This window comes from Cupriavidus sp. 05L310 (assembly GCF_056398185.1).
This window is the reverse complement of sequence record NZ_JBFTOX010000053.1, coordinates 1-55,176: the sequence shown is the minus strand read 5'-3', so window position 1 is coordinate 55,176 and position 55,176 is coordinate 1. Positions and strand designations below refer to the sequence as shown.

55 protein-coding genes and 1 other RNA gene (1 of these 56 only partly in view) are annotated in these 55,176 nt (G+C 66.6%); 21 read left to right on the top strand and 35 right to left on the bottom strand.

The features are described from left to right. The 4 genes from AC1DS6_RS31390 to rnpB all read left to right on the top strand — a co-directional run. Positions 1–87, top strand: partial view of a glycerate kinase type-2 family protein gene (locus AC1DS6_RS31390; RefSeq protein ID WP_441629210.1) — the final stretch only. It extends 1,245 nt beyond the left edge of the window; the window shows 87 of its 1,332 coding nt (coding positions 1,246–1,332); the start codon falls outside the window, past its left edge; its stop codon occupies positions 85–87. Between the two features lie 49 nt (positions 88–136). Next, positions 137–1,171 (top strand): dihydroorotase, encoded by a 1,035-nt coding sequence (gene pyrC, locus AC1DS6_RS31385; protein ID WP_447429197.1) that lies wholly within the window; start codon positions 137–139, stop codon positions 1,169–1,171. Between the two features lie 95 nt (positions 1,172–1,266). Beyond that, a complete protein-coding gene (locus AC1DS6_RS31380) occupies positions 1,267–2,091 on the top strand; it encodes a DUF3025 domain-containing protein (RefSeq protein WP_477103884.1) in 825 nt (274 codons plus the stop codon). 66 nt (positions 2,092–2,157) lie between these two features. After that, positions 2,158–2,501, top strand: an RNA gene (rnpB, locus tag AC1DS6_RS31375) — RNase P RNA component class A. A 70-nt stretch (positions 2,502–2,571) separates the two neighbouring features. Here the strand turns inward: rnpB and AC1DS6_RS31370 are convergent. Next, a complete protein-coding gene (locus AC1DS6_RS31370) occupies positions 2,572–2,994 on the bottom strand; it encodes an OsmC family protein (RefSeq protein WP_441629166.1) in 423 nt (140 codons plus the stop codon). A gap of 737 nt (positions 2,995–3,731) precedes the next feature. On the opposite strand from AC1DS6_RS31370, the gene rplM reads away from it, so the two are divergent. The 5 genes from rplM (at position 3,732) to erpA (ending at position 6,492) form a co-directional block, all read left to right on the top strand. Continuing rightward, positions 3,732–4,160 carry a 50S ribosomal protein L13 gene (rplM, locus tag AC1DS6_RS31365; protein ID WP_017226025.1) on the top strand — a complete coding sequence of 143 codons (429 nt, stop codon included), beginning with the start codon at positions 3,732–3,734 and terminating at the stop codon, positions 4,158–4,160. A gap of 11 nt (positions 4,161–4,171) precedes the next feature. After that, positions 4,172–4,564 (top strand): 30S ribosomal protein S9, encoded by a 393-nt coding sequence (gene rpsI / locus AC1DS6_RS31360; RefSeq protein ID WP_045237843.1) that lies wholly within the window; start codon positions 4,172–4,174, stop codon positions 4,562–4,564. Between the two features lie 338 nt (positions 4,565–4,902). Continuing rightward, the gene (locus AC1DS6_RS31355) at positions 4,903–5,565 is read left to right on the top strand and encodes a DUF6776 family protein (protein WP_477103879.1); all 663 of its coding nucleotides are present in this window, start codon (positions 4,903–4,905) and stop codon (positions 5,563–5,565) included. Between the two features lie 35 nt (positions 5,566–5,600). Next, the gene (locus tag AC1DS6_RS31350; RefSeq protein WP_045237844.1) at positions 5,601–6,014 is read left to right on the top strand and encodes a bactofilin family protein; all 414 of its coding nucleotides are present in this window, start codon (positions 5,601–5,603) and stop codon (positions 6,012–6,014) included. A 109-nt stretch (positions 6,015–6,123) separates the two neighbouring features. Next, positions 6,124–6,492, top strand: coding sequence for an iron-sulfur cluster insertion protein ErpA (gene erpA / locus AC1DS6_RS31345; RefSeq protein WP_017225530.1), 369 nt, complete (start codon positions 6,124–6,126; stop codon positions 6,490–6,492). A gap of 83 nt (positions 6,493–6,575) precedes the next feature. Here the strand turns inward: erpA and AC1DS6_RS31340 are convergent, their stop codons facing one another. Then, complete coding sequence (locus tag AC1DS6_RS31340; RefSeq protein WP_441629162.1) at positions 6,576–7,373, bottom strand: phytanoyl-CoA dioxygenase family protein; 798 nt, start codon at positions 7,371–7,373, stop codon at positions 6,576–6,578. A gap of 92 nt (positions 7,374–7,465) precedes the next feature. Here AC1DS6_RS31340 and AC1DS6_RS31335 point away from each other — a divergent pair, with 92 nt between their 5' ends. Further along, complete coding sequence (locus tag AC1DS6_RS31335; protein WP_276290161.1) at positions 7,466–8,377, top strand: LysR family transcriptional regulator; 912 nt, start codon at positions 7,466–7,468, stop codon at positions 8,375–8,377. Between the two features lie 19 nt (positions 8,378–8,396). Here the strand turns inward: AC1DS6_RS31335 and AC1DS6_RS31330 are convergent, their stop codons facing one another. Together AC1DS6_RS31330 and AC1DS6_RS31325 are read right to left on the bottom strand one after the other, a co-directional pair. Beyond that, positions 8,397–9,539, bottom strand: coding sequence for an anhydro-N-acetylmuramic acid kinase (locus AC1DS6_RS31330; RefSeq protein ID WP_441629158.1), 1,143 nt, complete (start codon positions 9,537–9,539; stop codon positions 8,397–8,399). Between the two features lie 16 nt (positions 9,540–9,555). Continuing rightward, the gene (locus AC1DS6_RS31325) at positions 9,556–10,932 is read right to left on the bottom strand and encodes a M23 family metallopeptidase (protein ID WP_276290159.1); all 1,377 of its coding nucleotides are present in this window, start codon (positions 10,930–10,932) and stop codon (positions 9,556–9,558) included. Positions 10,933–11,160: 228 nt separating this feature from the next. Here AC1DS6_RS31325 and tyrS point away from each other — a divergent pair, with 228 nt between their 5' ends. The 5 genes from tyrS to AC1DS6_RS31300 all read left to right on the top strand — a co-directional run bounded on the left by tyrS (position 11,161) and on the right by AC1DS6_RS31300 (position 14,943). Beyond that, the gene (gene tyrS, locus AC1DS6_RS31320; RefSeq protein WP_276290158.1) at positions 11,161–12,402 is read left to right on the top strand and encodes a tyrosine--tRNA ligase; all 1,242 of its coding nucleotides are present in this window, start codon (positions 11,161–11,163) and stop codon (positions 12,400–12,402) included. 19 nt (positions 12,403–12,421) lie between these two features. Continuing rightward, positions 12,422–12,892 carry a D-aminoacyl-tRNA deacylase gene (gene dtd / locus AC1DS6_RS31315; RefSeq protein WP_477103878.1) on the top strand — a complete coding sequence of 157 codons (471 nt, stop codon included), beginning with the start codon at positions 12,422–12,424 and terminating at the stop codon, positions 12,890–12,892. Between the two features lie 31 nt (positions 12,893–12,923). Continuing rightward, a complete protein-coding gene (locus AC1DS6_RS31310; RefSeq protein WP_441629152.1) occupies positions 12,924–13,484 on the top strand; it encodes a dihydrofolate reductase family protein in 561 nt (186 codons plus the stop codon). Positions 13,485–13,531: 47 nt separating this feature from the next. Beyond that, a complete protein-coding gene (locus tag AC1DS6_RS31305; protein WP_441629150.1) occupies positions 13,532–14,191 on the top strand; it encodes a YbhB/YbcL family Raf kinase inhibitor-like protein in 660 nt (219 codons plus the stop codon). A gap of 77 nt (positions 14,192–14,268) precedes the next feature. After that, positions 14,269–14,943 (top strand): histidine phosphatase family protein, encoded by a 675-nt coding sequence (locus AC1DS6_RS31300; protein WP_477103877.1) that lies wholly within the window; start codon positions 14,269–14,271, stop codon positions 14,941–14,943. Positions 14,944–14,962: 19 nt separating this feature from the next. On the opposite strand, the gene AC1DS6_RS31295 is transcribed toward AC1DS6_RS31300, so the two are convergent. The 16 genes from AC1DS6_RS31295 to AC1DS6_RS31220 form a co-directional block, all read right to left on the bottom strand. Next, positions 14,963–15,688, bottom strand: coding sequence for a queuosine precursor transporter (locus AC1DS6_RS31295; RefSeq protein ID WP_441629146.1), 726 nt, complete (start codon positions 15,686–15,688; stop codon positions 14,963–14,965). Between the two features lie 118 nt (positions 15,689–15,806). Next, positions 15,807–16,391 (bottom strand): BPSL1445 family SYLF domain-containing lipoprotein, encoded by a 585-nt coding sequence (locus AC1DS6_RS31290; protein WP_441629144.1) that lies wholly within the window; start codon positions 16,389–16,391, stop codon positions 15,807–15,809. A gap of 311 nt (positions 16,392–16,702) precedes the next feature. Continuing rightward, a complete protein-coding gene (gene ruvB, locus AC1DS6_RS31285) occupies positions 16,703–17,770 on the bottom strand; it encodes a Holliday junction branch migration DNA helicase RuvB (protein WP_045237856.1) in 1,068 nt (355 codons plus the stop codon). A 127-nt stretch (positions 17,771–17,897) separates the two neighbouring features. Beyond that, the gene (gene ruvA / locus AC1DS6_RS31280; protein WP_045237857.1) at positions 17,898–18,479 is read right to left on the bottom strand and encodes a Holliday junction branch migration protein RuvA; all 582 of its coding nucleotides are present in this window, start codon (positions 18,477–18,479) and stop codon (positions 17,898–17,900) included. 158 nt (positions 18,480–18,637) lie between these two features. After that, positions 18,638–19,813, bottom strand: a complete 1,176-nt coding sequence (locus tag AC1DS6_RS31275) for a glycerophosphodiester phosphodiesterase (protein WP_441629141.1) — start codon at positions 19,811–19,813, stop codon at positions 18,638–18,640. A 59-nt stretch (positions 19,814–19,872) separates the two neighbouring features. Next, a complete protein-coding gene (ruvC, locus tag AC1DS6_RS31270) occupies positions 19,873–20,418 on the bottom strand; it encodes a crossover junction endodeoxyribonuclease RuvC (protein ID WP_045237859.1) in 546 nt (181 codons plus the stop codon). 429 nt (positions 20,419–20,847) lie between these two features. Further along, positions 20,848–22,422: a bifunctional phosphoribosylaminoimidazolecarboxamide formyltransferase/IMP cyclohydrolase gene (gene purH / locus AC1DS6_RS31265; protein WP_477103876.1), complete on the bottom strand. Its 1,575-nt coding sequence runs from the start codon at positions 22,420–22,422 to the stop codon at positions 20,848–20,850. 16 nt (positions 22,423–22,438) lie between these two features. Next, positions 22,439–22,672 (bottom strand): Fis family transcriptional regulator, encoded by a 234-nt coding sequence (locus AC1DS6_RS31260; RefSeq protein ID WP_006156396.1) that lies wholly within the window; start codon positions 22,670–22,672, stop codon positions 22,439–22,441. Continuing rightward, the gene (gene dusB / locus AC1DS6_RS31255; protein WP_035867993.1) at positions 22,669–23,745 is read right to left on the bottom strand and encodes a tRNA dihydrouridine synthase DusB; all 1,077 of its coding nucleotides are present in this window, start codon (positions 23,743–23,745) and stop codon (positions 22,669–22,671) included. The genes AC1DS6_RS31260 and dusB overlap by 4 nt, the downstream gene beginning before the upstream one ends. Positions 23,746–23,944: 199 nt before the next feature. After that, a complete protein-coding gene (locus tag AC1DS6_RS31250; protein ID WP_441629135.1) occupies positions 23,945–25,213 on the bottom strand; it encodes a UbiH/UbiF/VisC/COQ6 family ubiquinone biosynthesis hydroxylase in 1,269 nt (422 codons plus the stop codon). Next, positions 25,194–25,703, bottom strand: a complete 510-nt coding sequence (locus tag AC1DS6_RS31245; protein WP_441629133.1) for a hypothetical protein — start codon at positions 25,701–25,703, stop codon at positions 25,194–25,196. Before AC1DS6_RS31245 ends, AC1DS6_RS31250 begins: the two co-directional genes overlap by 20 nt. Next, a complete protein-coding gene (locus AC1DS6_RS31240) occupies positions 25,700–27,082 on the bottom strand; it encodes an aminopeptidase P N-terminal domain-containing protein (RefSeq protein ID WP_477103875.1) in 1,383 nt (460 codons plus the stop codon). The genes AC1DS6_RS31245 and AC1DS6_RS31240 overlap by 4 nt, the downstream gene beginning before the upstream one ends. An 82-nt stretch (positions 27,083–27,164) precedes the next feature. Beyond that, a complete protein-coding gene (gene murU / locus AC1DS6_RS31235) occupies positions 27,165–27,905 on the bottom strand; it encodes an N-acetylmuramate alpha-1-phosphate uridylyltransferase MurU (protein ID WP_477103874.1) in 741 nt (246 codons plus the stop codon). Positions 27,906–27,922: 17 nt separating this feature from the next. Beyond that, positions 27,923–28,261, bottom strand: coding sequence for an AzlD domain-containing protein (locus AC1DS6_RS31230; RefSeq protein ID WP_441629127.1), 339 nt, complete (start codon positions 28,259–28,261; stop codon positions 27,923–27,925). Continuing rightward, positions 28,258–28,932, bottom strand: a complete 675-nt coding sequence (locus AC1DS6_RS31225) for an AzlC family ABC transporter permease (protein ID WP_276289810.1) — start codon at positions 28,930–28,932, stop codon at positions 28,258–28,260. Before AC1DS6_RS31225 ends, AC1DS6_RS31230 begins: the two co-directional genes overlap by 4 nt. Before the next feature lie 105 nt (positions 28,933–29,037). Beyond that, positions 29,038–30,072, bottom strand: a complete 1,035-nt coding sequence (locus AC1DS6_RS31220; protein ID WP_441629125.1) for an aminoglycoside phosphotransferase family protein — start codon at positions 30,070–30,072, stop codon at positions 29,038–29,040. Positions 30,073–30,228: 156 nt separating this feature from the next. On the opposite strand from AC1DS6_RS31220, the gene AC1DS6_RS31215 reads away from it, so the two are divergent. The 5 genes from AC1DS6_RS31215 to trpS all read left to right on the top strand — a co-directional run bounded on the left by AC1DS6_RS31215 (position 30,229) and on the right by trpS (position 37,235). Then, positions 30,229–32,637 carry an LPS-assembly protein LptD gene (locus tag AC1DS6_RS31215; RefSeq protein WP_441629123.1) on the top strand — a complete coding sequence of 803 codons (2,409 nt, stop codon included), beginning with the start codon at positions 30,229–30,231 and terminating at the stop codon, positions 32,635–32,637. A 9-nt stretch (positions 32,638–32,646) separates the two neighbouring features. Further along, the gene (locus AC1DS6_RS31210) at positions 32,647–34,143 is read left to right on the top strand and encodes a peptidylprolyl isomerase (RefSeq protein ID WP_477103883.1); all 1,497 of its coding nucleotides are present in this window, start codon (positions 32,647–32,649) and stop codon (positions 34,141–34,143) included. A 27-nt stretch (positions 34,144–34,170) separates the two neighbouring features. Continuing rightward, positions 34,171–35,220, top strand: coding sequence for a 4-hydroxythreonine-4-phosphate dehydrogenase PdxA (gene pdxA / locus AC1DS6_RS31205; protein ID WP_477103873.1), 1,050 nt, complete (start codon positions 34,171–34,173; stop codon positions 35,218–35,220). Between the two features lie 20 nt (positions 35,221–35,240). Next, complete coding sequence (gene rsmA / locus AC1DS6_RS31200) at positions 35,241–36,059, top strand: 16S rRNA (adenine(1518)-N(6)/adenine(1519)-N(6))-dimethyltransferase RsmA (protein ID WP_441629119.1); 819 nt, start codon at positions 35,241–35,243, stop codon at positions 36,057–36,059. Between the two features lie 153 nt (positions 36,060–36,212). Continuing rightward, positions 36,213–37,235, top strand: coding sequence for a tryptophan--tRNA ligase (gene trpS / locus AC1DS6_RS31195; protein ID WP_441629117.1), 1,023 nt, complete (start codon positions 36,213–36,215; stop codon positions 37,233–37,235). Between the two features lie 96 nt (positions 37,236–37,331). On the opposite strand, the gene AC1DS6_RS31190 is transcribed toward trpS, so the two are convergent. The 15 genes from AC1DS6_RS31190 to AC1DS6_RS31120 form a co-directional block, all read right to left on the bottom strand. Then, entirely contained in the window at positions 37,332–38,201 is an 870-nt protein-coding gene (locus AC1DS6_RS31190; RefSeq protein WP_441629203.1) for a DMT family transporter, read from the bottom strand. Between the two features lie 40 nt (positions 38,202–38,241). Further along, positions 38,242–38,649, bottom strand: coding sequence for a lactoylglutathione lyase (gene gloA, locus AC1DS6_RS31185; RefSeq protein WP_035868018.1), 408 nt, complete (start codon positions 38,647–38,649; stop codon positions 38,242–38,244). 184 nt (positions 38,650–38,833) lie between these two features. After that, positions 38,834–39,715: a M48 family metallopeptidase gene (locus AC1DS6_RS31180; protein WP_477103872.1), complete on the bottom strand. Its 882-nt coding sequence runs from the start codon at positions 39,713–39,715 to the stop codon at positions 38,834–38,836. Further along, positions 39,712–40,464, bottom strand: coding sequence for a lysophospholipid acyltransferase family protein (locus AC1DS6_RS31175; RefSeq protein ID WP_441629113.1), 753 nt, complete (start codon positions 40,462–40,464; stop codon positions 39,712–39,714). Before AC1DS6_RS31175 ends, AC1DS6_RS31180 begins: the two co-directional genes overlap by 4 nt. 17 nt (positions 40,465–40,481) lie before the next feature. After that, the gene (gene gmhB, locus AC1DS6_RS31170) at positions 40,482–41,060 is read right to left on the bottom strand and encodes a D-glycero-beta-D-manno-heptose 1,7-bisphosphate 7-phosphatase (RefSeq protein WP_441629111.1); all 579 of its coding nucleotides are present in this window, start codon (positions 41,058–41,060) and stop codon (positions 40,482–40,484) included. Positions 41,061–41,089: 29 nt separating this feature from the next. Then, positions 41,090–43,222, bottom strand: a complete 2,133-nt coding sequence (glyS, locus tag AC1DS6_RS31165; RefSeq protein ID WP_477103871.1) for a glycine--tRNA ligase subunit beta — start codon at positions 43,220–43,222, stop codon at positions 41,090–41,092. 36 nt (positions 43,223–43,258) lie between these two features. Then, positions 43,259–43,906 carry a hypothetical protein gene (locus AC1DS6_RS31160; RefSeq protein ID WP_441629107.1) on the bottom strand — a complete coding sequence of 216 codons (648 nt, stop codon included), beginning with the start codon at positions 43,904–43,906 and terminating at the stop codon, positions 43,259–43,261. Beyond that, a complete protein-coding gene (gene glyQ / locus AC1DS6_RS31155; protein ID WP_035868032.1) occupies positions 43,903–44,862 on the bottom strand; it encodes a glycine--tRNA ligase subunit alpha in 960 nt (319 codons plus the stop codon). The genes AC1DS6_RS31160 and glyQ overlap by 4 nt, the downstream gene beginning before the upstream one ends. A 473-nt stretch (positions 44,863–45,335) precedes the next feature. Continuing rightward, positions 45,336–46,928: an apolipoprotein N-acyltransferase gene (lnt, locus tag AC1DS6_RS31150; protein ID WP_477103870.1), complete on the bottom strand. Its 1,593-nt coding sequence runs from the start codon at positions 46,926–46,928 to the stop codon at positions 45,336–45,338. Next, positions 46,925–47,797 (bottom strand): HlyC/CorC family transporter, encoded by an 873-nt coding sequence (locus AC1DS6_RS31145; protein WP_035868036.1) that lies wholly within the window; start codon positions 47,795–47,797, stop codon positions 46,925–46,927. The genes lnt and AC1DS6_RS31145 overlap by 4 nt, the downstream gene beginning before the upstream one ends. A 299-nt stretch (positions 47,798–48,096) precedes the next feature. Next, on the bottom strand, positions 48,097–48,846 hold the full coding sequence (gene ybeY / locus AC1DS6_RS31140) for an rRNA maturation RNase YbeY (protein ID WP_441637322.1): 750 nt from the start codon (positions 48,844–48,846) through the stop codon (positions 48,097–48,099). A 14-nt stretch (positions 48,847–48,860) separates the two neighbouring features. After that, positions 48,861–49,859 (bottom strand): PhoH family protein, encoded by a 999-nt coding sequence (locus AC1DS6_RS31135; RefSeq protein ID WP_477103869.1) that lies wholly within the window; start codon positions 49,857–49,859, stop codon positions 48,861–48,863. A gap of 69 nt (positions 49,860–49,928) precedes the next feature. Further along, a complete protein-coding gene (gene miaB, locus AC1DS6_RS31130; RefSeq protein ID WP_035868040.1) occupies positions 49,929–51,281 on the bottom strand; it encodes a tRNA (N6-isopentenyl adenosine(37)-C2)-methylthiotransferase MiaB in 1,353 nt (450 codons plus the stop codon). Positions 51,282–51,377: 96 nt separating this feature from the next. Further along, positions 51,378–51,752, bottom strand: a complete 375-nt coding sequence (locus AC1DS6_RS31125; RefSeq protein WP_441637326.1) for a hypothetical protein — start codon at positions 51,750–51,752, stop codon at positions 51,378–51,380. 155 nt (positions 51,753–51,907) lie between these two features. Next, complete coding sequence (locus AC1DS6_RS31120; RefSeq protein WP_477103868.1) at positions 51,908–53,596, bottom strand: ClcB-like voltage-gated chloride channel protein; 1,689 nt, start codon at positions 53,594–53,596, stop codon at positions 51,908–51,910. Positions 53,597–53,906: 310 nt separating this feature from the next. Between AC1DS6_RS31120 and AC1DS6_RS31115 the strand changes: the two genes are divergently transcribed. Continuing rightward, on the top strand, positions 53,907–55,176 hold a 1,270-nt coding region (locus AC1DS6_RS31115; RefSeq protein WP_477103867.1), incomplete at its 3' end, for a DEAD/DEAH box helicase.

Genomic DNA, 55,176 nt, shown 5'->3' with positions numbered 1-55,176 from the left:
GGCTTCTTCGAGTCCGCGGGCGATCTCGTGGTGACCGGCCCCACGCGCACCAATGTGAATGACTACCGCGCCATCCTGATTCTGTAATCCCAAGAAAAGAGCCAGCCGCAACCGGCGGCCGGTTCCCCCCGAAGCCATGACCCAGACTCTCACCATCACCCGCCCGGACGACTGGCACCTCCACCTGCGCGACGGCACGGCCCTGGCGGCCGTCCTGCCCGATACCGCGCGCCAGTTTGCCCGCGCCATCATCATGCCCAACCTGAAGCCGCCCGTGACCACGGTGGCGCAGGCCGCGGCCTACCGCGACCGCATCCTGGCCGCGCTGCCGGCGGGGCTGGCGTTCGAGCCGCTGATGACGCTGTACCTGACGGACAAGACCAGCGCCGAGGAGATCGTCGCGGCCAAGGCCAGCGGCTTCGTGCACGGGGTCAAGCTCTATCCCGCGGGCGCCACCACCAATAGCGACGCCGGCGTGACCGACCTGCGCCACTGCGCCGCCGCGCTCGAAGCCATGCAGCGCGTTGGCCTGCCGCTGCTGGTGCACGGCGAAGTGACCGACCCGGCAATCGATATCTTCGATCGCGAAGCCGTCTTTATCGACCAGGTGATGACGCCGCTGCGCCGCGATTTCCCCGCCCTGAAAGTGGTCTTCGAGCACATCACCACCAAGGACGCCGCCGAGTACGTGCGCGACGCCGAAGGCCCGGTCGCCGCCACCATCACCGCGCATCACCTGCTGTACAACCGCAACGCCATCTTCACCGGCGGCATCCGCCCGCACTATTACTGCCTGCCGGTGCTCAAACGCGAGACCCATCGCGAGGCCCTGGTTGCCGCGGCGGTATCGGGCAGCCCGCGCTTCTTCCTCGGTACCGACAGCGCCCCCCACGCACGCGGCCTGAAGGAACATGCCTGCGGCTGCGCCGGTTGCTATACCGGGCTGCACGCCATGGAGTTGTACGCGGAAGCCTTTGAGGCGGCCGGCGCGCTGGACAAGCTGGAAGCTTTCGCGAGCTTCAATGGCCCGGCCTTCTACAGCCTGCCGCGCAACAGCGGCACGCTCACCCTGAGCCGCGAGGACTGGCAACTGCCGGCCGAACTGCCCTACGGCGATACCACCCTGGTCCCGCTGCGTGGCGGTGAAACACTGCGCTGGAAAGCCCGCTAAGCCACGCTGGCGAAGCGGAAGCGGATGCTGTAGTGGATGTGAAGAACCAGGGCCGGGCTACGTCGGCTTCACATGATGCGGCCGCCGGGACCCGGCTGGCCGCGGCGGTGGCGGAGGTCGACTGGGCCCGGCCATGGTTTCGCCCCTTCGCCGCGCACGGCACGGCACTTGCCTCGGCGCTGCAGGGCGGCGCCGACTTGCGCGCTGCCCTCAGCGAAATGGCCACGCGGCTCGCGTTGCGCAATGCCCGCGGCGTGCCCTTGCGCTTCGTGCCGCAAGCGGAGCTGCCGGCAGGCACCGCCTACGAGGCGCATATCTTCGCCACCGGTACCGTGCCGACGCGCGACAACCTGCACGACTTCTTCAATGCCCTGATCTGGCTGCATTTTCCCCGGTCCAAGCGCGTGCTGAACCGGCTGCAGGCCCACGCCATCGCCGCGACCGGCGTGCAGAGCCGCCGTGGGAGCCTGCGCGATGCCGCCACCTTGTTCGACGAAAACGCCATCCTCTTCCTGAGTGCCGATAGCGGCCTGGAATCCGTGCTGCGCGGCTTTGGCTGGGAACATCTGTTCGTGGCGCGGCGATCGGTCTGGGTGGGTGGCGGCGACGCGGACTGCGACGGCGCCAGCTGCAGCGTGGTGCCGTTCGGTCACGCCCTGCTGGAAAAACTGGTGCGGCCTTACAAAGCCCTGACCGCGCACGCCTGGCCGCTGGCGGTTCCGCCGGAAGCCGGCGCCGCGCTGCCCGGCTCGCTGGACGATTCCGTGTGCGCCTCGCTCGAGGCCGCCGAACTGCACAGTGGCCGCTTTGCGCCATTACCGGTGCTGGGCATCCCCGGCTGGTGCGAAGCCAATTGCGATCCGGCCTTTTACGCGGATACCAGCGTGTTCCGCAGGGGGCGCCGCGCCCAGGCCGCCTAGCGGGCAAGGCGCGCGGGTGGCGGTTTTGCGGGCCAGGCGGCCAATCGGTGTTAGACTGCGGGCCGCAAAGCAGGCCAGACAATCGCTGCTTGCACCCGCAAGGTGTGCAAGGGGAGGAAAGTCCGGACTCCACAGGGCAGGGTGTTGGCTAATAGCCATCCACGGCAACGTGCGGAATAGGGCCACAGAGACGAGTCTTGCCGCCGGGTTCGCCCGGTGGGAAGGGTGAAACGCGGTAACCTCCACCTGGAGCAATCCCAAATAGGCAGGCATTGAGGCGGCCCGCTGAGCCTGCGGGTAGGGAGCTTGAGCCGGTCGGTAACGGCCGGCCTAGAGGAATGATTGTCACGTGCCGGCAACCGCAAGGAAGCCGGTGCGCACAGAATCCGGCTTATCGGCCTGCTTTGCTTCTCGAATTTCCCGGCGTGGCCAGCCGCCCATCCGCATGGGCGCGCGCTGGCCGGGCCTGCCGTGCGGGGCTTATGCCTCGACGATCTCCATCGTATGCGTGATTTCCGCCGTCTTGGCCAGCATGATCGAGGCCGAGCAATACTTGTCGTGCGACAGCTGGATGGCGCGCTCGACGGTGGCGGGGTTCAGGTTCTTGCCGCTGACCGTGAAGTGGAAGTTGATCCGGGTGAACACCTTGGGATCCTCGCCGGCACGCTCGGCTTCGAGCTTCACGCTGCAGCCGCGCACGTCTTGCCTGCCACGCTTCAGGATCAGCACCACGTCATAGGCGGTGCAACCCCCGGTACCCAGCAATACCATTTCCATCGGACGCGGCGCCAGGTTGTGGCCACCGCCTTCGGGCGCGCCGTCCATGGCCACGATATGGCCACTGCCCGTCTCGGCCACGAAGCTCATGCCGTCGGTGCCCATCCAAGTCACTTTGCATTCCATTTTGTTCGTTCCTGCGCTCTGGTGAGTGCGTATCCGATCACGAACACGCGATTTCGAAACTTGCTTTTTTGAGTATAGGGCACTTGTCCGGAAGTGCCGTAATTCGGCTATTTTGCCGAAAACTGAAGTTTTCCTCTAAGATGACAGTACGATGACAGTGTACGTTTCATCTAAGCATTTGATTTTATTGTATAAAAAGTAAAATCCTGTGCTCTGACAATTTTTTACAATGCGAAATGACATTTCGCACTGCAAATTCCCTTGCGCTGCGAAGGCGCTCGTGTATAATTTGAATCATTGAACGACGGCGCACACGGCGCCGCAGAGTGCGAAAGCGAACCGCACCACGAGCCAGCCCCGTCGATCTCCCAGTGTCTCCTCCACCCTCCTCCTTTGGTGGATTCAAACCCAAGCTCGATAGCTTGGGTTTTTTTTATTCTGCGCCCGCCGGCGCAAGCGCGCCGGCCCAGCCAAGTGCTCGTTGCGCTGCTTCTGGCCGTCGCCATCGGTTTGGCGACGAACCACCGGCGGCAGGGATGGCACCATCTTGACGCAATCCCCCAACTTTGCTTGTACTTGTGCCTGATTCCGCAGTATACTCGTCGGCTTTTCCGTCATGCCCGCGGGAAAGAATTCAGGGAGAGCCTGCACACACAAGCAGGAAGGTCAGATCCTAAGGGTCGACCGACGACGCAAGTCATGTTTCGGGCAGGTTCTACAAAGTCTCAGGAAAAATCATGAAGACCTTTTCCGCAAAGCCTGCAGAGGTTAAGCGCGACTGGTACGTGATTGACGCGACGGACAAAGTCCTCGGCCGTGTTGCCAGCGAAGTGGCACGCCGACTGCGCGGCAAGCACAAGCCGGAATTTACTCCGCACGTCGACACGGGTGATTACATCATCATCGTCAACGCAGCCAAGCTGCGTGTCACGGGTACCAAAGAAACCGACAAGAAGTATTATCGTCACTCGGGCTACCCGGGCGGCATTTACGAAACGACGTTTGGCAAGATGCAGCAGCGTTTCCCGGGCCGCGCCCTGGAAAAAGCTGTCAAGGGCATGTTGCCGAAGGGCCCGCTGGGCTATGCAATGATCAAGAAGCTGAAGGTTTACGCCGAAGCTGATCATCCGCATGAAGCACAGCAGCCTAAGGCGCTGGAAATCTAAGGGGGCCATCCATGATCGGAAATTGGAATTACGGTACTGGCCGCCGCAAGAGCGCCGTGGCTCGCGTCTTCATCAAGTCGGGCAAGGGCGATATCATCGTCAACGGCAAGCCCATCAGTGAATATTTCGCTCGCGAAACCTCGCTGATGATCGTGCGCCAGCCGCTCGAACTGACTGCCAACGTAGAGACCTTCGACATCAAGGTCAACGTGACCGGCGGCGGTGAAACGGGTCAAGCCGGCGCAGTGCGCCACGGCATCACCCGTGCACTGATCGACTACGATGCCACTTTGAAGCCGACGCTGTCCAAGGCCGGTTTCGTCACGCGCGATGCGCGTGAAGTGGAACGTAAGAAGGTTGGTTTCCACAAGGCGCGTCGTCGGAAGCAATTCTCGAAGCGTTAATGTGTGTTCGGCGGATCCGGTGCAACCGGATCTGGCTGCGCAAGAAAAACCGCACGGTTCGCCGTGCGGTTTTTTTTTTGCCGTGCCTGGCTACAAGACGCGGGAGTTGCGCTCAATGACGGGTTTTAACCACCTTTTACAAATACTTTGCATCTCCCCGGATACAATCCCTGCTCCTGTCGCCCGGAGAACCCGCCGATGAACCGTTGGCCAGACAACCCGCACCGCGCCGGCCTGCCTGCGCTGTGCACCCGTGGCGAATGAAGTACCGTTTGCCGCGCCCGCGCCGGAGTTCGCTGTCCAGGCGCCTGGCGGTACGTTCGCATCTGCCGTGGCCGATGCGCGCGCTGGCCGCGGTCCTGGTTGTCGTTGTGGGGGCGCTTGTCGCAGGGTGGGCGTATGACGCCGGCCGGCGGCTGACGGGCGCGGCACCGGACATCACGGCGGAGAACGCGGCGCTGCGGCAGCAGGTGGCGTCGATGGCGGCGCAGCGTGAACGCTTGCAGGCGGTGGCCAATACGGCCGAAGCACAGCTGCAGATGGCGCGTGCCGCCCAGGAAGGCCTGGCCCAGCAGTTGAAGGCGGCGGAAGGCGAGGTCGCCCAGGTCAAGGAGGATCTGGCCTTCTTCGAAAGCCTGTTGCCGGCCAGCGGCAATACCTCCGGCATCCATGTCCGGAGTTTTCGCGTCAGTCTCGATGAGGCCGACGCACTGAAAATGCATTATCGCTTGCTGATAATGCAGGGTGGATCCAAGGCTTTTTCATCCTTGCCTGAATTCCGGGGTGAGTTACAGTTGGTCGTTTCGCTGATGCGGGATGGCAATCCGGTCACTTTGAGCCTGCCCGAAGCCGGGACCAGCGCGCTGCCGGGCTTGCGCCTGACGCATTACCAGCGGATCGAAGGTGCTTTCGCGCTGCCCGCCGGTGCCGTGGCGCGGGCGGTGACAGTACGAATTTTGCAAAACGGTCAGTTGCGCGCGACCCAGACGGCAATGCCGTGAGGCTTGCGCTGGGCCAGCAACGAGAAGAGGGACCTATGTTGTTTTCCAAGAAGAAAGGCCTGGCGATCGATACCCTGATTGGCCAGCACAGCGTGATCGAGGGCGACCTGACATTTTCGGGTGGTCTGCGCCTGGATGGACGGGTGCGCGGCAATGTGACGGCTGCCGCCGATCAGACCAGCATGCTGGTCATCAGCGAAAAAGGCGTGGTTGAGGGCGAAGTCCGCGTCGGCCACCTGATCCTGAACGGTACCGTCACCGGCCCGGTGCACGCCACCGAACTGCTGGAGTTGCAACCGCATGCGCGCGTGCAAGGTGAAGTGCACTACGCTGCGCTCGAAATGCACCAGGGCGCGTTAGTGGAGGGACGTCTGGTGCCGCTGGGCGGCGGCGAACCCAAGGCACTCCCCAACCTGCTCCTCGCCTCGGGTGCGCAGGAATCCGCCTGATACCGCATCTCCGGTCAGTCCGGGCAGCAGAACCCCTTGAATTCACAGGGTTTCGGCACGATCTTGCCAGAGCGCTTAAAATACAGGCGTATCTAAATAGGAGAACCCCATGAACGCAGTCGCAGAGGCACCCGTTACCGAGGACATGCCGGCCCCGTTCGTCTTTACCGACAGCGCTGCCGACAAGGTCAAGCAGTTGATCGAGGAAGAGGGCAATGCCGATCTGAAACTGCGCGTGTTCGTGCAGGGCGGCGGTTGTTCCGGCTTCCAGTACGGCTTCACCTTCGATGAAGAGGTGAACGAGGACGACACTACGCTGGACAAGAACGGCGTCACGCTGTTGATCGATTCGATGAGCTACCAGTACCTGGTGGGCGCGGAGATCGATTACAAGGAAGACATCAACGGCGCCCAGTTCGTGATCAAGAACCCCAACGCAAGCACCACCTGCGGCTGCGGCTCTTCGTTCTCGGTGTAAGGCTCGCCAGCGCGCCGCGGATTCGGCGGCAATAGAAAAGCGCACCTCGGTGCGCTTTTTTGTTGCTCAGGACCGCCGACGGCTTATTGATCTCGGCGCCACACAACCGGAAACCAGTCCTCGCGCATCCGCTCGCCGCTGCGCAGTCCGATTCCGGGGAAGGGCGGCGAGGTGCGCCCCGGCCGCTCCAGGTAGCGCACGTCGTCGCCCAGGAAACGGGCCGAGAAGGCGCGGCGGCGCCCCGTGCCGGCATTGCCCGCGGCGCCATGCACCGTGCGGAAGTCGAATACCACGGCATCTCCCGGCTCCAGTTCCGGCATCAGGATGGCGTGGCTGCCGTCGTCCACGTCCGGCATCTCCATGAACTGGTCGTCGCCGGCATAGAAATTCTCATTGCTGGCCCAGCGCTTTGGCCGCACCAGCTTGGGCCAGCGGTGCGAGCCCAGCACCACGCGCAAGGTGTTGGCCGTGGTGACCGGGTCCAGCGGGATCCAGTAGCTCGCGGTCTGCAATCCGTCCACGCAGTAATAAGGCAGGTCCTGGTGCCAGGGCGTGGGCTTGGCCGTGCCGGGTTCCTTGACCAGGATGTGCTCGTGGAACACTTGGACCGCCTCGGCCTGCATGATCTGCCCGGCGATCGCGGCGGCCGGGGAGTGCTCGATGAATCGGGCGAAGGGCGCGATGCGCTGCCAGTTACAGTAATCCTCGAAGAAACGGCCGCGTTCGCCGGTACCCACGTTCTCGATGGCGAAGGGGCCGGGCTCGGCGAGATTCTGCTCGAACCCTTCACGCAGCGAAGTCACCCAATCGGCGAAGGCGCCGCGCAGTACCAGGGCGCCGTCGCGCTGGTATGTCTCGATGTCGTCTGCAGTGATTTGCATGATGGTCCCTTGGGTGGCTGGTCCGGGACGAGTATCGGGCCAGGGCATCAATAGGAAAAGAATATATTTCCTATGTTGTAGTATAGGAAATCATGATCGCGTTCTCCTTCCGCCAGCTTGAGTACTTCGTCGCCGCCGCAGAGCACGGCAGCATCAGCGCCGCGGCTCGCGCCCGTCACGTATCGCAGCCCTCGGTGTCACAGGCGGTGGCCCAGCTCGAAGAGGTGCTGGGCGAAACCTTGTTCCGGCGTCAGGTGAGCCGCGGGCTGGAATTGACGCCGGCGGGACAGCGGTTGCTCGGGCGCGCGCGCGATATCCTGGCGCTGGCGGCCGGCCTGGCCACGGAGGGCGCCGGAGAGGCGGCGCGTGGCCTGAGCGGGCAGCTTTCTCTGACGTGTTTCCAGGACCTCGGCGCCTATTACGCGCCCCGGCTGCTGGCCGGATTCCGCCGCCTGCATCCGCACGTTGCCGTCACGCTGTTCGAAGCCGACCTGGCCACGGTGCACCGCGCGCTCACTGCCGGAAAGGCGGAACTGGCGCTGACCTACGATCTGGGTTTCGACCAGCGCATCCCGCGCTGGATACTGGCCCGGCTGGAGCCCTACGCGTTGCTGCCCGCCGGCCATGCGCTGGCCGGGCAGCCGAGCGTGAGCCTGAAGGACCTGGCGGGCGAGCGGCTGATCCTGGAGGACATCGCGCAGACACGCGAGTACTTCCTCTCGCTGTTCTGGGCACATGGCCTGCGGCCGCAACTGCACCAGTACACCCAGACCTTCGAGATGCAGCGCGGGCTGGTGGCGCATGGCTATGGCGTAGCCCTGTCGTGCACGCGGCCGGCGGGCGATCACAGCTATGACGGCCGACCCATCGTCTGCCTGCCGCTGCGCGAAGCCGTGACGCCCCAGCGCGTAGTGCTGGCGCGTTCGCCGGCAATGCGGCCTTCGCCGGTCGCCGAAGCGTTCATCCAGTGGGTTTGCGAGGCGGGGCACGCCGAGCCGGCATAGCGGCGCAGATGCCCGCGTGCTATCGCGGGTAGAGCGCGCCCAATACGCGCGGACCGGCTGCGCCGGTGACGGTCGGCACATTGCCGGGTGCTCGCCGCAGCATCTGGCGCGCCAGCCAGGCAAAGGCGATGCCTTCCACCTGCGATACCGGTACGCCCAGGTCGTCCGAGCTTTGCACCGTCACGCCGGGGAGCGCCCGCGCGAGCAGCGCCATCACGAAGCTATTGCGGGCGCCGCCGCCGCAGACGATCAGCCGCATGGCGTCGGGCGCGTGCGCGCGGACATCTCGGGCGATGGCCTCGGCCGTCAGCGCGGCCAGCGTGGCTTGCACGTCGGCGGGATCAAGCGGCTGGCCGAGCTGGGCGAGATGGCTCTCCAGCCAGGCGGGATGGAAGAGGTCGCGGCCGGTGCTCTTGGGCGGGGCCACGCTGAAGTAGGGCTCGGCAAGCAGGCGCGCCAGCAAGGCCTGGTCGACCTTGCCGCTGGTTCCCCAGGCGCCGTCGGCGTCGTAGGGCAGGCCGTGGTGCCGGTCGATCCAGTAGTCGAGCAGCACATTGCCCGGACCGCAGTCGAAGCCGGTGACGGGACGTGCCGCATCGCTTTCGCCAGCGGCCGGCAGCACGCTGATATTGGAAATGCCGCCGATATTGCAGGCCACCCGCGTCTCGGCTGCATCGCCGAAGAGGGCCTGGTGCAGCGCAGGTACCAGGGGCGCGCCCTGGCCGCCGGCGGCCACGTCGCGGCTGCGAAAATCGGCCACCACATCGATACCGGCAAGCTCGGCCAGCAACGCCGGCTGCTGGCTCTGGCGCGTGTAGCCGATGCCGTCGTAGAGGCCGGGCCGGTGGCGCACGGTCTGGCCATGCGCGCCGATCGCCGCGATGGCGGACGGTGCCATGCCGGCATCGCGCAGCAGCATCGCCACACAAGCGGCATAGACGCGCGCCAGCCCGTTGGCGGCCAGCGCCTCGCGGTGTATTTCATCGTCGCCTGGCTGCTGCAGCGCCGCGAAGGCCTCGCGCAGTTCGGCTGGGAAGGGCTGGTGGGCGGCCGCGAGGACCGCGGGACGCGGTCCCGAGAAATCCACCAGCACGCCGTCCGCGCCGTCCATGCTGGTGCCGGACATGATGCCGATAAAGCAATCCGGGGGTGCGGTCTGCATGCTGGCTGCGGCTCGTTTAGTTGTTGGCGGAAGCCACGTTGTAGGTGCGCAGCGCGTTGATGCGGCTCAGCATCTCGCTCGTATAGCTCAGGAACTGCTGGCGCGCCGGGCCCGACAGCGCGGGCGTGTCGAGCGCGGCGATGGCCAGCGGGTTCAGCGGCACGTCGTTGACGCGGAACTCATAGTGCAGGTGCGGGCCGGTGGCCCAGCCGGTCTGGCCAACGTAGCCGATGACCTGCCCCTGCGACACGCGCTGCCCGCGCTGCATGTTGGCAAAGCCGGACAGGTGGGCGTAGTAGGTGGAGTAACCGCTATGGTGCTTGAGGATGACGATGTTGCCGTAACCGTTCTGCTGGCCGACAAACTCGACCTGGCCGTCGCCCGCGGCCATGACCTTGGTGCCTGAAGGCGCGGCAAAGTCCACGCCCTTGTGTTGTGCCCATTGATGGTGCAGCGGGTGGTCGCGTCCGCCGAAGCCCGACGATACGCGCGAGAACTCCACCGGCGAGCGCAGGAACGGCCGCTTCATGCTGCGACCGTCAAAAGTGTAGTAAGCGCCCTGCGTGCTGCCTTCCGGGGCATACCAGAGCGCCTGGTGCAGCTGGTTGTTGTTGATCAGCTCGACCGCGACCACCCGGCCATTGCGCACAAAAGTACCGTCGCGGAATCCGGCTTCGTACACGATGCGGAAGCGGTCGCCGCTGGTGATGTCGTGATGGAAGTCGATCACGCCGGAGAAGATCGAAAGCATCTGCTGCACGATGTCGTCGGGCACGCTGGCCGCATCCATGGCCTTGAAGAAGCCGCCTGTGGCGATCGCGCCGGACAGCATCTCGTAGTGCAGTTCGTTTTTCACCGATTGCACGCGCGCCTTGTAGACCGGTTCGTCGTCGCCGACGCGCTCGATGACCAATTCGCGCGAGGCCTTTGCGTCACCTCCGAGGTTGGCCTGCAGCGACATCAGCAGGTTGTTCTCGTCGACCTCGGCCTGCACGGTCTGGCCGGGGTTGAGCTCGAACAGGCCGCGCGCCGTGGTGTTGCGGCGGATAAAGGCCTGCGCATCGGGGTCGTCCACGCCGAGCCGCTTGAGCAGGCTGGCAATGGTATCGCCGCGCTGCATGCGCTCCTCGCGCACAAAGGTGGCGTCGGTTTCGGTAAGCTGTTCTAGCTGGGCGCGCAAATCCGGCAGCCGGATGGCCTCCCGTACACGTGGAGCCTGGGGGTCGTCGTAAGCGTTACGGGGGGCCACGCCCATGGCGGCGGCCATGCCCAGCGTGAACACCGTGCCAACCGCTGCCGTCAACTGCTTGCGCCTTCGGGCGTGCAGGGCATTGGTCGGATCGACTAGAACCACCAGCTCACGCGCGAAAACTTCGCGGAGTCTGGACCACATCACGTAAAATTCACTCTTTGGTTCGGGCTGCGCTGCCGCGACGATTTTTTGCCTCGTCTGCCTTCCTCCCCCGAGGTGCGGCGCCTGCCATATTGGTTTGCCGCCTAGAATGGCGGTTGGCCCACGGGATTGTTCCCGTCAGCACAAGAAGCGCGGATTATACCAAAACCGGCCGCAAGCCGTTTTTGAGCCCCGTCTGAATTTTCATGTTTTTCAAAGACTTACGTCATGACTGAAGTTTCCTCCGGCGCTGCCACCTCCTACCCCCTCACGCCCTCCGTGATGCACGCGCTGGAGGTGTCCAAACGCGGTTGCGACGAACTGCTGGTCGAATCCGAATGGCTGGCGAAGCTCGCGCGCAGCGAGGCCACCGGTGTGCCGCTGCGCATCAAGCTGGGCCTGGACCCGACCGCGCCCGATATCCATATCGGCCACACGGTGGTGCTCAACAAGCTGCGTCAGTTGCAAGACCTGGGCCACCAGGTGATTTTCCTGATCGGCGACTTCACCTCCACCATCGGCGATCCTTCCGGGCGCAACGCCACCCGTCCGCCGCTGACCCGCGAGCAGATCGAGGCGAATGCCCAGACCTACTACAGCCAGGCCAGCCTGGTGCTCGATCCGGCCAGGACGGAGATCCGCTACAACAGCGAGTGGTGCGACCCGCTGGGCGCGCGCGGCATGATCCAGCTGGCCGCCAAGTACACCGTGGCGCGGATGATGGAGCGCGACGACTTCACCAAACGGTTCCGCACTGGGATTCCCATTTCGGTGCATGAGTTCCTTTATCCGCTCATGCAGGGCTACGATTCCGTCGCGCTCAAGGCCGACCTGGAGCTTGGCGGCACCGACCAGAAGTTCAACCTGCTGGTCGGGCGCGAACTGCAGAAGGAATACGGCCAGGAGCAGCAGTGCATCCTGACCATGCCGCTGCTGGTGGGCCTGGACGGCGTGGAGAAGATGTCCAAGTCCAAGGGCAACTACATCGGCGTGGCCGAAGCGCCGGGCGAGATGTTCGGCAAGCTGATGAGCATCTCGGACGACCTGATGTGGAAGTACTTCGAGCTGCTGTCGTTCCGGCCCATGAGCGAGATTGACCTGATGAAGCAGGAGATTTCCCTGGGCCGCAACCCGCGCGACTGCAAGGTGATGCTCGCGCAGGAGATCGTCACGCGCTTCCACAGCGCCGCCGATGCCGACCGCGCGCTGGAAGATTTCAACCACCGCGCGCGCGGCGGCGTGCCCGACGATATCCCCGCGGTCAGCCTGACCGGCGCACCGCTGGGTATCGCCCAGTTGCTCAAGCAGGCCAACCTGGTGCCGTCCACCTCGGAAGCCAACCGCAATATCGAGCAGGGCGGCGTCAAGATCGACGGCGCCATCGTCAGCGACAAGGGTTTGAAGGTGGCTGCCGGCACCTATGTCGTACAGGTGGGCAAGCGCCGTTTCGCGCGCGTGACGCTGGCTTGAGCCCGGCCGGGAACCGCGCATGATCGCGCTGATCCAGCGGGTCGCACAGGCCCGCGTCACCGTCGGCGGACGGACCACCGGCGAGATCGGCGCCGGGCTGCTGGCGCTGGTGTGCGCCGAGCGCGGCGATACCGAGGCGCAGGCCGAGCGCCTGCTCGCCAAGTTGCTGGCCTACCGCATATTCTCCGACACCGACGGCAAGATGAACCTGCCGGTGCAGGACATCGATGGCCGCGGTACGCGCGGCGGCCTGCTGGTGGTGTCGCAGTTCACGCTGGCCGCCGATACCAACAGCGGCACGCGGCCAAGCTTCACCCCGGCCGCGGCGCCGGCGGACGGCGAACGCCTGTACAACCATTTCGTGGCCAGGGCGCGCGCTGCGCATGGCGAGGTGCAGACCGGCGAGTTCGGCGCCATGATGCAAGTCAGCCTGATCAATGACGGGCCCGTCACGTTCTGGCTGCGGGTACCGCCCGCCGCCGCGCGCTGATGCCGTAGCCGCCGCGCCCACAGGATCGCCGATGACCCAGACCGTTACCCTTTTCATTGCCACCAGCCTCGACGGCATGATTGCCTCGCCCGACGGCGGGGTGGACTGGCTGTTTACCGCCGGCGACTACGGCTTCGAGCCCTTCCTCGCCAGCGTCGACCGTATCGTGTCGGGCCGTGTCACCTACGAGCAGAGCCTCGGCTTTGGGCCGTGGTCCTATGGCGACCGCCCCTTCCACGTGTTCAGCAGCAGCGCCGAACCGCTAGCGCGGCCCGAAGGCGGACCCTGGCGGATCGAACAGGAGGCCGAGCCGGTGCAGCAATGGCTGGCCCGCTTCAAGCATGAGCACAAGGACCGCGACGGGCACATCTGGCTGCTCGGCGGCGCGCAGGTGGCGCAGGCTTGCCTGGCCGCCGGCCTGGTCGATGCGATGGAACTGTTCGTCCATCCCGTCGTGCTGGGGCAGGGCATTGCCCTGTTCACCGGCAGCGGGCGTTCGGACTGGCGCCTGGAGGCGCATCGCGCTTTCGACGACGGCCTGCTACAACTCAGCTACCGCCTTACCTCACCGCCGGGACCGGCCACGGCCTGATCCCGCACGCCGCGCCGCGCGCGGCGCCTACCAGCAAGGAGAGACACATGAAACTCTGTAGCAAGGCTTTTGCCGACAACGGGCCCATTCCCGTCGAATTCGCCTTCTGTGCGATCGATCCCGCCACGCACGTGACACTGTCGAGCAACCGCAATCCCGACCTGCACTGGGACGAGGCCCCGGCCGAGACGCGCTCCTTTGTGGTGATCTGCCATGACCGCGACGTGCCCAGCCGTGGCGATGACGTCAACCAGGAAGGCCGCGAAGTGCCCGCCTCGCTGCCGCGCGTGGACTTCTTCCACTGGGTGCTGGTGGATATTCCGCCCGGCCTGCGCACGATTTCGGCCGGCAGCCACAGCGATGGCGTGATCGCTCGCGGCAAGCCGGGCCCCGAGGCAACCGGCGGCACCGCCGCCGCGGGCGGCCTGCGCCACGGCGTGAACGACTACACCGGCTGGTTCGCCGGCGACCCGGACATGAAGGGCGATTACTACGGCTACGACGGCCCCTGCCCCCCGTGGAACGACACCCTGGTGCACCACTACGTGTTCACCGTCTACGCGCTTGACCTCGACCGCCTGCCGCTGGATGGCACCTTCACGGGGGCGCAGGTGCGCGAAGCGATCCAGGGCCACGTACTGGCGCAGGCAGCGATCACGGGCACCTATACCCTCAATCCGAAGCTCGCCGGCCACCCGGCACAGTAAGCTACCGGCAGGCGGTGCGAAGGTACTGTCTGCCAGGGCCGCCACGAGACCGCGTAGCGTCGCGTAAAGGAAACGGCATGTCGCAATTGCCCGGGCCGCATTCGCTGGCCTTCACCCACCTGATCCTGATTCGTCACGGTGAGACCGCCTGGAACCGCGAGCGGCGCCTGCAAGGGCAGCTCGACATCCCGCTCAACGCCACTGGCGTGGCACAGGCAGATGCGCTGGCCCGGGCGCTGGCGGCAGAGCCGATCGACGCGGTCTACGCCAGCGACCTGTCGCGCGCAATGCAGACGGCGGCGCCGCTGGCCGGGGCGCTCGGCCTCGCAGTGCAGCCGGATCCCCGTCTGCGCGAACGCTGCTACGGTGCGCTCGAAGGCATGACCTACGCGGAAGTGGCCGAACAATTGCCCGAGGATTTCGCCAGGTGGCAGGCGCGCATCCCGGACTATGCGCCCGATGGCGGGGAGTCCTTGCTGGCCTTCCATGAGCGCGCGGTGGAAGCCGCGCTGGCGCTGGGGCGCCGCCATCCCGGCGAGCGCATCGCCCTGGTGGCGCACGGCGGTGTGCTGGACTGCCTGTACCGCGAGGCCAACGACATGACGCTGGAAGCGCCGCGGCGACATGAACTGCTCAACGCCAGCATCAACCGCCTGCGCTGCGACAGCGTGCGGCTGACGGTCATGCAATGGGCCGACGTGGACCACCTCGAAGCGCTGACCCTGGACGAAGTCGACCGCCGGGTCCCTTAGCCCCGCTGGCCGCTGCCCGTCAGACGCGCAGGCGGAAGGGCGTGAAATTGGTGTTGCGGTCGTAGTAGTCTTCGCGTTCGGCCTGCTTGAGGAATCGCACCACCTTGTAGGTGACCGGCGTCATCACCACTTCCCAGCCGGTCTTGAGGATGTATTGGGCGATGGCCACCTGGATCACCTTTTCCAGCGGCCATATGCCGTAGAAGGCGATCACGTAGAACAGCGAGGAATCGACCAGTTCACCGGCCAGCGTGGAGCCGATGGTGCGCGTCCACAGCCAGCGGCCTTCGGTCCACAGCTTCATCTTGGCCAGCACGTAGCTGTTGGCGAAGCTGCCGCAGCAGAACGCGATCAGCGAGCCCAGCGCGATGCGCCAGGTATTGCCGAAGACATCTTCCAGGCTCTTCTGGTAGTCGCCCATGAAGGGCGCCACCGGCATCTTCAGCACCACCAGGCTCATGAAGGTGGCGAACGCCAGGGCGGCGAAGCCGGCCCAGACCACGCGGCGGTCGCGCCCGTAGCCGTACACCTCGGTCAGCACGTCGCCAAAAATATAGGAAATCGGGAAGAACAGCACGCCCGCGCCGAAGGTCACCGGGCCGATCCACGGCAGCGTGACCTGGGCCGCCTTGGCCGCGCCGATAAGATTGGAGCAAAGCAGGACCGTGACGAACGCCACCATCACGAGGTCGTAGTAACGGTAGACGCGCCCGGTGTGGCCGGGCGTGGCTGTGGATGTGGTCATCGGGGTGTTCCGGGGGCGGCCTTGCCGCGATTATGCCAGCCACGCAAACACCGTGCCTGTGACGCAGGCGAACGCAGCCCTGGCCCGGAGGCCAAGGCTGACCGAAATGGCCCCGGGGCTAGATGTTCAGCTTGCCGATCTTGGAGCCATCCAGCGAGATGTCGAACATCAGGCCTGCATTGGTCTGCACGAAGCCGATCACCGGCTGCTGGCCGGTGATGGTATCGAGCTTGCCATTGGCTCCGACCTTGGCGAGCGCCACGCTGGCATCGGCGCCGACCGTCCAGCCGCTGCTGTTGACGAACTTGTTGTAGGCCTCGGGCGTCATGAACATCAGCACCACGGCCTTGGACTGGCCGCCTGCCGTCAGGCCGATCATGCCCGAGGTGGTGCGGTAATAGCCCACCGACGCTCCCTTGGAGCGCAGCACGCCTTCGCCATATTCGCCGCCGATCCCCAGGCCTGCCGACAGCACGCGCGGGAAGATCAGGATCCCCTGCGCGCGATTGGCCAGTTCGCGCGAGCCATCGACCGTCGAAAACAGCCGGTTGATTGCGCCATCGGCGCCCGCGTCGATCTCTTGCCTCTTTGCCGCGGCATCGGTTGGCGAATTGGTGCCCGTGGTGGTGCAGCCCGCGGCAAAGGCGGTGGCCACGACCAGGCCCGAGCCCGCCATCCGGGTAACAAACTGGCGTCGATTCATGTGCTCTCTCCTGTCTGGGAAAAGTTAGCCGGCCGTCTGGCGTCTGACGTCGCCGTGTTTCGGCGGTCGGGGCTAAGTCATTGTGGACAAGGAGGCAGCCGCCAGCAATGCACGACAAAAGAATTGTCTGCGGGGCTCGAAAGTATTTAATGCGGGGAGCGTCGGGAGGAATCCTATGCGTCGCCTGTGGCGGCCCGAGTGCGGGAAGCGGTCGCGAGGGCTACGGGGAGACCGGGCTACAACCGCCTGGCCTCAACGTCAGGATCCCCCCTTGCGTGCGCACGTTGTTGCAAGCGGTTGCTCTTTCCGGCTTACGCCGGCGGCAGCTCGCCGCTTTCGACGCTCTCGCCGGGCGCGGCCAGGCCGAAGTGGCGGTAGGCGGCGGCAGTGGCCATGCGGCCTCGTGGCGTGCGCTGCAGGTAGCCCTGCTGGATCAGGAAGGGTTCAAGCACGTCCTCGATGGTGTCTCGCTCCTCGCCGATGGCGGCGGCAAGGTTGTCGACGCCTACCGGGCCGCCGCTGAATTTGAGCAGGATCGCTTCCAGCAGCTTGCGATCCATCAGGTCGAAGCCGACTGCGTCCACGTCGAGCATGGCGAGGGCGGCGTCGGCGATGGTGCGTGTGATGTTTCCGTCTCCCTTGACCTCCGCATAGTCGCGCACGCGGCGCAGCAGGCGATTGGCGATCCGTGGCGTGCCGCGCGCGCGGCGCGCGATTTCCAGCGCGCCCATCGGGTCGATGCGGGCCCCCAGCAATTGCGCGGAGCGCGTGACGATGCGGCCCAGTTCCTCGGCGGTGTAGAACTCCAGCCGCGCGACGATGCCGAAGCGGTCGCGCAGCGGGTTGGTCAGCATGCCGGCGCGGGTGGTGGCGCCGACCAGCGTGAAGGGCTGCAGATCGAGCTTGACCGAGCGCGCGGCCGGGCCTTCGCCGATCATGATGTCGATCTGGTAGTCCTCCAGGGCCGGGTACAGGATTTCCTCGACCACCGGCGAGAGGCGGTGGATCTCGTCGATGAACAGGACGTCGTTGGCTTCCAGGTTGGTCAGCAATGCGGCCAGGTCGCCGGGGCGCTCCAGCACCGGGCCGGAGGTCTGGCGCAGGTTGACGCCCATCTCACGGGCAATGATGTGCGCCAATGTCGTCTTGCCCAGTCCCGGCGGCCCGAACAACAGGACATGGTCGAGCGCTTCGCGGCGGTTGCGCGCGGCATGCATGAAAATGTCCAGCTGGCCGCGCACTTTCTCCTGGCCGACGTATTCGTCGAGCAGCTTGGGACGCAGCGCCCGCTCGAACGCCTCCTCGTTGGGGGAGACGGCGGTAGGGGCGATCACGCGATCGGCGCTCCGGTCGGTGGCTAGCTTGTCGGTTTCGATCATGTTTCTGGTGCGGGCAAAGTGGTTGGATTGTAGCCCTTCCTGGCACGGCGCCGGCCGCACGGGCCCGGCGCAGCCAGCGCAGGCTCAATCCTGGAGGCCCCTCCGGCTTGCCCTCGATCCGGCCCGGTCAGCCCTTGGACAGGGATTTCAGCGCCAGCTTGATGCCGTCCGACACGCCGGTGCCCGCCGGCACCTGCTTGATGGCCAGCGCCGCCTCTTTCTCCGAATAACCGAGCGCCAGCAGCGCGTTGAGGATGTCGACGGCGTTGTCGTGCACCGGCGTGCTGCCAGGCGCGTGGCCAAGCTCGGCGCCGAGCTTGCCCTTGAGTTCGAGCAGCAGGCGCTCGGCGGTCTTCTTGCCGATACCCGGCACCCGCGTCAGGCGTCCGGCTTCCTGCAGCGTGATCGCCTGCGCCAGCTCGCTGACCGACATCCCCGAGAGCACCGCCAGCGCCATGCGCGCGCCGATGCCGGTGATCTTGATCAGTTCGCGGAAGGTGTTGCGCTCGGTGGCGCTGCCGAATCCGTACAGCAGGTGCGCGTCCTCGCGCACGATCTGCTGCGTCAGCAGGGTGACGGGCTGGCCGACGGCGGGCAGGTTGTAGAACGTACTCATCGGCACGTCGATCTCATAGCCGACGCCGTGGCAATCGACCAGCAGATGCGGGGGATTCTTCTCGATGAGTGTGCCGGCGATGCGTCCGATCATGGTGTGGTGTCTGCTGCGAATTGCGGCGCGCGCGCCTGGAATCAGTGAAGTGCGACAGCAGCGGCGCCCGAAGCGTCTCGCCATCGCGAAGCCCGCCAGTGTAGCCCAGCGTGCGGCGCGCCGGCGATCCGCGCGCCGCTTTCCCGGTTTGCTCCGGGCTAGCGTCCCGGTGTGTCCACCGCTTGCCGGCCCAGCGCCGGATCATCAGTGAAGAAGCCGTCGATACCGGCGGCGAGGAAGGCCTGTACCTCGCGCACCATGCCGGCGGGACTGCGCGTGGCATCGTCGCCGCCGGTGCGCAGGTTGCGCGGCAGGAAGCTGTTCTCCGGGCGGAAGGTATAGGGATGGACCAGCAGCCCGGCGGCGTGCGCGCTGCGCACCAGCGCGGTCGGCGTGCCGAGGTTGCCGCTGGCGTCGCGCGGCACCACGCTGGATTTCTCCGGGCCGATGCCGTTGGCGTAGCTGGCCACCTCGCGCAGCCCGACCGGCGTCATCATGTCGGCGAACGTGCGCGTATCGCCGGCCAGGCGCCAGTCGGCCGGGCGGTTCCTGGCGCCGCCCATCAATTGCACGAGCTTCACGTTGGGCATGCTGTTGCCCAGGCGCTGGTGCAGATCGCGCAGGTTGCCAGTCTCGAACGACTGCACGAACACCGGCGCGCTGCGCGTGTATGCGTGTGCCCGCAGCGTGGCCACCAGCTTTTCTTCCAGCGGCAGGCCGATGCCGCGGAAATAGCTCGGGTGCTTGGTTTCCGGATAGAGCCCGATCACCCGTCCGCTGCGCTGCGAAGCCCTGGCCACCATTTCGATGATTTCGTCGAAGGTGGGGATTTCGTACTTGTCGTTGTACTGGGTATTGGCCTTGCGCAACTGCGGAATGCGCTCGCGCGCGCGCAGCGTCTTCAGTTCGGCCAGCGTGAAGTCTTCGGTGAACCAGCCATCCAGGCGCTCGCCGTCGATCACCTTGATGCGCTTGCGGCTGGCGAACTGCGGCAACTCGGCTACGTTGGTCGTGGTGCCGATCTCGTTCTCGTGGCGGGCCACCAGCACGCCGTCGCGGGTCATTACCAGGTCAGGCTCGACTACATCGGCGCCGTCTTCGATGGCGCGCTCGTAGGAAGCCAGCGTGTGTTCCGGGCGCAGCGCACTGGCGCCGCGGTGTCCGATCACCAGGGCCTTGGGTGCGGCAGGCGCCGGGCTCGGGGCCGGAGTTGCGGGCGTGGTGGCAACAGGCGGCGCCGCGCAGCCGGAGAGGATCGCGGCGGCAAGCGCGGACAACAGTGCGGGCACGCGGAGGGATCGGGACGAACTCAAGGCGCGGAACGAGCGGGGCATGCGGCATCCTTTGACAGGGAACCGCTCGATTGTAAGAGACTTGCCGGTGCCGGCCGGGACTAGCCGATCAGGCGGCCGCGCCGTACGCGCATGCCTTTGCGTATCAGGTCCGGAGCCAGCCCGGTCAGCGCGTCGAGCGTGTTGCTGCCATTGGCATGGCAGATGGCCATGCCAAGCGCATCGGCGGCGTCGGAGCTGGGCCGGCCCGTCAAGCTCAGCAGGCGCATCACCATCTCCTGCACCTGCTCCTTGTTGGCGCGGCCGTAGCCGACGACTGCCACTTTCAACTGGAGGGCGGTGTACTCGAACACCGGCAGGCCGTAACTCACCAGGCCGCAGATTGCCGCGCCGCGAGCCTGGCCCAGCAGGAGGGTGGATTGCGGGTTGACGTTGACGAACACCTTCTCGATCGCTGCGCAATCGGGGGCGTAGGTGCGGGTGACTTCGCTGATGCCGTCGAAGAGGGTCTTCAGCCTTGCAGGCAAGCCGCTGTCGCCGTCGCTCTTGATGGTGCCGGAGGCGATGTAGGTTAGCTTGTTGCCGTGCTTTTCCAGCACGCCGAAGCCGGTGGTGCGGAGGCCGGGGTCGATGCCGAGGATACGCATGGGGTTTGTTGCTCGGCTAATGAGGGTGATTGCGTGATTGGGGGATTGTAGCGCTGAGTTTGCTTTTGGGGATTTTTGGGGGGTGTAGCTAAAGGCAACTGCTTGACTTCAAAGTCAAAGGCTTAAAGTCAAAAGCAGTTTCACCACCCCTGCGGGGCGGCGACCTACTTTCTTGTCTTGCCAAGAAAGTAGGCAAAGAAGGCGCCCCATACGGCCTGGTACACCTTGACGGCTCGCTTCGCATCGCGGGCTGGTGTGGCCCGCCCCTGGGGCGCTCCACACGGCTACACCGAATTTTGATCGGGCGATATCGCTGTTTCTTTGTGCTGGTTGGCGCCCTCTCCCGCTTGCGGGAGAGGGCGGGCGCTTGCTATGCCACGATGGGTTGTTTGCCCAGCCCGTGACAATCGCCCGGACCAGGCCCGGACCTCAATGCCGGAAGTGGCGGACGCCGGTCAGCACCATCGCCACGCCGCGCTCGTCCGCGGCGGCGATCACTTCGTCATCGCGCATGGAGCCGCCCGGCTGGATCACGCAGGTGGCACCTGCGTCCACCACCACATCCAGGCCGTCGCGGAACGGGAAGAACGCATCCGAAGCCACCGCCGAACCCGTCAGCGTCAGCCCTGCATTCTGTGCCTTGATGCTGGCGATCCGTGCCGAATCGACCCGGCTCATCTGGCCGGCGCCAACGCCCAGCGTCATCCCGCCGCCACAGAACACGATGGCGTTCGACTTGACGAACTTGGCCACGCGCCATGCAAACATCAGGTCGGCCATTTCCTTCGGGGTCGGCTGGCGCTTGGTCACCACGCGCAGTTCGTCCTGTTGCACGTTCCGGGCGTCCGGGCTCTGCACCAGCAGGCCGCCGCCGACGCGCTTGAAGTCAAACGGGTTGAGGCCCGCGCCCAGCGGGATTTCCAGCAGGCGCACGTTCTGCTTGGCGGTGAACACCGCGCGCGCGCCGGCGGTGAAGGACGGGGCGATCAGCACTTCGACGAATTGCTTGGCCACGATCTGCGCGGCGGCTTCGTCGAGTTCGGCATTGAAGGCGATGATGCCGCCGAAGGCCGAGGTCGAGTCGGTCTTGAAAGCCTTTTCATAGGCTTCCAGCGCGTTGGCGCCTACCGCCACGCCGCACGGGTTGGCGTGCTTGATGATCACGCAGGCGGCGCCGTTGGCGGGGCCGAAGGACTTGACGCATTCCCACGCGGCGTCGGCGTCGGCGATGTTGTTGTAGGACAGTTCCTTGCCCTGCAGCTGCTTGTAGTTGGCCAGCGCGCCTTCGGGTGCCTTCAGGTCGCGGTAGAACGCGGCCGACTGGTGCGGGTTCTCGCCGTAGCGCATTTCCTGCACCTTTTCGAAGGCCAGGTTGAGCGTCTGCGGGTAGGCGCTGCGAGTCTGGTGCGACTTGTCCGCGCCGAGGCTGGTCAGGTAGTTGGTGATTGCACCGTCATACTGCGCGGTGTGGGCGAACACCTTGGTGGCCAGGCGGAAATTGGTCTCGTAGCCGACGCTGTTGGCGTTGGCGCGCATTTCGGCCAGCACCGGCGCGTAGTCGGCCGGGTCCACCACGACGGTGACGTCGCGGTGGTTCTTGGCAGCCGAGCGCAGCATGGTGGGGCCGCCGATGTCGATGTTCTCGATGGCGTCCGGCAGCGTGCAGTCATCCTTGGCCACGGTCTGCTGGAACGGGTACAGGTTGACCACCAGCAGGTCGATGGTGGGGATGTTGTGCTCGGCCAGCGCGGCCATGTGCTCGGGCAGGTCGCGGCGGGCCAGGATGCCGCCATGCACCTTCGGGTGCAGGGTCTTGACGCGGCCGTCGAGCATTTCGGGGAAACCGGTGTAGTCGGCCACTTCCGTGACCGGCAGGCCGGCTTCGGCGAGCAGCTTGGCGGTGCCGCCGGTGGAGAGCAGCGTGACGCCGAGCGTGTTGAGCTCGCGGGCAAATTCGACGATGCCGGTCTTGTCGGATACGGAGAGGAGGGCTTGCTTGATCATGGCTGTGGGGAACACTTCAAAGTAAACCGTGCTGCTGCAACTTCTTGCGCAGCGTATTGCGATTGATGCCCAGGTAGGCGGCAGCGAGCGACTGGTTGCGCTCGGCGCGCGCCATCACTGCTTCAAGCAGCGGCCGTTCCACGGCTTCGAGCACCATGTTGTACATATTCGACGGCTCTTCGCCGTCCAGGTCGCGAAAGTAGGCACCCAGGCTGTCCCGGATGCACTGGTCGATAGCGTTGCGGCTCATGCGGCAAGCAACTCCCCGTTATTGTTGTTGTTCGACTCGTTGCGTTTCTCTTCGTCGGCGTCGTCCGCGCCTTCCTCCACGTAGACCAGGCGCTCGGACAGCTGCGCCTGCTCGTCGAAGAAGGCGTTGACCGCGGCCAGCTGGGCCGTGGTGCTGTCCAGCGTGTTCATGCGGTGGCGGAACAGGTTGGCGCCGGCCAGGCCGCGCGTGTACCAGGCAATGTGCTTGCGCGCGGTGCGCACGCCGGTGAACTCGCCGTAGAAGTCGTAGTGATCTTCCAGATGCGCGTTCATGATGGCGCGGATTTCGGCGACTTCCGGCTGCGGCAGCAGCTCGCCGGTGGCGAGGTAGTGCTCGATCTCGCGGAACAGCCAGGGCCGGCCCTGCGCCGCGCGGCCGATCATGATGGCATCGGCGCCCGTCACGGCGAGCACATGCTTGGCTTTTTGCGGCGAGGTGACATCGCCATTGGCGACCACGGGAATCGAGACCGCTGCCTTGACCGCGGCAATGGTCTCGTACTCGGCTTCCCCCTTGTACAGATCGGCGCGCGTGCGGCCGTGCACGGTGAGCATGCTGATGCCGGCATCCTCGACCATGCGGGCCACGCGCAGCGCATTGCGGTTCTGGCGGTCCCAGCCGGTGCGGATCTTGAGCGTGACGGGCACGCGGTCGCCAACCGCGGCGACCACCGCCTCGACGATGCGAACCACCAGCGGCTCGTTCTGCAGCAGCGCCGAGCCGGCGGCGACATTGCACACCTTCTTCGCCGGGCAGCCCATGTTGATGTCGATGATCTGCGCGCCGCGATCCACGTTATAGCGCGCCGCCTCGGCCATCATGGCGGGCTCCGCACCCGCGATCTGGACCGAGATCGGCTCGACTTCGCCGGTGTGGTTGGCGCGGCGCATGGTCTTCTCGCTCTTCCAGAGCTGTGCGTTGGAGGCGACCATCTCGGACACCGCATAGCCCGCGCCGAGCTGCTTGCACAGCTGGCGGAAGGGCCGGTCCGTCACACCGGCCATGGGCGCGACGAACAGGTTGTTGCGGAGTTGGTGCGGTCCGATTTGCACGATATAAGACTGGCGAGGGCCGCCAGGCGGCCCGCAACGAGACAAAAATGAAAATGGCATACCCTGCCGAAACGTTGCTCGGCGTCATTCAGTGGGCATGTGCGAGGGCAGGATTTTACCGCCAAACGGCCCGGGTTGCTCAAGATTTGAGCAAATATTGCTCCGGTCCGGGTGGCAGGCGAGGGTGCCGGCGCCGCCGCTAGCGGCGCGTGCCGTACATCATCTGGCGCGCCAGCGCGTCCTTGAGCGGGCCCAGGCAGGCAAGCGCCGCCAGCGACGCGCCGCGCGCGTGGGCGGCGAGCGGGTAGGAGACGCCGAACACGCGGGGCAGCAGGTCGGTTACGCCGATGGTGATGGCGCGATCCCGCTTTTGTTGCGCCGCAAACGCCAGCAAGGCCTGCGGTCCGCAGCCGGTGCGCAGGGCGCCAGCCAGGGCAAATGCGTCGCGCAGGCCCAGGTTGAGGCCCTGGCCGGCGACGGGATGGAGTGTCTGCGCCGCATTGCCGACCGCGACGATGCGGCCCTGCACGGTGACTGGTGCGGCATTCAGTCCGAGCGGGAAGGCGTGCCGCTTGCCGATGCCGGTGAAGCGGCCCATGCGCGGGCCGAAGGCTTGCTCCAGCTCGGCGAGGAACTCGGCTTCGGGCAATGCCAGGCGGTGCGCCGCCCGCTCCGGCGGACAGCACCAGACCAGGGCGTAGCCGGGCGTGCCGTGCTCCTCGTGTGGCAGCAGGGCCAGTGGCCCTTCCTCGGTGAAGCGTTCCCAGGCCCAGCCCGGCTGCGGGCGCGAGCACGCCACATGGGCAACGATCGCGGTCTGGCCATAGTCGCGCCGGTATTTTTGACCCTGGACGCCGCGGGTGGACTGCTGATGGAACAGCCCGCCTTCGGCTTGCACAGCCAGGCGCGCGTTAAAGACGACGGGCTGGCGGTCATGCGTATGGCCGCTCAGGTGTACCAGCCCGACGCTTTCGTCTGCAATGCGGTCCGCGCCGGCTTGCGGGGCGCGCTGCTCCAGGCGATCGATGCGCGTGTCGTAGGCTCGCGCCAGGCGCTCGCCGTCGGTGCCGGGGGCGGCATGGATCGCCTGGCCCAGCGCGCGTTCAAGTGATTCGCACAGATCGCCGTAGCGCACCACGTAACCGAGCGCGGGAACATCGTAGTCGTCGCGGTGCAGCTTGACGTGGCCAAAGCGCCCGCGTTGCGACACGTGGATATGCTCGATCGGCGTGACCGCCCGGGGCCAGGCGCCGATCTGCTCCAGCAACTGGCGGCTGCCGTAGGACAGCGCAATGGCACGCGGGTCGCGCGCCGCGCGCGCCGGGGTGGCGGCGTCGATCAGCGTCAGGCGCCACGGGCTCCTGCGCAGCAGCAGGCATGCCAGCGCGAGGCCTACCGGCCCTGCGCCGACGATGGCGATATCCGGGAAGGCCGCGCCGGGGGCGCGTTCAGTGCTTGCCGGACTCATGCGCGCTGTCGTCAGGTTGGGCGGCCGGGTGACTGTCGTTGCCCACGTTGTCCGAGCTGGCCTCCACGGCCTGCGCGCCCCGCTTCCAGCAGTTGGCATCCGTGCGGTGCTTGCCCGCCGCGGCATCGCGCAAGGCGTTGTCCAGCTTCTGCTGGCTGAAACCGGGGAAGGCCTGCAGGCGTTCCACCAGCGCCGCGTGATTGACCGCGTTGAGCGGCACCACGCAGCCCCGGGGCGTGCCGTCGGCGGCCGGGTCGCCGACCAGGATCAGCCAGGCGGGGCCAGCCCACGGTTCACGGTTCGAGACCCGCACCACCACGCGTTCGATCGCGTCCCACTCAAGCTCTTCGCGCTGGCCGTCGGGTCGATGCACCACCACGCGGTCATCGTAGAGATTGACCACGAACGGTTGCGCGGGATCGTAGGAGGGCGCGCGGCTGGTTTCCACGCGATTGCCTACCGGAAGTACCTTGCGTAGCCAGCCAATCATCGTGCACCTCCCGCGTCGCGCATCAGCGCTTCAATTTCGTCAGCCTTGACCGGGGCGCCGCGCGTCATCAGCTCGCAGGCGCCATGGGTCACCACGGCATCGTCCTCGATGCGGATGCCGATATGCCAGAAGCGCTCCGGCACATCCGGTGCCGGGCGCACGTAAATGCCGGGCTCCACCGTCAGCACCATGCCGGGCTGCAGCGGACGCCAGGGGCGCTCGCCCTCTGCCGGCGCGGCGCCGGGCACGCGGTACTCGCCCACGTCATGCACGTCCATGCCGAGCCAGTGGCCAGTGCGGTGCATGTAGAACTGGCGGTAGCTGCCGTTGGCCAGCACATCGTCGATGCTGCCGCAGCGGTCGCGGTCGAGCAGGCCGGTATCGAGCATGCCCTGCGCCAGCACGCGCGTGGCGGCGTCGTGCGGCACGTTGTAGGGCACGCCGGCGCGGGTCTCGGCAATGGCGGCTTCCTGCGCGGCCACCACCAGGTCGTACAGCTCGCGCTGGGCCGGCGAGAAGCGGCCGGAGACGGGGAAGGTGCGGGTGATGTCGGAGGCGTAGCCATCGAGCTCGCAGCCCGCGTCGATCAGGCACAGTTCGCCGTCGCGCAGTTCCGCAGGGCCGGCGCGGTAGTGCAGCACGCAGGCATTGGGTCCGGCGGCGACGATCGAGTTGTAGGCGACGCTCTGCGCGCCGTGGCGGCGGAACTCATACAACAACTCGGCTTCCAAGTGGTACTCGCGCAGCCCCTGGCGCGACGTGCGCATGGCGCGCACATGGGCCTGTGCCGAGATCTCGGCGGCGCGGCGCATGGTGGCTATCTCGCCAGCGTCCTTGAACAGGCGCATCTCGTCGAGGATGGTGCGGATGTCGAATGCCGCCGACGGCGCCGTTACGCCGGCGCGTCCTTGCATGCGTACCGTTTCCAGCCAGCGGCGTACCTGCATGTCGGTGCGGGTGTTGGAGGCCAGCGGGTAAGCCACCACAGCGTGGTTGGCCAGCAGCGGCGGCAGCAGCGCATCGATCTCCTCGACCGAATGGGCTTCGTCGAAGCCGAAGGCGGCCTGCGCGCCTTCCGGGCCATAGCGGAAGCCGTCCCAGATCTCGCGCTCCTCGTGCTTGGGGCGGCAGAACAGGATGCTGCGCTCGGCGCCGGATGCCTGTGCCACCAGCACCAGCACCGCCTCGGGCTCGGTGAAGCCGGTCAGGTAATAGAAATAGCTGTCGTGGCGATAGGGGTAGTCGCTGTCGCGGTTGCGCATGGCTTCCGGCGCGGTGGGCAGGATCGCCACGCCGCCGCCGGCGGCGCGCAGTTGCTGCAGCACGCGGGCGCGCCGGTCGCGACAGGCGAGAAGGAGGGCGGAGTCGGGTGCGGACATGTGTGGGGCCACGTGGATGGGGAATAGGGCAGATTCTACCGCCGCCGGATTGCCGGCGGCGGTACTTGGCCTGGCAGGCCGCTCAGTGCAGGGGCGCGGCGGCCGCGCCGCGCCGGGCTTGTACCTGGGCATCCAGGGCCGCCAGCTGGGCCGGCGTGCCGACGTTTTCCCAGATGCCATCGAAGCGCTCCCCGCTGGCCAGGCCGGCGGCCACCGCCGCGCGGTAATAGGGCGTCATGGCAACTTTCTGCCCCGGCTCGATGGCGATGAACAGCCTGGTGTCGTACAGGCCGATATTGCCGAAGGTCAGGGCCGGAGCTGCCGGCGTTGGCGCGGGCAACAGCACGCCATCCGCACCCAGCGCGAAATCGCCGCCCGGATGGAACGGCGGATTGGGCACCATCACCAGGTGCATGCGTGGCTCGGGCGCGCCGGCCATGGCAAGCGCGCGGGGCAGCAGGGCGCGGAAGTCGAAGTCGGTGAAGATGTCGCCGGATACGGCCAGGAAGATCTCCCCGCGCGCGGGCGCGGCCGACAGCAGCGGCAGCGCCTGGGCAATGCCGCCGGCGGTTTCCAGCGCGCTGGACTCGGCCGAGTACGCCAGGCGCACGCCGAACCGGCTGCCGTCGCCGAGCGCTTGTTCGATCTGCCCGCCAAGCCAGGCGTGATTGATCACGATGTCCTTGAAGCCGGCACGCGCCAGCGCCTCGATCTTCCAGGCGATCAGCGGCTTGCCGCCGACCGCCAGCAGCGGCTTGGGGCAGGTATCGGTGAGCGGGCGCATGCGCTCACCGCGCCCGGCTGCAAAAATCATGGCTTTCAATGCACGGTCTCCGGCGCTTATTTCAGCGCGTGGTTCAGCAGGTACGTCATCGCGATCAGGGTGGCCATGCCGCCGGCGATGGTCCAGCCGATGCTGCGTGTTTTCGCTGCAATGACGATGGCCACCAGGCCGGCCACCAGGCGCGCGTTGCCGGGGCCGATATCGACCTGGCCGCCGCGCATCAGCAGGTCGGGCGCAATCAGCGCGGACAGCATGGCGGCCGGCACGAACTGCAGCGCGGTGCGGAACCACGACGGCAGCCGCACCCGGCCTTCCACGGCGATGAACGACAGGCGGATCAGGAAAGTGGCGAGGCCGGCGCCGATGAACACCAGCAACAAGGTCATCTCGCTCACGCGGCGGGCTCCGTGGAGGCCGGCTTGGGCTGCCCGCGGCCCTTGCCCAGCAGCAGCATGCCGGCGGCAATGCCTCCGAGTGCCGCCACCATCAGGCCAAGTTTGTGCGGCATGCCGAAACAGGCCACGGCCAGCGCCGTCGCCACCAGCGCCGCGGCGGCGTGGGAGCGGTGCTTGATGCCCGGCACGATGATGGCGATAAAGGTGAGCGGCAGGAAGAAATCGAGCGGCCAGTCGCGCGGAACCTGGGCGCCGACCAGCACGCCCGCCAGCGTCGAGACCTGCCAGCTGGCCCACAGCGCGAAACCCGCGCCAAAGAAGAACCAGTGGCGGTAGCGCTTGTGCGCGTCGTCGTCGGACAGGCGCCGCGTCATGGCGGCGAAAGCCTCGTCGGTCAGCAGGTAGGCGATCAGCGCCTTCCAGCGGCCCGGCAAGTGCGCCAGCGCGGGAGCCAGGGTGGCCGAGTACAACGCATGACGCAGGTTGACCATGGCCACGGTCACGGCGATCAGCACGGCCGGCGTGCCCGCCGCCCACAACTGCGTCAGGATCATCTGCGAGGCGCCGCCGAATACGATCGCGCTCATGGCGCAGGCCAGCCATGCGGGCATGCCGGCGTTGACTGCCAGCACGCCATAAATCAGGCCGAACGGCGCCACGCCGAGCAGCATGGGCGCCAGCGCGCGCACGCCCGCCCACCATTCGCCCCGGCGGGTGAGGGGCGGCGGAGGTTCGCTACCGGGCGTGATGAGCGTCACATGCGTCACTGCGGGATATCAGAACGTATAGCCGACAGGTCGCTCGACGCCGTCGAGCGCGTCGAACAGGCGTACCAGCTTGCGCAGTTCGATGTAGCGGCCGGCCACCTGGCGGGCGTACTTCAGCACCAGCGGCAGGTTGGCCAGGTAGCCGTCCTTGCCGTCGCGGTGGTACAGGCGGGCAAAAATGCCGAGTATCTTGAGGTGGCGCTGCAGGCCCATCCACTCGAAATCCCGGTAGAACTCGCCAAAATCGGCGGCCACCGGCAGCCCGGCCTTGCGCGCGCGTTCCCAGTAGCGGATCAGCCAGTCGAGCTGCTCCTGCTCGTCCCATTCGATGTAGGCATCGCGCCACAGCGAGACCGCGTCGTAGGTGATGGGGCCGATCACCGCGTCCTGGAAATCCAGGATGCCGGGGTTGGCCCCGCCGTCCAGCACCATCAGGTTGCGCGAGTGATAGTCGCGGTGGACATAAACCTGCGGCTGCGCCAGGTTGTTGGCCAGGAGCGTCTGCATCACTTCGGCCAGGCCGGCTTCCTGGTCGGGCGTCAGCGTGACGCCGAGGTGCCGTGCTACATACCACTGCGGGAACAGGTCGAGTTCGCGCTGCAGCAGCGCGCGGTCGTAGGCGGGCAGGGCGCCGGGCCGGGTCGCGAGCTGGATTTTCACCAGCGAAGCGGATGCATCGTCATACAACTGGCGCGCGCTGCCAGCGTCCAGGCGGGACAGGTAAGTGGTGTTTCCGAGGTCGCTCAGCAGCAGGAATCCTTGCTCTAGATCCTGCGCCAGTACCCTGGGCACGGTCACGCCGGCTGCGCCGAACAATTCCGCCACATGGATGAAGGGGCGGCAGTCCTCCTGCGCGGGCGGCGCATCCATCACGATGACGGTGGGATATTCCGGGTGGCTGGTGGTGGCACGGAAGTAACGCCGGAAGCTGGCATCGGCGGATGCCGGGGTGCAGGAATCGGGGTTGACGGGCCAGGATGGACCGAGTCCGGACACCCAGACTTTGAGCTGGTCGAGACGCGGGTCGAGTGGATGAGCTGCCATGCCGGAAAGGGAGAATAGGATGCCCCGTATAATACCCGACCAGACCCGGGCCCCGGGGCGGCTCCCAGGCGGGCCGTCCATGGCCCGACAGCCTGCTCCGGCGGCGGCTGGCGGCTGCTGTGCCGCCGCCGCCGCTCTGACTCATGACCCGCTCGCATGACCGAACAACGACGATCACCGAACCAGAAGGCAAGCAAGACATTGGCGCGACGCCCCGGAAGCGCATTGCGCCCGCTCGTGTTGGCCATGGCCGGCTGGTCGGTGGGCGTTCACGCGCAGGCCGTGAGTTCCGCCATCCCCGACCTGCCGGTGGCCGAGCCCGCCGCCGAACAGGTGCCCGAGACCCCGCCGGTACCCGGCGAGCTGGTGCCACGCCTGGCCGAACCGGGCAACGCCAAGACCAGGCCCGCCGAGCCGGACGACAATCCGCCCACCTTTGCCTCGGGCGACCGCATGACCGGCTATAACCAGCGCGGCGTGGAACTCGAAGGCAACGCGGAGCTGCGCCGCGCGGGCGGCGTGGTCAAGGGCGACAAGCTCACTTACGACCAGGACAGCGACGAGGCTTTCGTCCACGGCAACGCCCGTATTTCGCGCGACGGCTCGCTCGCGGTCGGGCCGGAAGCCCGGCTGAAGGTGGAGGCCAACGAAGGCTACATGCTGTCGCCGGACTACTATTTCCAGGAAACCGGCGGCTCGGGCAAGGCCGAGCGCATCGATTTCATCGACAAGAACCTCAGCACGATCAAACGCGCCACCTATACGACCTGTTCGCCCGACAATGCGGACTGGTATTTCAGTGCCCGCGAGCTGGATATCGACAGCGACCGCCAGGTCGGCACCGCCTACGGCGGCGTGCTGCGCTTCTTCGACGTGCCGATCATGGGGGCGCCGGTGTTCAGTTTCCCCTTGAACAGCGAGCGCCGCAGCGGCGTGCTTCCGCCGCTGTTCGGATATGGCTCCAAGTCCGGCGCGGACCTCACGGTTCCGTACTACTTCAATATCGCGCCCAACCGCGACCTGACAATATTCCCGCGTGTGTTGACTTCCCGCGGGGTGCAGCTGGGCTCCGATTACCGCTATATCGGCGAGGGTTATTCGGGACGCATCCGCGGCGAATTCCTGCCGGACGACCAGAAGACCAAGACCAACCGCTGGGCATACTCGGTCCAGCACTACCAGAACATCGCCAAGGGCCTGAACGCGTACGTCAACCTGAACAAGGTATCGGACGACCAGTACCCCGACGACCTGACCCGCTCGGTAACGCAGGCAACGCTGCGCCAGTACACGCAGGAAGGCGGAGTCAGTTACAACTGGCAGGATCTGACTGTATTGGCGCGGGTGCAGAAGTTCCAGACGCTGGCGCCGAGCCAGCCCTCGTACGAACGCGTGCCGCAGCTCAATGCGAAGTACATTCGCTACGACCTGGGCGGTTTCGATGTGCAGGTGGATACCGATTACACGCGCTTTCGCATTCCGCTGAGTACAAGCGGCACGCAGCAGCCCCAGGGCGAGCGGGTCTATTTCCAGCCCTCGATCAGCTACCCGATCCTCCGGCCGGGCTGGTTCGTCACGCCCAAGGTGACGTTCAGTGCCACCCAGTACCAGATGGAGCCGTCCACCAACACGCCCGGTGCGCCGAATACGCTGACCCGGACATTGCCGACCGTGAGCCTGGACTCGGGCATGACCTTCGAGCGCGACGCGCCGAGCGTGAGCCGGCTGTTTGGCGTCAACTACGTGCAGACGCTTGAGCCACGCCTGTTCTATGTCTACACGCCATTTCGCGACCAGAGCCAGTTCCCGCTGTTCGATACGGTACAGTCCGACTTTGGCTATGGTCAGATTTTCAGCGAGAACCCGTTCACCGGTTATGACCGCATCGCCGATAACAACAAGGTGACGGCGGGCGTGACCACGCGCCTGATCGAAGCCAGCAGCGGGATCGAGCGCTTCCGCGGCACCATCGCCCAGCGCTATGACCTGACCGGCCAGCGCGTGCAGCTCAACGGCACCGACCCTGCCGGCCAGACTGGTTATTCCGATCTGCTGGCCGCCACCACGATCCAGATGTTCAAGGGTTACTACCTCGATGCCGGGCTGCAGTACAACCCCTCGAGCGACCGTGTGATCTATTCGAATATCGCCTTCTCGTGGCGGCCCGAGGTGCGCAAGACGCTGAATATCGGCTATCGCTACCGCCGCCCGACCTCGGTGACGGACAATACCGCCATTGACCAGTTCGAGATTTCGAGCCAGTGGCCAGTGACCCAGCGCACCTATGGCATTGGCCGGGTAGCGTTCGACCTGAACGCGAGCCAGTTGGTCGATGCGCTGGCCGGCTTCGAATACGCGGCGGATTGCTGGGTGGGACGTGTCGTCTACCAGCGCTTCCGCAACACCACGCAGGGCTACACCGGGCGCATCTTCTTCCAGGTGGAGTTCCGCGGGTTGTCCAAGATTGGCTCCAATCCGCTGGATGTGCTGCGGCTGAACGTGCCGGGTTATGAGCCCGTCGTCGCCAGGCCTGTGATCCCATCCCAGCTCGACCACTATGAATGACGGACCATGATGAAACGTCAAGAATTCACCGCGATCTCCTCCTTGTCGTCCCGCCTGACCGGCTGGCAAAGCCTTTTGCTGAGCGCGCTGCTGGCCGCTTTCGCGCTGCCCGCCGCGGCGCAGCTGAAGGCTCCCGGGCAGAAGGCCACCGGCATTTTCATGCCCCAGGCCGGTGGCAGCGCCGCTGCTTCGCCCAGCCAGCCGCGCCTGGGCGTATCGCAGCCCGGCACGAGCGCCCAGCGCTCGCAACTGGTGGACGAGGTGGTGGCGATCGTCAACAGCAGTGTGATTACCCGGCGTGAACTGCTGGACCGCGCCGACGATATCGAATCGCAGTTGCGCCAGGCCAACCGGCCGGTGCCGGCGCGTGCCGACCTGCTGGGCGAGGTGCTGGAGCGCCTGGTGATGGAGCGCGTGCAGACGCAGGCCGCGCAGGAAGCCGGCATCAAGGTGACGGACCAGGAAGTCGACCGCGCCATCGAGTCCGTGGCGCAGCAGAATAAAATGAACGTGACCGACCTGCGCAGCCAGGTCGAGCGCACCGGGATGACCTGGACCAAGTACCGGGATGAGTTGCGCAAGCAGGTGCAGGTGATCCGCCTGCGCGAGCGCGAGGTGGATTCCAAGATCCAGGTCTACGACGGCGAGATCGACAACTATCTCGCGGCGAATGGTGCACCGGGCACTGCCGCTGCTGCCACTGGCCCCACCGAATACAACGTGGCCCAGATCCTGGTGCGCGTGCCGGACGATGCCTCGGAGGCGCAGAAGGCGGCCTTGCGCGCCAAGGCCGAAGGGCTGCTCAAGCAGGCCCAGGGTGGCGCGGATTTCGCCGAGCTGGCGCAGGCATCCGATGCGCCCGAGGCCGCCAAGGGCGGCTCGCTTGGCTTCCGCGAGATCGGCCGGCTGCCGGCGCTGTTCGCCAATGCCGTGCTTGACCTGCAGGTCGGTGGCGTGGCGCCGCAAGTGATCGAGAGCGCCAACGGCTTCCACGTGCTCAAGCTGCTGGCCAAGCGCAACGCGCCGGCGGCGTCGTCGAGCCCGGCCGCCGCCGACAAGATTACCCAGACCCAGGTACGCCATATCCTGATCCGCACCGGCCCCAACATGCCGGAGGCCGAAGCGCGCCGCCAGCTGGTCACGGTGCGGGACCGCATTACCCACGGCGGAGACTTTGGCGAAGCGGCCAAGCGATTCTCCCAGGACGGATCGGCGTCGAACGGTGGCGATCTCGGCTGGGTATCGCCGGGCGAGCTGGTGCCGGAATTCGAGCAGGCCATGAACCGGCTGCGCCCGGGCGAAGTGTCTGAACCCGTGGTCAGCCAGTTTGGTGTCCACCTGATCCTGGTGGTCAATCGCCGCGAGACCGAAGTTTCGCCGGAGAAGCAGCGTGATTTCGCCCGTGCCGAGGTACGCGAGCAGAAGCTGCGCGCGGCCTATGAAGACTGGCAGCGCCAGTTGCGCCAGGCCGCCTACGTGGAATACCGCGTCAACCGCCAGCGCTAAACACGCCAAACAGAAGACATCGCCGCCATGTCAGAGCCGCTCGCGCTAGCCATCACCACCGGGGAACCCGCCGGCATCGGTCCCGACATCACCGTGGGTGCCTTGCTGCAACTTGCGGGCGAGCATCCGCAAGTGCGCTTTCACGTGCTGGGCGACGCGCGCCTGCTGGCTACGCGTGCCGCGGCGCTGGGCGCGGCGCACGCCTGGGCGCGCAGGCTGGCGGACGGCAGCGTGGTGAGCGAAGACATCGCACTGGACGTGCCGTGCGAAGCCGGCCGGCTCGATGCGCGCAACGGGGCCTACGTGCTGGCCTTGCTCGATGCCGCGATTGACGGCTGCACCGGTGGCGCGCACGGCACGCCGCGCTATGCCGGCATGGTGACCGCGCCGGTGCAGAAGAGCACCATCAACGATGGCGGCGTGCCCTTCACCGGCCACACGGAATACCTTGCCGAACGCGCCGGCGTGCCGCGCGTGGTGATGATGCTGGCCGGCCCGCAGCCCGCGCATGCCAACGCCATGCTGCGGGTGGCGCTGGCCACCACCCACCTGCCATTGCGCGCGGTGCCCGATGCGCTGACGGTGGCCATGCTGGTGGAGACGCTGACCATCGTCGACGCCGACCTGCGCCGCCATTTCGGCATTGTCCGCCCGCGCATCCTGGTGACAGGCCTGAACCCCCACGCCGGGGAAAGCGGCCACATGGGCCATGAGGAGATCGACGTGATCATCCCCGCGCTGGCCCACGCCGTCGACGCGGGCATCGACGCACGCGGCCCATACCCCGCCGACACGCTGTTCCAGCCCCGCCACCTCGACGGGGCCGACTGCGTGCTGGCGATGTACCACGACCAGGGCCTGGCGCCGCTCAAGTACGGTACCTTCGGCCACGGCGTGAATATCACGCTGGGCTTGCCTTTTATCCGCACATCGGTCGACCATGGCACTGCGCTCGACCTGGCCGCGAGCGGCCGGGCCGAGCACGGTAGCATGATCGAGGCGATCCGCAGCGCCATCGCCATGGCCGGCCACGCCAACGGCCGGCCGCGCGCCGCGCCGCTGGCGGCAACACGCTGACGCCCGAGCGAGACCCAACTATGCGTTCCAACGTACACCAGGGCCATGTGGCCCGCAAACGATTCGGACAGAACTTCCTGGTCGATGACGGCATCATCCATGGCATCGTCAGTGCCATCGACCCGCAGCATGGCGATGTCCTGGTCGAGATCGGCCCCGGTCTCGGCGCGCTGACCCAGCCGCTGCTGGAGCGCCTGCCGCAGATGCAGGTGGTCGAGCTCGACCGCGACCTGGTGGAGCGCCTGCGGCGCCGCTACGGCGATCGCCTGGTGATCCACGCGGGCGATGCGCTGGCCTTCGATTTCGGCAAGCTGTGCGAAGCCGGCAGGCCGCTGCGCATCGTCGGCAACCTGCCGTACAACATCTCCAGCCCGCTGCTGTTCCATCTGGCCGAGTTCGCCGACCAGGTGCGCGACCAGCATTTCATGCTGCAAAAGGAAGTGGTCGAGCGCATGGTGGCCGAGCCCGGCAGCAAGGCTTTCGGGCGGCTGTCGATCATGCTCCAGGTGCGCTATCACATGGAGCATGTGCTCGACGTGCCGCCGGCGTCGTTCAATCCGCCGCCGAAGGTCGACTCCGCCGTGGTGCGCATGATTCCCTGGCCGCGGCAAGCCGACGGCCTGTTGCGCTCGCCTTATCCCGCCTGCAACCTGACGGTGCTGGGCGATGTGGTGGCCGCGGCTTTCTCCCAGCGGCGCAAGGTCCTGCGCAATACGCTGTCGATGCTGCGCGACCAGGTCGATTTCGACGCGCTTGGCTTCGACCTGGCCCGGCGCGCGGAGGAAGTTCCCGTCGCCGAATACGTTGGGCTGGCACGGCAACTCGAGGCCACGCCCTGATGATGCGCGCGCCCATGCCCCATTGGTGGCGCTGCTGAAGGCAGCGGCACGTCGTCATCCCCCGATCCCGACTCTAGCCGCCGCAGCCCGGTCGGCAGGCCTGTGCCCCCGCCGACCGGTGCCCGCGGCGCTTCTCTTACCGAAGGAAATGCCATGACTAGCGAAACGCAGGCGCCCCAGCGCAAGGTCATCCTCACCGGCGACCGCCCCACCGGCCAGCTTCACCTTGGCCACTACGTTGGCTCGCTCAAGAGCCGCGTGGCACTGCAGGACACCCACAAGCAATATCTGCTGCTGGCCGACACCCAGGCCATGACCGACAACGCGCACGATCCGGAAAAGGTGCGGCGCAACGTGCTGGAGGTGGCGCTCGACTACCTGGCGGTCGGCATCGACCCGGCCAAGACCACCATCACGGTGCAGTCGCACCTGCCGGCGCTGGCCGAACTCACCCTGATGTACCTGAACTTCGTCACGGTGGCCCGGCTGGAGCGCAATCCCACCATCAAGGAAGAGATCCAGGCACGCGGCTTCGGACGCGATATTCCCGCTGGCTTCCTGTGCTACCCGGCCTCGCAAGCGGCCGACATCACCGGCTTCAAGGCCCAGGTGGTGCCGGTGGGCGAGGACCAGGCGCCGCTGATCGAGCAGACCAACGAGATCGTGCGCCGCATCAACCACCAGGTTGGCCGCGAGGTCCTGCCCGAAGCCGCCGCGCTGATCCCGCGCTTCGGCCGCCTGCCCGGCGTCGACGGCAAGGCCAAGATGAGCAAGTCGCAAGGCAATGCGATCCCGCTCGCGGCCACGCCTGAGCAGATCAAGGAAGCGGTCATGCGCATGTACACCGATCCCAACCACCTCAAGGTGTCGGATCCGGGGCAGGTCGAGGGCAATATGGTGTTCACCTACCTCGATGCGTTCGACGAGGCGGTCGATGAAGTGGCCGAACTGAAGGAACACTATCGGCGCGGCGGACTGGGCGATATGGTGCTCAAGCGCCGGCTGGAGGGCGTGCTGCAGGCACTGCTGGCGCCGATCCGCGAGCGCCGCGAGGCACTGGCAAAGGATCCGCAGCACGTGTTCGATATCCTGAAGCAGGGCACGGAGCAGGCCCGCGTCGTTACCCAGGCGACGCTGGACGAAGTGCGCGAGGCGCTCGGCATGTTCAGCTTCTAACCCCGGCGCATCCGCGCGGGCGTAGCAAAAGAGCCGGCGCATGCCGGCTCTTTTGCATCTTTTGCGTCTATTGCGCGGTAAGCCGGGTGCGTTCGCTCAGGCCCGCCGGTTGACCAGCACGATGCCGGCCAGCACCAGCACCGCCGCCACGGCAAACCGCATGCCCACGGCATCGTGCATCAGCACCACGCCGAATGCCACACCGAACAGCGGCGTCAGGAACGAAAACACCGATAAGCGCGAAGCCAGATATTGGCGCAGCAACCAGAACCACGCCAGGTAGCTGGCAAAGGCTATCAGCACCGACTGGTAGAACAGGCTCGCCAGCACCAGGCCGTCAACCCGCGCATGCAGGTGCTGGCCGGCGGCAAGCGCCATGGCCAGCAGCATCACCGCCGACACGGCCAGTTGATAGAGCAGCGTCTTGCTGGCCGGCGCCGATGCCAGCCGGCTGGCACGTACCACCACCGTGGTGGCTGCCCACAGGAATCCGGCAAGGATGCCCAGCGCATCGCCCAGCAGCGTGCTGCCGCCATGCGCGGCAGGCGCGGCGATGCCATCGGCAAAAGCCAGCGCCATGCCGCAGAAGGCCAGCCCCACGCCAACCCACTGCCCGCGCCGCAGCCGTTCCCCGGCGACGGTCATGTGCAGCCCGAGCGCGGTGAAGATCGGCGCGGTATAGAGGAACACCGCCATGCGCGAAGCGCTGGTGTGGCCAAGGCCAACGAAGATGCAGAAGAACTCTGCGCCGAACAACAGGCCGGCCAGCAACCCCGCGCCCAGCGTGCCATCGCGCTGCCACAGCGGCGTGCGGCGCCAGGCAGCGAAGCCGAACACCAGCAAGGCCGCCACCGCTGAGCGCACGCCAGCCTGGAGCACCGCGCCCATCGACGGCGCTGTCACTTTGATCACCACTTGCTGCAACCCCCATGCCAGGCAGAGCACGACCATCAGGGTGATGGCCATGCCGTCGAGCGGGCGCCGGGTGAGCGGTTGGGCGCTCACTTCAGGGGCGGCTGGCGTCGCGCGTGGAATTGCGCTCGATCAGTTCGATCTTGTAGCCGTCCGGGTCTTCGACGAAGGCGATCACGGTGGTGCCGCCCTTGACCGGGCCGGCCTCGCGCACGACATTGCCGCCGGCGGCGCGGATGCGCTCGCAGGTGGCCGCCGCGTTGTCGGTCTCCAGCGCGATATGGCCGTAGGCGGTGCCCATTTCGTACTTGTCGACGCCGTAGTTATAGGTCAGCTCAAGCACGGCCGTTTCGGATTCCGGGCCGTAGCCGACGAAGGCGAGGCGGTACTTGTATTCGGTGTTGTCGCTTTCGCGCAGCAGTTGCATGCCGAGGATGCGGGTGTAGAAGTCGATCGAGCGTTGCAGGTCGCCGACGCGGAGCATGGTATGGAGGAGTCGCATTTTGGGAGAGATATGATTTTTCTTGAATGGGGCGGATATTCTAAACGGGATGCGCAAGGCGGGTATGCCGCTGGCGCTGATCGCCATTTTTCCGTTTGAAATCAAGGGTCTGATACTCGCATTGCAGGGTTGCGGCCGGCACCTTGCCACGCGCCTGGCGGAGTGCCAGGCCAGGAGGCCGGGCTCAGAACGTCGGCAGCAATTCCGGCGGATGCGCCCTCAATTGCGCCCGGGCATCCCGGAATTCCGGAAAGATCGATGCCACCGTATCCCAGAACCTGGGGCTATGGTTCATCTCCTTGAGATGCGCCAGCTCATGCGCGGCCACGTAGTCGATCATCGACAAGGGAAAATGCATCAGCCGCCAGTTCATCCGGATCTTGCCGTCGGCGGTGCAGCTGCCCCAGCGCGTCGCGGCCGATGTCAGCGCAAACGCGCTGTGCCGCACGCCGAGCTTGTCGGCGTAGATATCGAGCCGCTGCGCCAGCAGCCGCTTGGCCTGGTGCTGAAGCCACCCTTGCACGCGATCCTTGATCTGCTGCTCATCGGCATGCACAGGCAGCGCAAGATGAAGAATGCGGCTGTCGGCGTCGAACACCAGTACGCCGGTGGGCGATTCGAGTTTCAGCGTGATGGGCTTGCCCAGAAAGGGCAGGCTCGCGCCTTCGCGCCATTGCACGGTGGGCAGCACGCGCCGGGCTTCGCGATGCTGCCATTCCCCCAGCTTGTTGAAGATCCAGCGCTGTTTTTCGAAGATGGCGGACTCGATGTCGGCCAGCGTCACCCAACGCGGCGCCGTGATGGACAGGCCGCGGTCGTCCACGGTGAAACCGATGGTACGGCGCGACGAGCGCTTGAGCGTGTAGTGCACGCCGCGTTCGCCCACCAGCAGCCGCCGCGCATTGGGCTGCGGCTGTGGCCAAGGTTGCGAGGCGGGCGGGACCGGTTGCGCAGGCGTAACCCCCGGTGCCATGCCCGGTGCCATGTCGGCGCCGGCCAGGGCGTCTGACAGCGGCAGCTCCATCTGGGAGCCGGGGGCATCGGGGGACGGGCGCAGCAATTTCATGCGGGCGTTTTGCTCCGGTAGCTCTCGCCATCGATTCTACGCATATCTCGTTCGATCCACGCCTCAACCTCTTGGTTGACCTGGTCCGCGGTCTTGTTGGCCGAGGAAATCGGCGCGCCGACAGAGACCGTGATCATCCCGGGATATTTCAGGAACGAGTTGCGCGGCCACAGCCGCCCGGAGTTGACGGCCATCGGAATCACCCACGCGCCCGTTTCCACCGCGAGGCGGGCGCCGCCGCTCTTGTAGCGGGTCTTCTCCAGGCCGGATGGCGTGCGCGTACCCTCCGGGAACATGATGATCCAGGCGCCTTCAGACAGCCGCTCCTTGCCCTGCCGCACGGCGGAGGCGAAGGCGCGCGTGCCTTCCTTGCGGTTGATATGCACCATCTTGAGCATGCCCAGCGCCCAGCCGAAGAAGGGCACCATCAGCAGTTCGCGCTTGAACACGAAGCACATCGGCTTGGGCAGCGTGGCCAGGTAGGCGACCGTCTCCCACGCCGACTGGTGCTTGGACAGCACCACGACCGGCTTGTCGAGCATGCCGTCGAAATGCTCGCGGCCTTCGTAGCGGTAGCGAATGCCGCAAATCACGGCGGCCGCGGCGGTGACCATCCGCGGCCAGCCGCGCACGAAGCGGTAGCGGCGGTCGGCATTCATGAAGGGAAAGACAATGAAGCACGCGCAGGCATACGGCGGCGTCACTACCAGAAGGAACAACGCGAACAGCAAGGAGCGGAGGAAAATCATCGGTGCGGGAATTGGGTTCAGGAACCGGCCTGGCGCGGAGCGCCATCGCCGGTGAGCAGCCAGCGCGCGAAAGCGCGCAGGTCGTCGTGGATCAGCGTGCCGGGCGGCAGGCCGCCCTTTTTCTCGGTCTTGGCGCCTTTGCCGGTCAGCACCAGGTGCGGGGCGCAACCCACCGCCAGCCCCGCCTCGAGATCGCGCAGCGAGTCGCCTACCAGCGGCACGCCCTTGAGCTCTACGCCAAAGCGTTCGGCCAGCTGCTCAAGCATCCCGGCCTTGGGCTTGCGGCAATCGCAGCCGTCCGCCGCCGTATGCGGGCAGAAGAAGACCGCGTCGACGCGTCCGCCGAGATTGGCCAGCGCCTTGTGCATTTTCTCGTGCATGGCGTTGAGCGCGCTCATCTCGAACAGGCCGCGGCCGATGCCGGACTGGTTGCTGGCGATCACCACGCGATAGCCGGCCTGATTGAGCGCGGCGATCGCTTCCAGGCTGCCATCGATGGGGATCCATTCGTCGGGCGTCTTGATGAACTGGTCGCTGTCGAGGTTGATGACCCCGTCGCGATCGAGCACGACAAGCTTGGGCGGTGTCTGCGGCATGATGGCCTTCCGTTATGGTGCCCGGCCGCTCAGGCGGCCAGCTTGGAGATGTCGGCCACGCGATTGGCCAGCACGTGCAGCGAGGCCAGCAGCGCCAGCCGGTTGGCACGCAGTTGCGCGTCTTCGGCCATCACCATGACGTCGGTGAAGAACTGGTCGACCGCCGCGCGCAGCTGCGCGAGGTCGCGCAGCGCGGTGGCGAAGTCGCCGTTGGCGAAGGCGGCGTCCACCTGCGGGCGCACGCTTTCCACCGCCTTGTGCAGCGCGCTCTCGGCGGCTTCCTGCAGCAGCGCCGGCTGCACGGTGCCAATGGGGTCGGTGTTCTTGCGCAGGATGTTGGTGATGCGCTTGTTGGCCGCGGCCAGCGCTTCGGCTTCGGGCAGCGCGGCAAAGGTGCGCACCGCTTCCAGGCGGGCCAGGATGTCGTCCAGGCGCTGCGGGCGCAGGCTCACCACGGCTTCCACCTCGTTGGTGGTGTAGCCCTTGTCCTTCAGGTAGCCGCGCAGGCGGTCGTACAGGAAGTCGGCGATCGCGGCTTGCGCGGGCTTGACCGCGGCGATGCCGGCGAAGGCCTGCTGGGTGAGCTCCAGCAGTGCGTCGATCGACAGCGGCAGCGGCGTCTCGACCAGCATGCGCAGGATGCCGAGCGCGTGGCGCCGCAGTGCGAACGGATCCTTCTCGCCGGTGGGCGACAGGCCGATGCCCCAGATGCCGACCAGCGTCTCCAATTTGTCGGCCAGCGCGACAGCCAGGCTCACCGGGCCGGCGGGCAGGGCGTCGCCGGCAAAACGCGGGCGATAGTGCTCGGAGCAGGCCAGCGCCACGGATTCGGCTTCGTCGTCGTGACGCGCGTAGTAGGTGCCCATGGTGCCCTGCAGCTCCGGGAACTCGCCGACCATGTCGGTCAGCAGGTCGGCCTTGGCAAGTTCGGCGCCGCGCATGGCGGCCGCTTTTTCCACGGCAATGCCGGCGGCGCCCATCGCGTCGGCGATGTGGCCGGCGATCTGCTGCAGGCGCTGCACGCGGTCGAGCTGCGAGCCGATCTTGTTGTGGTAGACCACATTGGCCAGTTGCGGCACGCGCGAGGCCAGGGTCTTCTTGCGGTCCTGGTCGAAGAAGAACTTGGCGTCGGCCAGGCGCGGGCGCACCACGCGCTCATTGCCGCTGATGATGGATTCCGGCGTGTCCGTGGCCAGGTTGGAAACCACCAGGAAGCGGTTGCGCAGGTGGCCTTCGGCATCGGTCAGCGCGAAGTACTTCTGGTTGGTCTGCATGGTCAGGATCAGGCATTCCTGCGGCACTTCGAGGAAGACCTCCTCGAAATGGCAAGGATAGACCACCGGCCATTCCACCAGCGAATTGACTTCGTCGAGCAGGGCATCGGGCATGACGACCTGGTCGGCGCCGGCCTGCTCCAGCAGCGCGTTGCGAATGCGTTCACGGCGCTCGGTGTAGCTGGCCAGCACGCGGCCTTGCGATTCCAGCACGGCGGCATAGTCGCCGGCCCGGGCAATCTCGATCTCGCCGCCAGACAGGAAGCGGTGGCCCTGGGTGGTCCTGCCGGCCTGGAGCCCCAATGCACTGACCGGCACCACTTCGGTGCCGAGAAGGGCCACCAGACGGTGCGCGGGGCGCACGAAATGCACGGTGCTGCCGTCCGGACGCTGGTAGCTCATCACCTTGGGGATGGGCAGCCTGGCGATGGTGTCGTCCAGTGCCGCCTGCAGGCCGGCAACCAGTTCGGCGCCGCGCGCGGTGTAGCGGTAGAAGAAGGCGTCGGCCTTGCCGTCGGAGGCGCGCTCCAGGGTTTGCCAGTCGATCGCTTCGACGCCCACCGATTTGGCCAGCGCGGCCAGCTTCTTGGCCAGCGGCGCCGTCGGCTCGCCGTTGGCGTCCAGCGCCACCGTCAGCGGCAGCACTTTTTCGCGCTGCTCGCGGTCTGGCGCGCTGCGGCGCACGCCGGTGACTTGCGCGGCCAGCCGGCGCGGCGTGGCGAAAGAGGTGACGGCGGCGCCGTCATCCAGCAGGCCACGCTCGGACAGGCCGGCGAACAGGCCCTGCGCGAAGGCGTCGCCCAGGCGCGCCAGCGCCTTGGGCGGCAGCTCTTCGGTGAACAGCTCGATCAGCAGCGTATCGTTCGAATCGGTCAGGGTTTGCGACATGAATCGTTTCCAACAAGTTGTGGCACGCGCTGCGCCTTAGCAGCGCGGTGCAATAGTAGGTTCTACGCCGGACAACAGCCACAGGCCGTTTTGCTGGCGGAATTGCAGCGTGGTCGCTACGCACTGGCTGTCCGTGCTGCCGCCGCTGCTTGCGCTGCTGCCGCGGGTGCCGGGGGCGGGACGCGGTGCGAAGAAGCGGGCATCGAGCCGGCGCAGGCGCTTGTCGTAGCGGATCTCGTCGATGCGGCCGCTTACCCAGAAATCGATCTTGGGCGGCAGCTGCGCGGCCGAGTAGTACGTCTTGATCTGGCGGCGTACCCGGCCGTTCACTGTCTCGGTCTCGGTCCACGTGAGCGGGTAACGGATCGCGCTTTCATAGGCGCGCAGCGGCACGCGGTGCCAGCCCAGATCCCTGGAGCCCGACAGGTCGCACGAGAACGTGCGCACCAGCTGGGTCCACTGGTCCAGCGAGTTGTTCGGGCCGAAGGCGCCGTGCCAGTGCCGGTCGATGGCCTGCTGCAGTGCCTGCGGATTGGCTTCGCAGACATTGGACAGGTCGGCCGGCAGGTACAGCGCCTGCGGGCTCGGCACGGGCGCCGAGGCCTGGGCGGCGCCGGACGCTCCCAGGGCCAGCATCGCCAGGGCAGCGCATCCGCGCAGCGCGCCGCGCGCCGCGCGGGTCATGCGGCGGCCTCGCGTTCGCACATCGGAAAGCCGAGCGACTCGCGCGAGTCATAGTAGGCCTGGGCCACCAGCCGCGACAGGTTGCGGATGCGGCCGATATAGGCCGCGCGCTCGGTGACCGAGATCGCGCCGCGTGCGTCCAGCAGGTTGAAGGTGTGGGCGGCCTTGAGCAGTTGCTCGTAGGCGGGCAGCGGCAGGCGTTTGGCGGCGTCGGCCGGCGCGGCCTGCCCGGCATCCTGCTTCGCCTCGGCGGCGCCCATCAGGCGCTTGGCTTCCGCTTCGTGTTCGGCGAAGTGGCGGAACAGGATCTCGGTATTGCTTTGCTCGAAGTTGTAGGTGGATTGCTCCACTTCGTTCTGGTGATAGACGTCGCCATAGGTCAGGCGGCGCGTCTTGCCGTTTTCTTCCCACTCGGTCCACACCAGGTCATAGATGTTCTCGACCTTCTGCAGGTACATCGCCAGGCGCTCGATGCCGTAGGTGATCTCGCCGGTGATGGGCTTGCAGTCGATGCCGCCCACTTGCTGGAAATAGGTGAACTGCGTCACTTCCATGCCGTTGAGCCAGACTTCCCAGCCCAGGCCCCATGCGCCCAGCGTGGGATTTTCCCAGTCGTCCTCGACGAAGCGGATGTCGTTCTGCTTCAGGTCCAGGCCCAGCGCTTCCAGCGAGCCGAGGTACAGCTCGAGGATGTTCTCGGGCGCGGGCTTGAGCACGACCTGGTACTGGTAATAGTGCTGCAGGCGGTTGGGGTTCTCGCCATAGCGCCCGTCCTTGGGGCGGCGCGACGGCTGCACATAGGCGGCGCGCCACGGCTCCGGCCCGATCGCGCGCAGGAAGGTATGCACGTGCGAGGTGCCGGCGCCGACCTCCAGATCGATGGGTTGCAAGAGTGCGCAGCCCTGCCGGTCCCAGTAGGCCTGCAGGGTGAGGATCATTTGTTGGAAGGTCAGCATAAGCGAAGACTAGTAAGGGCCTGCACACAGGCCAGCAAGCAAGCAAGGGCGGGCGCCGGGCGGCAAAGTTGCCACGGCGCCTCACGAAGATCGTGCCAAACCCTGAATTCTATCGGTTTTTTTCAGGCTGCCCGCCATCGGCACGACCCTTGCATGAGTCACGACATCCAATCCCGCCCGCGGGGCTGGCATGTGGTGTCGGCGTTTTGCAACGAATCGGGTAAACACCGAAGCCCTCTAAAGCTCTGCCGGATACTGGCCGTTAGTGTTTTTGTATACAGTATTAAGCAGAGCTGTGCATAACAGCCGAAACCGTCCGAATCAATTCATCAGGGGGACACCGGTCATGTCGCTACTTTCTCGGAAGCCTTATCTCGTCGCCATCGCAGTGATGATAGCCGCCGCCTTGCTGTCGGCAGTGGCTGGCGTGGCAGCCTGACACGCCTGCTGGGCTGTCTGCGGCCCGGCCGCCGTCAGCGTTGCTGGCGGCGGCGCCAGGCCGCCAGGGCCAGCACCAGCAGGCAGGCTGCCAGCGCCGGACTATTTCCCCAGCGCACATATGGGGTGAAACCCTGTGTGCCCTGCACATTGGCGGTGAGCGTGCCGACCGTGAAGGTCGGCAAGCGCGCGGCCACCACGCCGTCCGGCGTCACCACGGCAGTCATCCCGGTATTGGTCGAACGCAGCATCGGCCGGCGCATCTCCAGCGCGCGCATGCGCGAGATCTGCAGATGCTGGTCCAGCGCAATGGTGTCGCCGAACCAGGCCAGGTTGGTCACATTGACCAGGATATTGGCCGGCACCGGCTGGCTGCGCAGCGTCTCGGCGATTTCCTCGCCGAACAGATCCTCGTAGCAGATATTGGGTGCCACCATGATGCCGCGCACCGGCAGCGGGGCCTGGTCCAGTCCGCCGCGGCGGAAGTCCCCGAGCGGCATCTTCATCATGTCCACGAACCAGTGGAAACCCAAGGGAATGAACTCGCCGAACGGCACCAGGTGGTGCTTGTTGTAGCGATACAGCCGTTCGGTCAGCGGACCCAGGCCGAAGACGCTGTTGGTGAAATCGACCGGCGAATCCGCGCCGGCGGCGCCAAACAGCACGGTGGTGCCGCTGGCCACGGTGAAGTCGCGCACCGCGATGGCGATGTCGACGGGCAGGTCCTGCAGGATCACCGGGAAGGCGGTCTCGGGCGTGACCACGAGATCGGCCGGGGCGGCCGTGATCAGGTCGCGGTATAGCTCGATGGAGCGCTGCACGCCGGCCGGTTCGAACTTGATGTCCTGTGCCACATTGCCCTGCAGCAGCCGCACGGCAATGGGCTTGCCGGCCGGGGTAGTCCAGGCGACCGGCACCAGCGCGGCGCCGCCCAGCGGCAGCGCCACGGCTCCCGCCAGCGCGAGCGCGCCGGTGCGCTTGCCGCCCGGGCCGGCGCTGCCGAAGCCGCGCACCGCTGCCACCAGCAATGCAGCCACAGTTGCCGCCAGCGCGCCGATGCCGTAGACCCCGATCAGCGGCGCGAAGCCGGCCAGCGGACCATCGGTATGGGCGTAGCCGCTCGACAGCCAGGGAAAACCGGTGAACATTACGCCGCGCAGCCATTCGGACAGCCCCCAGGCCGCGCCGAAGGCGAGCGGCGCCAGCAGCGTCACGGAGGCCGCGCGCGTCCGGCGCGCCATCAGCCAGTGCCATGTCGCGGCGGCCAGCGCCGGAAAGAGCGCGATGAAGCCGGCAAGCAGCAGCACGGCAAGCAGCGCCATCCAGGCTGGCATCTCGCCATAGACGTGCATGCTGATATAGAGCCACCACACGCCGGAGAGGAACCAGCCCAGGCCAAAGGCGTAGCCGGTCGCGGCCGCGCCGCGGGTGCGGGGCGCATCGGCGACCAGCGCCACCAGCCCAGCCAGCGACAGCAATTGCAGCCACCACCAGGTATGGGGCGCGTAGGCCTGGGTATGGGCGACGCCCAGGATGGCGGCCAGCAACAGTCGGGGCAGGCTCACGCCGCGCGCGTTGTCGCGCCCGGCGCTGGCGGCGCCGGGCCATGCCTGGAGCAAGCGCTTCATGCGCCGTCCACTTCGGGCGGGTTGAGCGGGGCCTCGCGGCGCACCAGCAGCAGGTGCGCCTGGCGGGCATCGGCGCGCAGGACTTCGAAGCGCATCGGGGGCAGTATCACCACTTCGCCGCGATGCGGCACGTGGCCAAGGTGGTTGCTCAGCAAGCCGCCCACGGTGTCGACGTCGTGATCGGAGAAGTGCGTGCCGAAGGTTTCGTTGAACTGCTCGATCTCGGTCAGGCCATGCACGCGCCAGCCGCCATCGGGCAGTTGCACGATCTTGTCATGATCCTCGTCAAGGTCGAACTCGTCCTCGATGTCGCCCACGATCTGTTCCAGCACGTCCTCGATGGTGACCAGGCCGGCGACGCCGCCATACTCGTCCACCACCATCGCGATGTGGTTGCGGTTGATGCGGAAGTCGCGCAACAGGATATTGAGGCGCTTGGACTCGGGGATGAATACAGCCGGGCGCAGGGTCTCGCGCAGGTCGAACTCCTCGTCGGTGTAGTACCGCAAGAGGTCCTTGGCCAGCAGGATGCCGATGATGTTGTCGCGGCTGCCTTCGTAGACAGGAAAGCGCGAGTGCGCCGTCTGCCGCATGAAGGGGATGAAGCTCTCCGGCGCGTCGGCGATATTGACGGTGTCCATCTGGCCGCGCGGCACCATGATGTCGCGCGCGGTGAGTTCGGAAACCTGGAACACGCCCTCGATCATGGAGAGGGAGTCGGCGTCGATCAGGTTGCGCGCATGCGCATCCTGAAGCACCTCGAGCAATTCAGCGCGGGTATCGGGCTCGGGGGAGATGAAATCCGAGAGCCGTTCGAGCAGGGATCGGGGACGGTCGGCTGACTTCGAACTGGGGTAAGGGTCGTTCATGGCGCGGCGAGCGCGGGGTGGATATCGGTTGAAGGATACACTAAAAGGGTTTGGGATCTGTGACGGGGGGGGTGGGGCGGGGTTTGAAACTGCGACTTCTGCGCTTCAACTGCTTAACTTCAAGGTCAAAAGCAACTGCAGTTTCACCACCCCTGCGGGGCGGCGACCTACTTTCTTGTCTTGCCAAGAAAGTAGGCAAAGAAGGCGCCCCATACGGCCTGGTACACCTTGACGGCACGCTTCGCATCGCGGGTGGGTGATTCCTGCCTTGGGGCGGGGATCACGGCTAAGCCTGTCTTCTAGACTTTGTTTTTGATGTTGCCGTCTGCCCGGTACGGGTCGGCGAAGCCTAGCGCTTGCAGCGTCTCCGTCTCGATGGCTTCCATTTCCTCCGCCTCGGCGTCCTCTTCGTGCTCATAGCCCTGCGCATGCAGCACGCCGTGCACGATCAGATGCGCATAGTGCGCCTCAAGCGGCTTCTTCTGCTCGCGCGCTTCCTGCTCCACCACCGGGCAGCACAGCACGATATCCCCGCTGACCGGATCGGACTCATGCTCGGCATAGGCAAACGTCAGGACATTGGTCGCGTAGTCCTTGCCGCGGTAGCTGCGGTTCAGGCTGCGGCCTTCTTCCTCGCCGACAAAGCGGATGGTCAGCGTGGCATCGGCGTACAGCGCCGACTTGGCCCAGGTCTGCACCTTGCGCTGCGTCGGCAGGCCGCGTCGTCCCTTGACACCCTCGCCGTACTGCAGCGCGAGTTCCAGCGACGGCGGCGTGGCGGGGGTGCCGGTGGTGGTGACCACGGGCGTGGCGGTGACGGCCACGGATAGCGCGTCATGGTTGTCCGGGCGCACCAGCAGGCCGGCCTGCTGGCGGTCGTCGGTGTGCTCGGCCAGCAGCGCGAGCACGCCATCGGCGGCTTGCGAGAGGTCCACGGTGATGCTGCGGCCGTCAGGCAGCTGCACGCGCACGGCGTGCGCCTGGGTCTTGCGCGCACGGCCGTCGGCGTCGAACAGGATCAGGCTGGCGGGGGAGGAGTTTGCGTTCACGATGTTGCGTTCGGTTAAGCGTCTCGGTGTTGAGCGTGATATTCGTCATAGGCATCGACGATGCGTGCCACCAGCGGATGGCGCACCACGTCGAGGCTGGTGAAGCGGGTCATGGCCACGCCGCGCACCTCGCGCAGCACATGCTGCGCTTCCACCAGGCCGCTCTTCTGGCCGCGCGGCAGGTCGATCTGGGTGGTGTCGCCGGTGATCACCGCCTTGGAGCCGAAGCCGATCCGGGTCAGGAACATCTTCATCTGCTCGGGCGTGGTGTTCTGTGCTTCGTCCAGGATGATGAAGGCGTGGTTCAGCGTGCGCCCGCGCATATAGGCCAGCGGCGCGATCTCGATCATCTGGCGCTCGAACATCTTCTGCGTGCGGTCGAAGCCGAGCAGATCGTACAGCGCGTCGTACAGCGGGCGCAGGTAGGGGTCGATCTTCTGCGCCAGGTCGCCGGGCAGGAAGCCCAGGCGCTCGCCGGCTTCCACCGCCGGGCGCGTCAGCACGATGCGCTTGACCGAGTCGCGTTCCAGGGCGTCCACCGCGCACGCCACGGCCAGGTAGGTCTTGCCGGTGCCGGCCGGGCCGATGCCCAGCGTGAGGTCATGCGAGAGCACATTGCGCAGGTAGTCGCGCTGCATTGGCGTGCGCCCGTGCAGGCCCGCGCGGCGCGTGTGAAGTACGGGCGATTCGTCCTCGAAGGCGTCGGCCTCGGCACCGCCGGCGCCGTCCGGCACATAGGCGCCGTGCGCGGCGACCTGGCGCGCTTCGACCAGGCCGAGCTGCACGTCGTCGATCGACAGCGCCGTGCGGGCCTGGTTATAGAAGCGCTCCAGCGCGGCGGCAGCGTCGCGCGCGTAGGCGCCGCGCACCGTCATGCGGTGGCCGCGGCGCAGGATGGTGACGTCGAGCGCCTGCTCGATCTGGCGCAGGTTCTCGTCAAGCGGCCCGCACAGGTTCTGCAGGCGGGTGTTGTCGTCCTTGGGGGCGACGAATTCGGCTGAGGGAATTTTCATCTGGGAACGAGTGGCGGCTTCTTGCGTCGCGCCCGCCGGCCACGGCCGGCAGGCGCAACCCGGCCTGGATTACTGGCGCACTACGATTTCGCCGCGCAGCGAGTGTGGGAAGGCTTCGGTGATGGCCACGTCCACCATCTCGCCGACCATGCGGTCGCGGCGGTCCTGGGGCACGCCCGGCAGCGCGAAATTCACCACGCGGTTGTTCTCGGTGCGGCCGTGCAGCTCGGTCGGGTCCTTGCGCGCCGGGCCTTCCACCAGGATGCGCTGCACCGAGCCGACCATGCCTTTGCTGATGCGCTGCACGTTTTCCTCGATGGTGGCCTGCAGGTGCTGCAGGCGCCGGAGCTTGACCTCGTGCGGCGTGTCGTCGGCCAGATTGGCCGCCGGCGTGCCGGGGCGCGGGCTGAAGATAAAGGAGAAGGAGGTGTCGTAGCCGATCTCCTCGATCATCGCCATCAGCTTGTCGAAGTCCGCCTCGGTCTCGCCGGGGAAGCCGATGATGAAGTCCGACGACAGCGACATGTCCGGGCGCAGCGCGCGCAGTTTGCGGATGATGCTCTTGTACTCCAGCACGCTGTAGCCGCGCTTCATGGCCATCAGGATGCGGTCGGACGCATGTTGCACCGGCAGGTGCAGGTGGTTGACCAGCTTCGGGCAGCGCTCGTACAGCTCGATCAGTCGCGGCGTGAATTCCTTCGGGTGGCTGGTGGTGTAGCGGATCCGCTCGATGCCGGGGATCTCGGCCACGTACTCGATCAGCAGCGCGAAGTCGGCGATTTCGCTGGTGTCGCCCATGGCGCCGCGGTACGCGTTGACGTTCTGCCCCAGCAGCGTGACTTCGCGCACGCCTTGCCCGGCCAGCCCGGCGACCTCGGCCAGCACGTCCTCGAACGGGCGCGAGACTTCCTCGCCGCGGGTGTAAGGCACCACGCAGTAGCTGCAGTACTTGGAGCAGCCTTCCATGATCGAGACAAAGGCGCTCGGGCCTTCGACCCGCGCCGGCGGCAGGTGGTCGAACTTCTCGATCTCGGGGAAGGAGATGTCCACTTGCGAATGGCCGGTCTGGCGGCTGCGGTCGATCATGGCGGGCAGGCGGTGCAGCGTCTGCGGGCCGAACACCACATCGACATAAGGCGCGCGCTTGACGATGGCGGCGCCTTCCTGGCTCGCCACGCAACCGCCCACGCCGATCACCAGATCGGGCTTGAGCGCCTTGAGCGCCTTCATGCGGCCGAGTTCGGAGAACACCTTCTCCTGCGCTTTTTCGCGCACCGAGCAGGTGTTGAAGAGGATCACGTCCGCATCTTCGGGGTTGTCTGTCTTTTCCAGGCCTTCGGCGGCGTGGAGCACGTCGACCATCTTGTCCGAGTCGTACTCGTTCATCTGACAGCCGTAGGTTTTGACGAAGACTTTTTTCATGGTGCCGATCTCAGTGGTTGACCTGGGGGCATCAGGGCTTTATGGGGACTCAACAAATCCGGGAGCCACGGCACGTTGCCGCGGCCCGGACGACGATCATTGCGCGGTTTTCTGTTCCTGCTCGCTCAGCACCCAGGCCGTCAGCAACTGGCCGTAGAGGTCGAGCTTGAACCGCACCGGCAGCTTCTGGCCGGCCACCGCCGCGATGGGCAGCAACTGGTTGTCGGTGCCGAACAGCCGCAGGCCGGGCGCCACGCCAACGGTCTTGCCGTCCAGCGTTGCCGATTGCGGTGCGCCGGGCGACGGCGCGGCGAGCACCAGCCGGGCTTTCGCCGCGTCGGCCGGGATCACCCGCAACGGCGCCTGCCCCTGTGCCGTTGCCGGCAGCAGAGCGGCGCACGTGGCGAGCGATGCGGCAAGCAGGGTCGCCCGCAGGAACAGGGCAGGGCGCGCGGCACGGTTGGCTGACATGGAGGCTCCGGCGAAAAACGGTTCGGGAAACGAAGGCGATGCGGGTTGTCCGCGGCAAGCGGCGCACCAGCCAAGTCTACGCGCACCGTGCCGCCGCGCCTGGCGCAGGCCGGGCAACCCGATATTCTACCCGGTCGCCCGCCGCCCGCGCTGGCCTAGAACAGTCCGGATGCTTCCTGCAGCACACGCCGCTTCGAGACCGTCCCCATCAGTTCGCGCCCGCCGTTATCGCGGATCACCGGGATGCGGTTGAGCGCGTGATGGGTGAACAGGCTCAATGCGTCGGGCAGGCGCGACTCGGGGGTGAGCGTGGGGAAGTCGCGTTCGCACAGCGTAAACAGGTCGGCATCCGGCTGCTCGCGCAGCGCGCGCTGCACGGCGTGGATCGACAGCGCGCCCAGCAGGCAGCCATTGGGCGCCACCATATACAGGTAGCGCGTGCCGGTCTCGGCGAACTTGTCGCTGGCCTGTTCCAGCGTCGCGTCCGGGCCGATCGTGGTGTCGGTGGGCTCGCACAGCCCGGCCAGCGTAAGCGCCCGCGCGCGGTCCGCCGCGGCCGAGGCTTGCGTACGCTCGGCCACCACGCTGTACAAGGACAAGGTCTGGCAGCGTGAGGCGGTGTAGTAGGCCGCCGCCGCGCCGATCATGCCGGGCAGCAGCAACGCCGGCGCCAGTGTCATCTCGAACACCATCAGCACTGACATCAGCGGCGCCTGGCTGGTGGCGGCCAGGAAGGCGCACATGCCCACCAGCGGCAGCAGCGGCGCGCCGCCGCCTCCCGGCACGGCGGGCGCCAGCAATTGCCCGAGCGCGGCACCCACGAACAGCGAAGGGGTGAACACCCCGCCCACCGCGCCCGAGCCCATGCTGAGCACGGTGGCCAGCAGCTTGGCCAGCAGCACGGCCGCCAGCGACACGCTCAGGGGATGCGCCATCAGGATCGACTGGATGGTGTAGTAGCCATTGCCTACCACCTCCGGCACCCAGATCGCCAGCACGCCCACCAGGGCGCCGCCCAGCGCCAGGCGCGGCACCATGCCGCCCGGCACGTGGGCGAAGGCGCCCTTGGCCAGGCTGGAGGCGCGCATGAAAAGGGCGCCCGCGACACCGGCCAGTACGCCCAGCAGCACAGCGGCGAGCAGCATCGGCGCGTGCAGCATGTCGGACGGCACATGCAGGCCCGGGTACAGCGGTTGCAGGCCGCCGTGCAGCTGGCTGACCACGGTGCCTGCCACCGAGGCCAGGAACAGCGGCATCAGCCGCTGCACCGCCACCGCGCCGAACACCACCTCGGCGACAAAGACCGCGGCCGACAGCGGCGTGTGATACACCGAGGCCAGCCCCGCGGCCGCGGCGCAGGCCGTGAGCATGCGCCTCAGGTTGGTGTCGCCATCGGGGCCGGCTCTGCCGCGCGCCGACGGGAACAGCGAGCCGCACAGCGCGGCGAGCTGGATCATCGCGCCCTCTTTACCGACCGAGCTGCCGGTGACGATGGAGCAGAACGACGACAGCGCGCGCAGCAATGTGATGCGTACCGGCAGCCGCCCCGTGCCGCTGGCGACTGCTTCCATATAGTCGGAAACGCCGGGCTGTGCCGCATTGAGCCTGGCCGCGGCGGTCAGCAGCAAGCCCGCGACCACGCCACCGAGGGTCGGGATCAGCACCCGCCAGGCCAGCGCCAGCCCGGCAAATACGGTGACGATATCCGCATGCGTGCCAAACATCACATAGCCGCTGGCGTCCAGCGCTTCCTTGAACAGGGTGGTGACGATGGCGGCGGCGATCCCTACCGGGATGGCTGTAAAGAGAGTGACTTCCTGGTCTTCGATGAACCTGAACCGCATCGTGACGTCATCCGGGGGGGAGGATGGAGCCGGGCCGGGCATGCCCGTGCCCGCGGGGGCACGGCCAGGCGGGACCAGGGCGTGGCTGGCCGCCATGATAGCGCAGCGCCACCCGGACCCATCGGGCCCATCGGGGCGCCTGGCGCGCGCGATAGCGCCAGGCTGGTACACTAGCGGCCTTTCCTCCTAAAGAAGCGGGGGCAGTCGCCTCGTTTCGCCGGTCGCTCTTTTCCGGTTTTCGGTTTTCTCACTCACGTCGCCCCCGCGATTGGCGCACCACATGCGCAAAGGGCGGCCGAAGCGTCAATTCATGTCTTTTTCCGATCTTGGCTTGTCCGACAAGCTTATGCGTGCCGTGGCCGAACAGGGCTATACCACGCCGACTCCGATTCAAGCGCAGGCGATTCCCGCCATCCTCAAGGGGGGCGACCTGCTTGCCGGCGCGCAGACCGGCACCGGCAAGACGGCCGGCTTCACGCTGCCGCTGCTGCAACTGCTGTCCGAATCCCCGGCTGCCCGCGAACCCGCGCGCGGACAGCGCCTGCCGGTGCGTGCGCTGGTCCTGACCCCCACCCGCGAACTGGCGGCCCAGGTCGAGGAAAGCGTCCGTAACTACGGCAAGTACCTCAAGCTGCGTTCGATGGTGATGTTCGGCGGCGTGGGCATCAATCCGCAGATCGAACAACTCAAGCGCGGTGTCGATATCGTGGTGGCCACGCCTGGCCGCCTGCTCGACCACCTGTCGCAACGCACCATCGACCTCTCGCACGTGGAAATGCTGGTGCTGGACGAAGCCGACCGCATGCTGGACATGGGCTTTATCCACGACATCCGCAAGATCCTCAACGTCCTGCCGCCGAAGCGCCAGAACCTGCTGTTCTCGGCCACCTTCTCCGACGAGATCCGTGGCCTGGCCGACCGTCTGCTCGACAATCCCGCTTCCATCGAAGTCGCGCGCCGCAACACCACGGCCGAGACCGTGGCGCAGCGCGTCTACCCGGTGGACCGTGAGCGCAAGCGCGAACTGCTGGCCCACCTGGTGCGCGAGAACGACTGGCACCAGGTGCTGGTGTTCACCCGCACCAAGCACGGCGCCAACCGCCTGGCCGAGCAGCTCGACAAGGAAGGCCTGTCGGCGCTGGCGATCCACGGCAACAAGAGCCAGTCGGCCCGCACACGCGCGCTGACCGAGTTCAAGGCCGGCACGCTGCGCCTGCTGGTGGCCACCGATATCGCCGCGCGCGGCATCGACATCGACCAGCTGCCGCACGTGGTCAACTACGACCTGCCCAACGTGCCCGAAGACTACGTGCACCGTATCGGCCGCACCGGCCGTGCCGGCGCCGAGGGCGAGGCGATCTCGCTGGTCTGCGTGGATGAAACCGCCTTGCTGCGCGACATCGAGCGGCTGATCAAGCGCCAGATCGAACAAACCATCCTGCCGGGCTTCGAGGTCGATCCGAGCATCCCGGCCGAGCCGATCCAGAAGGGCCGTCAGGCCCGCGGCCAGGGCCAGGGCAATGGCGGCGGCCGCGGCCGCGGCGCGCCTGCCGGCGGCGGCCAGCCGCGCGGCCGGGCAC

Excerpts from the sequence above, each read along its gene's own strand:
- dtd (WP_477103878.1), top strand. The coding sequence starts at position 12,422 with ATGATCGCGCTGATCCAGCGGGTCGCACAGGCCCGCGTCACCGTCGGC.
- AC1DS6_RS31215 (WP_441629123.1), top strand. The coding sequence starts at position 30,229 with ATGACCGAACAACGACGATCACCGAACCAGAAGGCAAGCAAGACATTG.
- lnt (WP_477103870.1), bottom strand. The coding sequence starts at position 46,928 with ATGAAGCGCTTGCTCCAGGCATGGCCCGGCGCCGCCAGCGCCGGGCGC.
- purH (WP_477103876.1), bottom strand. The coding sequence starts at position 22,422 with ATGATCAAGCAAGCCCTCCTCTCCGTATCCGACAAGACCGGCATCGTC.
- AC1DS6_RS31210 (WP_477103883.1), top strand. The coding sequence starts at position 32,647 with ATGAAACGTCAAGAATTCACCGCGATCTCCTCCTTGTCGTCCCGCCTG.
- AC1DS6_RS31325 (WP_276290159.1), bottom strand. The coding sequence starts at position 10,932 with ATGTGGTCCAGACTCCGCGAAGTTTTCGCGCGTGAGCTGGTGGTTCTA.
- AC1DS6_RS31340 (WP_441629162.1), bottom strand. The coding sequence starts at position 7,373 with ATGCAAATCACTGCAGACGACATCGAGACATACCAGCGCGACGGCGCC.
- AC1DS6_RS31355 (WP_477103879.1), top strand. The coding sequence starts at position 4,903 with ATGCGCGCGCTGGCCGCGGTCCTGGTTGTCGTTGTGGGGGCGCTTGTC.
- AC1DS6_RS31180 (WP_477103872.1), bottom strand. The coding sequence starts at position 39,715 with ATGAAATTGCTGCGCCCGTCCCCCGATGCCCCCGGCTCCCAGATGGAG.
- AC1DS6_RS31145 (WP_035868036.1), bottom strand. The coding sequence starts at position 47,797 with ATGAACGACCCTTACCCCAGTTCGAAGTCAGCCGACCGTCCCCGATCC.
- gmhB (WP_441629111.1), bottom strand. The coding sequence starts at position 41,060 with ATGCCGCAGACACCGCCCAAGCTTGTCGTGCTCGATCGCGACGGGGTC.
- AC1DS6_RS31275 (WP_441629141.1), bottom strand. The coding sequence starts at position 19,813 with ATGCCCCGCTCGTTCCGCGCCTTGAGTTCGTCCCGATCCCTCCGCGTG.
- AC1DS6_RS31175 (WP_441629113.1), bottom strand. The coding sequence starts at position 40,464 with ATGATTTTCCTCCGCTCCTTGCTGTTCGCGTTGTTCCTTCTGGTAGTG.
- tyrS (WP_276290158.1), top strand. The coding sequence starts at position 11,161 with ATGACTGAAGTTTCCTCCGGCGCTGCCACCTCCTACCCCCTCACGCCC.
- pdxA (WP_477103873.1), top strand. The coding sequence starts at position 34,171 with ATGTCAGAGCCGCTCGCGCTAGCCATCACCACCGGGGAACCCGCCGGC.
- AC1DS6_RS31305 (WP_441629150.1), top strand. The coding sequence starts at position 13,532 with ATGAAACTCTGTAGCAAGGCTTTTGCCGACAACGGGCCCATTCCCGTC.
- AC1DS6_RS31125 (WP_441637326.1), bottom strand. The coding sequence starts at position 51,752 with ATGTCAGCCAACCGTGCCGCGCGCCCTGCCCTGTTCCTGCGGGCGACC.
- rplM (WP_017226025.1), top strand. The coding sequence starts at position 3,732 with ATGAAGACCTTTTCCGCAAAGCCTGCAGAGGTTAAGCGCGACTGGTAC.
- pyrC (WP_447429197.1), top strand. The coding sequence starts at position 137 with ATGACCCAGACTCTCACCATCACCCGCCCGGACGACTGGCACCTCCAC.
- AC1DS6_RS31225 (WP_276289810.1), bottom strand. The coding sequence starts at position 28,932 with ATGCTGCTCGGCGTGGCGCCGTTCGGCCTGATTTATGGCGTGCTGGCA.
- AC1DS6_RS31245 (WP_441629133.1), bottom strand. The coding sequence starts at position 25,703 with ATGATTGGCTGGCTACGCAAGGTACTTCCGGTAGGCAATCGCGTGGAA.
- glyQ (WP_035868032.1), bottom strand. The coding sequence starts at position 44,862 with ATGCTGACCTTCCAACAAATGATCCTCACCCTGCAGGCCTACTGGGAC.
- AC1DS6_RS31290 (WP_441629144.1), bottom strand. The coding sequence starts at position 16,391 with ATGAATCGACGCCAGTTTGTTACCCGGATGGCGGGCTCGGGCCTGGTC.
- gloA (WP_035868018.1), bottom strand. The coding sequence starts at position 38,649 with ATGCGACTCCTCCATACCATGCTCCGCGTCGGCGACCTGCAACGCTCG.
- miaB (WP_035868040.1), bottom strand. The coding sequence starts at position 51,281 with ATGAAAAAAGTCTTCGTCAAAACCTACGGCTGTCAGATGAACGAGTAC.
- ruvC (WP_045237859.1), bottom strand. The coding sequence starts at position 20,418 with ATGCGTATCCTCGGCATCGACCCCGGCCTCCGCACCACCGGCTTCGGC.
- AC1DS6_RS31250 (WP_441629135.1), bottom strand. The coding sequence starts at position 25,213 with ATGAGTCCGGCAAGCACTGAACGCGCCCCCGGCGCGGCCTTCCCGGAT.
- trpS (WP_441629117.1), top strand. The coding sequence starts at position 36,213 with ATGACTAGCGAAACGCAGGCGCCCCAGCGCAAGGTCATCCTCACCGGC.
- AC1DS6_RS31190 (WP_441629203.1), bottom strand. The coding sequence starts at position 38,201 with ATGGCCATCACCCTGATGGTCGTGCTCTGCCTGGCATGGGGGTTGCAG.
- AC1DS6_RS31300 (WP_477103877.1), top strand. The coding sequence starts at position 14,269 with ATGTCGCAATTGCCCGGGCCGCATTCGCTGGCCTTCACCCACCTGATC.
- AC1DS6_RS31310 (WP_441629152.1), top strand. The coding sequence starts at position 12,924 with ATGACCCAGACCGTTACCCTTTTCATTGCCACCAGCCTCGACGGCATG.
- AC1DS6_RS31160 (WP_441629107.1), bottom strand. The coding sequence starts at position 43,906 with ATGACCCGCGCGGCGCGCGGCGCGCTGCGCGGATGCGCTGCCCTGGCG.
- AC1DS6_RS31350 (WP_045237844.1), top strand. The coding sequence starts at position 5,601 with ATGTTGTTTTCCAAGAAGAAAGGCCTGGCGATCGATACCCTGATTGGC.
- AC1DS6_RS31370 (WP_441629166.1), bottom strand. The coding sequence starts at position 2,994 with ATGGAATGCAAAGTGACTTGGATGGGCACCGACGGCATGAGCTTCGTG.
- ruvA (WP_045237857.1), bottom strand. The coding sequence starts at position 18,479 with ATGATCGGACGCATCGCCGGCACACTCATCGAGAAGAATCCCCCGCAT.
- AC1DS6_RS31295 (WP_441629146.1), bottom strand. The coding sequence starts at position 15,688 with ATGACCACATCCACAGCCACGCCCGGCCACACCGGGCGCGTCTACCGT.
- AC1DS6_RS31330 (WP_441629158.1), bottom strand. The coding sequence starts at position 9,539 with ATGCAGACCGCACCCCCGGATTGCTTTATCGGCATCATGTCCGGCACC.
- rsmA (WP_441629119.1), top strand. The coding sequence starts at position 35,241 with ATGCGTTCCAACGTACACCAGGGCCATGTGGCCCGCAAACGATTCGGA.
- AC1DS6_RS31240 (WP_477103875.1), bottom strand. The coding sequence starts at position 27,082 with ATGTCCGCACCCGACTCCGCCCTCCTTCTCGCCTGTCGCGACCGGCGC.
- AC1DS6_RS31135 (WP_477103869.1), bottom strand. The coding sequence starts at position 49,859 with ATGAAAATTCCCTCAGCCGAATTCGTCGCCCCCAAGGACGACAACACC.
- erpA (WP_017225530.1), top strand. The coding sequence starts at position 6,124 with ATGAACGCAGTCGCAGAGGCACCCGTTACCGAGGACATGCCGGCCCCG.
- AC1DS6_RS31120 (WP_477103868.1), bottom strand. The coding sequence starts at position 53,596 with ATGCGGTTCAGGTTCATCGAAGACCAGGAAGTCACTCTCTTTACAGCC.
- AC1DS6_RS31260 (WP_006156396.1), bottom strand. The coding sequence starts at position 22,672 with ATGAGCCGCAACGCTATCGACCAGTGCATCCGGGACAGCCTGGGTGCC.
- AC1DS6_RS31220 (WP_441629125.1), bottom strand. The coding sequence starts at position 30,072 with ATGGCAGCTCATCCACTCGACCCGCGTCTCGACCAGCTCAAAGTCTGG.
- ruvB (WP_045237856.1), bottom strand. The coding sequence starts at position 17,770 with ATGATCGAAACCGACAAGCTAGCCACCGACCGGAGCGCCGATCGCGTG.
- rpsI (WP_045237843.1), top strand. The coding sequence starts at position 4,172 with ATGATCGGAAATTGGAATTACGGTACTGGCCGCCGCAAGAGCGCCGTG.
- AC1DS6_RS31335 (WP_276290161.1), top strand. The coding sequence starts at position 7,466 with ATGATCGCGTTCTCCTTCCGCCAGCTTGAGTACTTCGTCGCCGCCGCA.
- glyS (WP_477103871.1), bottom strand. The coding sequence starts at position 43,222 with ATGTCGCAAACCCTGACCGATTCGAACGATACGCTGCTGATCGAGCTG.